Annotated in this window: 61 protein-coding genes, 1 pseudogene and 1 riboswitch; of the genes and pseudogenes, 35 read left to right on the top strand and 27 right to left on the bottom strand. The window is 75.8% G+C overall.

Annotated features, from left to right (window positions below; all coding sequences use genetic code 11):
- Positions 1-8 precede the first annotated feature (8 nt).
- The gene (locus BM158_RS08115) at positions 9-1,109 is read left to right on the top strand and encodes an alpha/beta hydrolase (RefSeq protein WP_229827885.1); all 1,101 of its coding nucleotides are present in this window, start codon (positions 9-11) and stop codon (positions 1,107-1,109) included.
- A 4-nt stretch (positions 1,110-1,113) separates the two neighbouring features.
- Here BM158_RS08115 and dapD read toward each other — a convergent pair whose 3' ends face one another.
- Complete coding sequence (gene dapD / locus BM158_RS08110) at positions 1,114-2,094, bottom strand: 2,3,4,5-tetrahydropyridine-2,6-dicarboxylate N-succinyltransferase (RefSeq protein WP_091556577.1); 981 nt, start codon at positions 2,092-2,094, stop codon at positions 1,114-1,116.
- A gap of 35 nt (positions 2,095-2,129) precedes the next feature.
- Here dapD and dapE point away from each other — a divergent pair, with 35 nt between their 5' ends.
- The 4 genes from dapE to BM158_RS08090 are packed head-to-tail and all read left to right on the top strand — an operon-like array spanning position 2,130 to position 4,878.
- Positions 2,130-3,263, top strand: a complete 1,134-nt coding sequence (dapE, locus tag BM158_RS08105; RefSeq protein ID WP_091556575.1) for a succinyl-diaminopimelate desuccinylase — start codon at positions 2,130-2,132, stop codon at positions 3,261-3,263.
- Positions 3,260-4,066 (top strand): LOG family protein, encoded by an 807-nt coding sequence (locus BM158_RS08100; protein ID WP_091556573.1) that lies wholly within the window; start codon positions 3,260-3,262, stop codon positions 4,064-4,066. The genes dapE and BM158_RS08100 overlap by 4 nt, the downstream gene beginning before the upstream one ends.
- A gap of 4 nt (positions 4,067-4,070) precedes the next feature.
- Entirely contained in the window at positions 4,071-4,424 is a 354-nt protein-coding gene (locus BM158_RS08095; RefSeq protein ID WP_229827884.1) for a DivIVA domain-containing protein, read from the top strand.
- A complete protein-coding gene (locus BM158_RS08090; protein WP_091556571.1) occupies positions 4,417-4,878 on the top strand; it encodes an SRPBCC family protein in 462 nt (153 codons plus the stop codon). Before BM158_RS08095 ends, BM158_RS08090 begins: the two co-directional genes overlap by 8 nt.
- Here BM158_RS08090 and BM158_RS08085 read toward each other — a convergent pair.
- From BM158_RS08085 to BM158_RS08070, 4 genes are read right to left on the bottom strand one after another with little or no spacing between them, the layout of a single operon-like run.
- On the bottom strand, positions 4,854-5,267 hold the full coding sequence (locus BM158_RS08085; protein WP_091556569.1) for a hypothetical protein: 414 nt from the start codon (positions 5,265-5,267) through the stop codon (positions 4,854-4,856). The two genes, BM158_RS08090 and BM158_RS08085, sit on opposite strands and share 25 nt — an antisense overlap.
- Positions 5,264-6,520, bottom strand: coding sequence for a molybdopterin-dependent oxidoreductase (locus BM158_RS08080; protein ID WP_091556567.1), 1,257 nt, complete (start codon positions 6,518-6,520; stop codon positions 5,264-5,266). The genes BM158_RS08085 and BM158_RS08080 overlap by 4 nt, the downstream gene beginning before the upstream one ends.
- Positions 6,521-6,568: 48 nt before the next feature.
- Positions 6,569-7,219, bottom strand: coding sequence for a TIGR04282 family arsenosugar biosynthesis glycosyltransferase (locus BM158_RS08075; protein ID WP_091556565.1), 651 nt, complete (start codon positions 7,217-7,219; stop codon positions 6,569-6,571).
- A complete protein-coding gene (locus BM158_RS08070) occupies positions 7,216-7,869 on the bottom strand; it encodes a glycosyltransferase family 2 protein (protein ID WP_091556563.1) in 654 nt (217 codons plus the stop codon). The genes BM158_RS08075 and BM158_RS08070 overlap by 4 nt, the downstream gene beginning before the upstream one ends.
- 58 nt (positions 7,870-7,927) lie before the next feature.
- Between BM158_RS08070 and BM158_RS08065 the strand changes: the two genes are divergently transcribed.
- A complete protein-coding gene (locus BM158_RS08065; protein WP_131801995.1) occupies positions 7,928-9,271 on the top strand; it encodes a hypothetical protein in 1,344 nt (447 codons plus the stop codon).
- 72 nt (positions 9,272-9,343) lie between these two features.
- On the top strand, positions 9,344-10,231 hold the full coding sequence (locus BM158_RS08060; RefSeq protein ID WP_091556559.1) for a DMT family transporter: 888 nt from the start codon (positions 9,344-9,346) through the stop codon (positions 10,229-10,231).
- Between the two features lie 36 nt (positions 10,232-10,267).
- Here the strand turns inward: BM158_RS08060 and BM158_RS08055 are convergent, their stop codons facing one another.
- The 3 genes from BM158_RS08055 to BM158_RS08045 form a co-directional block, all read right to left on the bottom strand.
- Positions 10,268-11,890, bottom strand: coding sequence for an HNH endonuclease signature motif containing protein (locus tag BM158_RS08055; RefSeq protein ID WP_165628867.1), 1,623 nt, complete (start codon positions 11,888-11,890; stop codon positions 10,268-10,270).
- Between the two features lie 98 nt (positions 11,891-11,988).
- Entirely contained in the window at positions 11,989-13,056 is a 1,068-nt protein-coding gene (locus BM158_RS08050; RefSeq protein WP_091556555.1) for an NAD-dependent epimerase/dehydratase family protein, read from the bottom strand.
- 11 nt (positions 13,057-13,067) lie between these two features.
- Positions 13,068-13,694 carry a TetR/AcrR family transcriptional regulator C-terminal domain-containing protein gene (locus tag BM158_RS08045; protein ID WP_165628866.1) on the bottom strand — a complete coding sequence of 209 codons (627 nt, stop codon included), beginning with the start codon at positions 13,692-13,694 and terminating at the stop codon, positions 13,068-13,070.
- 37 nt (positions 13,695-13,731) lie between these two features.
- Here BM158_RS08045 and BM158_RS08040 point away from each other — a divergent pair, with 37 nt between their 5' ends.
- The 7 genes from BM158_RS08040 (at position 13,732) to BM158_RS08010 (ending at position 19,834) form a co-directional block, all read left to right on the top strand.
- Entirely contained in the window at positions 13,732-14,751 is a 1,020-nt protein-coding gene (locus tag BM158_RS08040; RefSeq protein ID WP_091556553.1) for an ATP-binding cassette domain-containing protein, read from the top strand.
- Complete coding sequence (locus BM158_RS08035; protein ID WP_091556552.1) at positions 14,748-15,602, top strand: ABC transporter permease; 855 nt, start codon at positions 14,748-14,750, stop codon at positions 15,600-15,602. The genes BM158_RS08040 and BM158_RS08035 overlap by 4 nt, the downstream gene beginning before the upstream one ends.
- A 31-nt stretch (positions 15,603-15,633) precedes the next feature.
- Complete coding sequence (locus BM158_RS08030) at positions 15,634-16,191, top strand: DNA-3-methyladenine glycosylase I (protein WP_091556550.1); 558 nt, start codon at positions 15,634-15,636, stop codon at positions 16,189-16,191.
- Between the two features lie 123 nt (positions 16,192-16,314).
- Positions 16,315-16,482, top strand: a complete 168-nt coding sequence (locus BM158_RS08025; protein ID WP_082522773.1) for a DUF3117 domain-containing protein — start codon at positions 16,315-16,317, stop codon at positions 16,480-16,482.
- 149 nt (positions 16,483-16,631) lie between these two features.
- Positions 16,632-18,179 carry a leucyl aminopeptidase family protein gene (locus BM158_RS08020; RefSeq protein WP_091556548.1) on the top strand — a complete coding sequence of 516 codons (1,548 nt, stop codon included), beginning with the start codon at positions 16,632-16,634 and terminating at the stop codon, positions 18,177-18,179.
- Entirely contained in the window at positions 18,143-18,328 is a 186-nt protein-coding gene (locus BM158_RS08015) for an antitoxin (protein WP_091556546.1), read from the top strand. The genes BM158_RS08020 and BM158_RS08015 overlap by 37 nt, the downstream gene beginning before the upstream one ends.
- A 57-nt stretch (positions 18,329-18,385) precedes the next feature.
- Complete coding sequence (locus BM158_RS08010; protein ID WP_091556545.1) at positions 18,386-19,834, top strand: hypothetical protein; 1,449 nt, start codon at positions 18,386-18,388, stop codon at positions 19,832-19,834.
- On the opposite strand, the gene BM158_RS08005 is transcribed toward BM158_RS08010, so the two are convergent.
- Positions 19,835-20,221 (bottom strand): hypothetical protein, encoded by a 387-nt coding sequence (locus tag BM158_RS08005; protein WP_091556543.1) that lies wholly within the window; start codon positions 20,219-20,221, stop codon positions 19,835-19,837. It lies immediately after the preceding gene.
- A gap of 14 nt (positions 20,222-20,235) precedes the next feature.
- The gene (locus BM158_RS08000; protein ID WP_091558528.1) at positions 20,236-21,687 is read right to left on the bottom strand and encodes a phytoene desaturase family protein; all 1,452 of its coding nucleotides are present in this window, start codon (positions 21,685-21,687) and stop codon (positions 20,236-20,238) included.
- Positions 21,688-21,720: 33 nt separating this feature from the next.
- Here BM158_RS08000 and BM158_RS07995 point away from each other — a divergent pair, with 33 nt between their 5' ends.
- The gene (locus tag BM158_RS07995) at positions 21,721-22,461 is read left to right on the top strand and encodes an alpha/beta fold hydrolase (RefSeq protein ID WP_091556540.1); all 741 of its coding nucleotides are present in this window, start codon (positions 21,721-21,723) and stop codon (positions 22,459-22,461) included.
- Complete coding sequence (locus BM158_RS07990; RefSeq protein WP_229827883.1) at positions 22,458-23,432, top strand: App1 family protein; 975 nt, start codon at positions 22,458-22,460, stop codon at positions 23,430-23,432. The genes BM158_RS07995 and BM158_RS07990 overlap by 4 nt, the downstream gene beginning before the upstream one ends.
- On the opposite strand, the gene BM158_RS07985 is transcribed toward BM158_RS07990, so the two are convergent.
- The 6 genes from BM158_RS07985 to BM158_RS07960 form a co-directional block, all read right to left on the bottom strand.
- Entirely contained in the window at positions 23,401-24,372 is a 972-nt protein-coding gene (locus tag BM158_RS07985; protein WP_229827882.1) for an MsnO8 family LLM class oxidoreductase, read from the bottom strand. The genes BM158_RS07990 and BM158_RS07985 overlap by 32 nt on opposite strands.
- Before the next feature lie 28 nt (positions 24,373-24,400).
- Positions 24,401-25,174: an ABC transporter ATP-binding protein gene (locus BM158_RS07980; protein WP_229827881.1), complete on the bottom strand. Its 774-nt coding sequence runs from the start codon at positions 25,172-25,174 to the stop codon at positions 24,401-24,403.
- Positions 25,171-26,184 (bottom strand): FecCD family ABC transporter permease, encoded by a 1,014-nt coding sequence (locus tag BM158_RS07975; RefSeq protein ID WP_091556538.1) that lies wholly within the window; start codon positions 26,182-26,184, stop codon positions 25,171-25,173. The genes BM158_RS07980 and BM158_RS07975 overlap by 4 nt, the downstream gene beginning before the upstream one ends.
- Position 26,185: 1 nt before the next feature.
- A complete protein-coding gene (locus BM158_RS07970) occupies positions 26,186-27,112 on the bottom strand; it encodes an ABC transporter substrate-binding protein (protein WP_091556536.1) in 927 nt (308 codons plus the stop codon).
- A 96-nt stretch (positions 27,113-27,208) separates the two neighbouring features.
- Positions 27,209-27,265: riboswitch (cobalamin riboswitch) on the bottom strand.
- Positions 27,266-27,309: 44 nt separating this feature from the next.
- Complete coding sequence (glgA, locus tag BM158_RS07965; RefSeq protein ID WP_091556534.1) at positions 27,310-28,482, bottom strand: glycogen synthase; 1,173 nt, start codon at positions 28,480-28,482, stop codon at positions 27,310-27,312.
- Positions 28,483-28,519: 37 nt separating this feature from the next.
- The gene (locus tag BM158_RS07960; RefSeq protein WP_091556532.1) at positions 28,520-29,080 is read right to left on the bottom strand and encodes a hypothetical protein; all 561 of its coding nucleotides are present in this window, start codon (positions 29,078-29,080) and stop codon (positions 28,520-28,522) included.
- A gap of 89 nt (positions 29,081-29,169) precedes the next feature.
- Between BM158_RS07960 and glgC the strand changes: the two genes are divergently transcribed.
- Complete coding sequence (glgC, locus tag BM158_RS07955; RefSeq protein ID WP_091556530.1) at positions 29,170-30,393, top strand: glucose-1-phosphate adenylyltransferase; 1,224 nt, start codon at positions 29,170-29,172, stop codon at positions 30,391-30,393.
- Positions 30,390-30,890: a 2'-5' RNA ligase family protein gene (locus BM158_RS07950; RefSeq protein ID WP_091556528.1), complete on the top strand. Its 501-nt coding sequence runs from the start codon at positions 30,390-30,392 to the stop codon at positions 30,888-30,890. The genes glgC and BM158_RS07950 overlap by 4 nt, the downstream gene beginning before the upstream one ends.
- 1 nt (position 30,891) lies before the next feature.
- On the opposite strand, the gene BM158_RS07945 is transcribed toward BM158_RS07950, so the two are convergent.
- A complete protein-coding gene (locus BM158_RS07945) occupies positions 30,892-31,566 on the bottom strand; it encodes an O-methyltransferase (RefSeq protein WP_091556526.1) in 675 nt (224 codons plus the stop codon).
- A gap of 207 nt (positions 31,567-31,773) precedes the next feature.
- On the opposite strand from BM158_RS07945, the gene sigE reads away from it, so the two are divergent.
- The 4 genes from sigE (at position 31,774) to BM158_RS07925 (ending at position 34,835) form a co-directional block, all read left to right on the top strand.
- A complete protein-coding gene (gene sigE, locus BM158_RS07940; protein WP_091556524.1) occupies positions 31,774-32,340 on the top strand; it encodes an RNA polymerase sigma factor SigE in 567 nt (188 codons plus the stop codon).
- Positions 32,337-32,882, top strand: coding sequence for an anti-sigma factor (locus BM158_RS07935; protein WP_091556522.1), 546 nt, complete (start codon positions 32,337-32,339; stop codon positions 32,880-32,882). The genes sigE and BM158_RS07935 overlap by 4 nt, the downstream gene beginning before the upstream one ends.
- A gap of 83 nt (positions 32,883-32,965) precedes the next feature.
- The gene (locus BM158_RS07930) at positions 32,966-34,429 is read left to right on the top strand and encodes a S1C family serine protease (protein WP_229827880.1); all 1,464 of its coding nucleotides are present in this window, start codon (positions 32,966-32,968) and stop codon (positions 34,427-34,429) included.
- 58 nt (positions 34,430-34,487) lie between these two features.
- The gene (locus tag BM158_RS07925) at positions 34,488-34,835 is read left to right on the top strand and encodes a twin-arginine translocase TatA/TatE family subunit (RefSeq protein ID WP_091556520.1); all 348 of its coding nucleotides are present in this window, start codon (positions 34,488-34,490) and stop codon (positions 34,833-34,835) included.
- 21 nt (positions 34,836-34,856) lie between these two features.
- Here BM158_RS07925 and BM158_RS07920 read toward each other — a convergent pair whose 3' ends face one another.
- Positions 34,857-36,008, bottom strand: a complete 1,152-nt coding sequence (locus BM158_RS07920; RefSeq protein ID WP_091556518.1) for an Mrp/NBP35 family ATP-binding protein — start codon at positions 36,006-36,008, stop codon at positions 34,857-34,859.
- Positions 36,009-36,138: 130 nt separating this feature from the next.
- Here BM158_RS07920 and BM158_RS07915 point away from each other — a divergent pair, with 130 nt between their 5' ends.
- Entirely contained in the window at positions 36,139-36,828 is a 690-nt protein-coding gene (locus BM158_RS07915; RefSeq protein WP_229827879.1) for an AzlC family ABC transporter permease, read from the top strand.
- Entirely contained in the window at positions 36,825-37,133 is a 309-nt protein-coding gene (locus BM158_RS07910; RefSeq protein ID WP_091558506.1) for an AzlD domain-containing protein, read from the top strand. The genes BM158_RS07915 and BM158_RS07910 overlap by 4 nt, the downstream gene beginning before the upstream one ends.
- Positions 37,134-37,148: 15 nt before the next feature.
- Here BM158_RS07910 and BM158_RS07905 read toward each other — a convergent pair whose 3' ends face one another.
- The 4 genes and pseudogenes from BM158_RS07905 to BM158_RS07890 form a co-directional block, all read right to left on the bottom strand.
- Positions 37,149-37,535: a universal stress protein gene (locus BM158_RS07905; protein WP_091556515.1), complete on the bottom strand. Its 387-nt coding sequence runs from the start codon at positions 37,533-37,535 to the stop codon at positions 37,149-37,151.
- A gap of 40 nt (positions 37,536-37,575) precedes the next feature.
- The gene (locus BM158_RS07900) at positions 37,576-39,084 is read right to left on the bottom strand and encodes a tripartite tricarboxylate transporter permease (RefSeq protein WP_091556514.1); all 1,509 of its coding nucleotides are present in this window, start codon (positions 39,082-39,084) and stop codon (positions 37,576-37,578) included.
- Positions 39,085-39,093: 9 nt separating this feature from the next.
- Positions 39,094-39,594, bottom strand: a complete 501-nt coding sequence (locus BM158_RS07895; protein ID WP_091556512.1) for a tripartite tricarboxylate transporter TctB family protein — start codon at positions 39,592-39,594, stop codon at positions 39,094-39,096.
- Positions 39,595-39,814: 220 nt separating this feature from the next.
- Positions 39,815-40,480 (bottom strand): annotated as a pseudogene (locus BM158_RS07890) (tripartite tricarboxylate transporter substrate-binding protein); the annotation flags it as partial.
- 360 nt (positions 40,481-40,840) lie between these two features.
- On the opposite strand from BM158_RS07890, the gene BM158_RS07885 reads away from it, so the two are divergent.
- The 6 genes from BM158_RS07885 to BM158_RS07860 are packed head-to-tail and all read left to right on the top strand — an operon-like array spanning position 40,841 to position 46,077.
- The gene (locus tag BM158_RS07885; RefSeq protein WP_091556510.1) at positions 40,841-41,494 is read left to right on the top strand and encodes a response regulator transcription factor; all 654 of its coding nucleotides are present in this window, start codon (positions 40,841-40,843) and stop codon (positions 41,492-41,494) included.
- Entirely contained in the window at positions 41,495-42,889 is a 1,395-nt protein-coding gene (locus BM158_RS07880) for a sensor histidine kinase (protein ID WP_091556508.1), read from the top strand. It begins immediately after the preceding gene.
- On the top strand, positions 42,889-43,824 hold the full coding sequence (locus BM158_RS07875) for a TAXI family TRAP transporter solute-binding subunit (protein ID WP_091556506.1): 936 nt from the start codon (positions 42,889-42,891) through the stop codon (positions 43,822-43,824). The genes BM158_RS07880 and BM158_RS07875 overlap by 1 nt, the downstream gene beginning before the upstream one ends.
- Before the next feature lie 18 nt (positions 43,825-43,842).
- On the top strand, positions 43,843-44,160 hold the full coding sequence (locus tag BM158_RS07870; RefSeq protein ID WP_207506318.1) for a CHY zinc finger protein: 318 nt from the start codon (positions 43,843-43,845) through the stop codon (positions 44,158-44,160).
- Complete coding sequence (locus BM158_RS07865) at positions 44,157-44,669, top strand: hypothetical protein (protein ID WP_091556504.1); 513 nt, start codon at positions 44,157-44,159, stop codon at positions 44,667-44,669. Before BM158_RS07870 ends, BM158_RS07865 begins: the two co-directional genes overlap by 4 nt.
- The gene (locus BM158_RS07860) at positions 44,659-46,077 is read left to right on the top strand and encodes an aminotransferase class I/II-fold pyridoxal phosphate-dependent enzyme (RefSeq protein WP_091556502.1); all 1,419 of its coding nucleotides are present in this window, start codon (positions 44,659-44,661) and stop codon (positions 46,075-46,077) included. Before BM158_RS07865 ends, BM158_RS07860 begins: the two co-directional genes overlap by 11 nt.
- Before the next feature lie 4 nt (positions 46,078-46,081).
- Here the strand turns inward: BM158_RS07860 and BM158_RS07855 are convergent, their stop codons facing one another.
- Positions 46,082-46,639 (bottom strand): DUF1003 domain-containing protein, encoded by a 558-nt coding sequence (locus tag BM158_RS07855; RefSeq protein WP_091556500.1) that lies wholly within the window; start codon positions 46,637-46,639, stop codon positions 46,082-46,084.
- A complete protein-coding gene (locus BM158_RS07850) occupies positions 46,632-47,870 on the bottom strand; it encodes a magnesium transporter MgtE N-terminal domain-containing protein (RefSeq protein ID WP_091556499.1) in 1,239 nt (412 codons plus the stop codon). The genes BM158_RS07855 and BM158_RS07850 overlap by 8 nt, the downstream gene beginning before the upstream one ends.
- A 25-nt stretch (positions 47,871-47,895) precedes the next feature.
- Here BM158_RS07850 and BM158_RS07845 point away from each other — a divergent pair, with 25 nt between their 5' ends.
- From BM158_RS07845 to BM158_RS07835, 3 genes are all read left to right on the top strand, one after another.
- Positions 47,896-48,750, top strand: a complete 855-nt coding sequence (locus BM158_RS07845) for a PhzF family phenazine biosynthesis protein (protein ID WP_229827878.1) — start codon at positions 47,896-47,898, stop codon at positions 48,748-48,750.
- Positions 48,747-49,646 carry a DMT family transporter gene (locus tag BM158_RS07840; protein WP_229827877.1) on the top strand — a complete coding sequence of 300 codons (900 nt, stop codon included), beginning with the start codon at positions 48,747-48,749 and terminating at the stop codon, positions 49,644-49,646. The genes BM158_RS07845 and BM158_RS07840 overlap by 4 nt, the downstream gene beginning before the upstream one ends.
- Positions 49,647-49,728: 82 nt before the next feature.
- Positions 49,729-50,682, top strand: a complete 954-nt coding sequence (locus BM158_RS07835; RefSeq protein WP_091556496.1) for an HpcH/HpaI aldolase/citrate lyase family protein — start codon at positions 49,729-49,731, stop codon at positions 50,680-50,682.
- Positions 50,683-50,700: 18 nt separating this feature from the next.
- On the opposite strand, the gene BM158_RS07830 is transcribed toward BM158_RS07835, so the two are convergent.
- Positions 50,701-51,096, bottom strand: a complete 396-nt coding sequence (locus BM158_RS07830) for a DUF4190 domain-containing protein (protein WP_091556494.1) — start codon at positions 51,094-51,096, stop codon at positions 50,701-50,703.
- Between the two features lie 122 nt (positions 51,097-51,218).
- Here BM158_RS07830 and BM158_RS07825 point away from each other — a divergent pair, with 122 nt between their 5' ends.
- A complete protein-coding gene (locus BM158_RS07825; RefSeq protein WP_091556492.1) occupies positions 51,219-52,418 on the top strand; it encodes an acyl-CoA dehydrogenase family protein in 1,200 nt (399 codons plus the stop codon).
- Entirely contained in the window at positions 52,415-53,017 is a 603-nt protein-coding gene (locus BM158_RS07820) for a hypothetical protein (RefSeq protein WP_091556490.1), read from the top strand. Before BM158_RS07825 ends, BM158_RS07820 begins: the two co-directional genes overlap by 4 nt.
- Here BM158_RS07820 and BM158_RS07815 read toward each other — a convergent pair.
- Together BM158_RS07815 and BM158_RS07810 are read right to left on the bottom strand one after the other, a co-directional pair.
- Positions 53,014-55,029 (bottom strand): mannosyltransferase YkcB-related protein, encoded by a 2,016-nt coding sequence (locus BM158_RS07815; RefSeq protein WP_091556489.1) that lies wholly within the window; start codon positions 55,027-55,029, stop codon positions 53,014-53,016. The two genes, BM158_RS07820 and BM158_RS07815, sit on opposite strands and share 4 nt — an antisense overlap.
- On the bottom strand, positions 55,026-55,921 hold an 896-nt coding region (locus BM158_RS07810), incomplete at its 5' end, for a GtrA family protein (RefSeq protein ID WP_109504834.1). The genes BM158_RS07810 and BM158_RS07815, both read right to left, overlap by 4 nt.

Genomic DNA, 55,921 nt, shown 5'->3' with positions numbered 1-55,921 from the left:
TCTGCGCCGTGACCGACCACCTGCTGCCCGGAGTCCGCGCCACCAGGGTCGAGACCGGCCGGCTGACCCAGCAGGTGCTGCACCGCGAGGACGTCGACCCCCGCGGGGGCGGCGAGGTGGTGCTGCTGGTGCACGGCAACGTCAGCTCCGCGCTGTTCTGGCAGCAGCCGCTGCTGGCGCTGGAGGGGCCGTGGCGGGTGCTCGCGGTCGACCTGCGCGGCTTCGGCGGCACCGACCCCGCCCCGGTCGACGCCACCCGCGGCGTGCGCGACTGGTCCGACGACCTCGACGCCCTGGTCACCGCGCTCGGCGCCGACCGGGTGCACCTGGTCGGCTGGAGCATGGGCGGCGGCGTGGCGCTGCAGCACCTGCTCGACCACGCGGAGCGGGTCGCCTCGGTGACGCTCGTGGCGCCGGTGTCGCCGTTCGGGTTCGGCGGGACGGCGGGGGCCGACGGCCACCCGGTGCACCCCGACGGCACCGGCGCCGGGGCGGGCGGGGCCAACCCGGACTTCGTGGCCGCGCTCGCCGCCGGCGACACGAGCGCCGAGGCACCCACCAGCCCGCGGTCGATCTTCCGGGCCTTCTACGTGGCGCCGGGCAGCCTGCCGGTGGACCAGCAGCTCGAGGACGTCTTCGTGGCCTCGATGCTCACCACCCGCACCGGCGAGGACCACTACCCCGGGGACGTCGTCGCGGTGGACGCCTGGCCCGGGGCGGCGCCGGGCAGGCGGGGCGTGCTCAACACGATGGCCCCGACGGTCATGGACCTCTCGGGCATCACCGAGCTGCCGGTGAAGCCGCCGGTGCTGTGGGTCCGCGGCGACGCCGACCAGGTCGTCAGCGACACGTCGGCCTTCGACCTGGCGTTCCTGGGCTCGATCGGCGCGGTGCCCGGGTGGCCGGGTGGCGACGCGTTCCCGCCGCAGCCGATGGTCACCCAGACCCGCACCGTGCTCGACCGCTACGCCGCCAGCGGCGGCTCCTACCGCGAGGTCGTGCTGCCCGGGGTCGGCCACTCACCCCACGTGGAGCGGCCGCAGGAGTTCGTCGTCGCCCTCCTGGAGCACCTGACCACCCCGCCCGCGGAGCCCGCCGGGCTGACCTGAGCCGCTAGTTGGCGTGCAGCGCGGCGTTCAGCGCACCCCAGTCGCCGTCGCGGGGCACCGCCTCCAGCGCACCGGACACCGAGTTGCGCCGGAACAGCAGGCCGGGCCGGCCGGACAGCTCCAGCGCCTTGACCACCGAGCCGTCGGGCAGGGTGATCCGGGCGCCGGCGGTGACGTAGCAGCCGGCCTCGACGACGGACCGGTCGCCGAGGGAGATGCCGATGCCGGCGTTGGCGCCGAGCAGGCAGCCCGAGCCGATCGACACGACCTGCTTCCCGCCGCCGGACAGCGTGCCCATGATCGAGGCGCCGCCGCCGATGTCGGAGTCCGCACCCACCACGACGCCGGCGGAGATGCGGCCCTCGACCATCGAGGGGCCCAGGGTGCCGGCGTTGAAGTTGACGAAGCCCTCGTGCATGACCGTGGTGCCCTCGGCCAGGTGCGCGCCCAGCCGCACCCGGTCGGCGTCGCCGATGCGCACGCCCGACGGGAGGACGTAGTCGACCATCCGCGGGAACTTGTCGACGTGGGTGACGGTCACGTGGCCGTGCGCGGCGCGCACCTTGGCCGCCCGCACCGGCGTCCAGTCCGCGGCCTCCACCGGGCCGGCCGTCGTCCAGGCGACGTTGGTCAGCAGGCCGAACTGGCCGTCCAGGTTGAGCCCGTGGGGGCGGACCAGGCGGTGCGAGAGCAGGTGCAGCCGCAGGTAGACGTCGTGGGCGTCCACCGGCGCGGCGGACAGGTCGGCGATCGTCGTCCGCACCCCGACCACCTCGACGCCGCGGGCGTCGTCGGTGCGCACCAGGGAGCCGAAGTCCGGGCCGAGCTCGCCCTCGAGCTCCAGCGTCCCGAGCCGCTCGGTGCCCGTGGTGCCCACCTCGCCGAGGGCGGGGGAGGGGAACCAGGTGTCCAGGACGGTGCCGGCGGTGGTCACGGTGGCCAGTCCGACGGCGGTGGCGCCGGCAGCGGTGGGTGCAGCAGTCACGGGAGCCGAGGGTAGGCGACCGTAGGCTGCGGGCCGTGACCGTTCCGGCCCTCGACCTGACCGCCGACGTCCTCACCCTCACCCGGGCCCTGGTCGACGTCCCGTCCGTCTCCGGCACCGAGGAGCCGCTGGCCGACGCGGTCGAGGCCGCGCTGCGCGGCCTGGGTGGGCTGGAGGTCGTGCGGATCGGCAACTGCGTGCTGGCCCGCACCGACCTCGGCCGGGACACCCGGGTGGTGCTCGCCGGGCACCTGGACACCGTGCCGGTCGCCGACAACGTGCCCAGCCGGCTGGAGGTCGTGGACGGCGAGGAGCGGCTGTACGGCTGCGGCACCAGCGACATGAAGGCCGGTGACGCGCTGATGCTGCGGGTGGCCGGGATGTTCGGCGTCCCCGGCGCGCAGCCGGCGCACGACCTGACCTTCGTGTTCTACGACAACGAGGAGGTCGAGGCGGTCAGGAACGGCCTCGGCCGGGTCGCCCGCGAGCTGCGCGGCTGGCTGTACGGCGACCTCGCGATCCTGCTCGAGCCCACCGACGGCGGTGTCGAGGGCGGCTGCCAGGGCACCATGCGGGTCGTCCTCACCGTCCCGGGCGAGCGGGCGCACAGCGCGCGGTCGTGGCTGGGCCGCAACGCGGTCCACGGCGCCGCGTCGATCCTCGGGGTGCTGGAGGCCTACCGGGCGCGCGAGGTCGAGATCGACGGCCTGCACTTCCGCGAGGGCCTGAACGCGGTGCGGATCGAGGGCGGGGTGGCCGGCAACGTCGTCCCCGACGAGTGCCGGGTGACCGTGAACTTCCGGTTCGCGCCCGACCGCGACGAGGACGCCGCCGAGGCGCACGTGCGCGAGGTGTTCGCCGACGCGCTGGCGGCCGGCGTGACCCTCGAGGTCACCGACATGTCCGGCGGCGCGCTGCCCGGGCTGTCCGAGCCCGCGGCCGCCGCGTTCGTCGCCGCCGTCGGGACGCCGGCCCGGGCCAAGCTCGGCTGGACCGACGTCGCGCGGTTCGCCGCCTTCGGGATCCCGGCGGTCAACTACGGTCCCGGTGACCCGAACCAGGCGCACCAGCGCGGCGAGCACGTGCGGGTCGACCGGCTGCAGCCCGCCGAGGACGCCCTCGTCGCCTACCTGACCGGCACGACCACGACCACGGGGGACACGGCATGAGCGACAACGGCACCCGGCGGGCCCACCGCCGCACCCGCGGCCCGGTGCAGCTGCGCGGCGGCGAGCCGGACCCCCGCCAGGAGGGGACGACGACCGACCAGCGGCTGCTGGACTCCCGCGGCCCCTCGGACTGGGTGCACGCCGACCCGTGGCGGGTGCTGCGCATCCAGGCGGAGTTCGTCGAGGGCTTCGGCCTGCTCGCCGAGCTGCCGCGCGCGGTCAGCGTGTTCGGCAGCGCCCGCACCAAGCCCGACGACCCGTTCTACGCCGCCGGGGTCGAGCTCGGCGCCGCGCTCGCGCAGGCCGGCTACGCCGTCATCACCGGCGGCGGGCCGGGTGCGATGGAGGCGGCGAACAAGGGCGCCTGCGAGGCCGGCGGGATGTCGGTCGGGCTGGGCATCGAGCTGCCGTTCGAGCAGGAGCTCAACGAGTGGGTCGACGTCGGCATCTCCTTCCGCTACTTCTTCGTGCGCAAGACGATGTTCGTGAAGTACGCGCAGGCCTTCGTGATCCTGCCCGGCGGCTTCGGCACCCTCGACGAGCTGTTCGAGGCGCTGACGCTGGTGCAGACCACCAAGGTCACCCGGTTCCCGGTCATCCTGTTCGGCTCGGCCTACTGGGCCGGGCTGCTGGACTGGATCCGCGGCACGCTGGCCGACCACGCGATGATCTCGCCCCGGGACCTCGACCTGATCACGGTCACCGACGACGTCGCCGAGGCCGTCCGGGTCATCCGCGAGGCCGACGCCGCCCGGGAGGCCGCGGGGCAGGAGTCGGGGGACCCCGCCCCGGTCGAGGGCTGACCCGGTGCTGACGTTCGTCGTCTTCGTCGTCGGCCTGGTGCTGGTGGGCGGGCTGCTGTTCCTCGGCGCCTCGCTGCTGCTCGGCCGCGGGGAGACCCAGCCGCCCGCGGAGCTGGACCGCTCACCGGTCGAGCTGCCCGACGACCGGCCGGTCACCGGCGACGACGTCCGCGCGCTGCAGGTCTCGGTGACCGTCCGGGGCTACCGGATGACCGAGGTCGACTGGCTGCTGGACCAGTTGGCGCAGACCATCGACGAGCGCGACGTCGAGATCGCGCAGCTGCGCGCCGCGCAGCCGCGGGAGGACCCTGCCGTGGTGGACCGTGCTGTGACCGACGAGGAGGACCCGGGTGCCTGAGCTGGTCGAGACCGTGGACGTCGACGCCCCGCGGGAGCAGGTGTTCGCCGCGCTGGTCGACTGGACGACCCAGGGCGAGTGGATGCTGCTCACCGACGTCCGCACCGTCGACGGGCCCGCGCAGGAGGTGGGTGGCCGGATCGAGGCGGTCACCGGCCTGCCGCTGCCCGGCGGGCGCCGGCTCGGTGTGCTGGACCGGATGACCATCACCGGCTGGGACCCGCCGAACGTGGTGGACGTGCGGCACACCGGCCGGGTGGTCCGCGGCACCGGCAGCTTCCAGGTGCGCGAGCGACCGGGTGGGGGCTCGACCTTCGTGTGGGTGGAGACCCTGGACCTGCCGCTGGGCGCCCTCGGCCGGCTGGGCTGGCCGTTGGTGAAGCCCGGGTTCGTGGCCGGGGTGCGGCTGTCGCTGAAGCGGTTCTCCCGCTACGCGGAGTCGCGCGCCCGCTGAACCCGGACGGCGGCCCAGGCGACGGAGACGGCCAGCACGACGCCGACCACGACCAGCAGGGTGGTGCCGTAGTCGCGCGGCAGGAACGAGGTGTCGCCCTCGTCGCCGCCGAAGCCGAGCACGAAGGGCAGCGCGACCAGGGCGACCGCTGCGCTGGTGGCCGCCCCGACCACCACGGGGGCGCGGGCCGGGCGGGGCAGGGTGCGGGCGGCCAGCCAGCCCAGCCCGATCCAGACGGGCGCGACCACCAGGTCGTGCAGCAGCGCGCCGCCGAGCATCCAGATCGCCCAGCTGGTCAGCGCCTCGCCGCTCAGCGACGTCCACAGGCCGTGGGCGCCGTAGGCCACGGCCGCCAGGCCGGGGACGACGAACAGCCACCGCCACCTCACGAGCCCACCCCGGCTGCCCCGGGGGCGATGCGCCCCAGCCACTTGGTCTGCATGGCGCCGGGCCGGTTGGGCGCGATGAGCCGCACGGGGTAGCCGTGGTCGATGTCCAGGTCCTGGCCGTTGAGCTCCAGCGCCAGCAGGGTCTTCTCGCTGGCCGAGTGCGGCTTGGACACCGTCGAGACCCGGTAGGACCCGCCGGTCTGGATGGACTCGACGTGCACGACGGTGCCGCGCGGGTGGCCGGCGGCCTCGAGCACGTCGCGCAGCCGCGGGCCGGTCCACTCGGCGTTCGCGCTCCACCCCTCGACGCAGGCGATCGGCAGCCGCTCGGTGTGCTGCGGCATCGCGCGCAGGTCGTCCAGGGTCAGCTCCAGCGGCGTGGGCCCCTCGACGACCAGCCGCCAGGCGGGGTCGACGGCGGACTCGGTGACCCCGGCCGTGATGCCGGTCTGGTTGACGGGCAGGCCCTGCGGGCCGACGCCGGGGATGCGCGGGGACAGGACCGACACCTGGGCCAGCGGCGAGATGGTCTGGCCCCACTGGGTCAGCGCGACCGCGCCGGTGGCGACGGCCGCCGTCGCCACGAAGGCCCGGCGGCTGACCGCGCCGTCCTCGGCGGCCTCGTCCTCGGCCCGCACCTGCTCGGCCTCCGCCGGCTCCAGTCCGGCGGTCGCCGCCGGGCTGCCGCGGCGGGCCAGGCCGCGCCGGATCTGCGGGGCCATCGCGCCGACGTGGGTGAGCACGGCGCCGACGGCGACCCAGCCGGTCCAGTAGTGCGCGGTCTTGAACCCGAAGCCGAACGGGTACCACTGACTGATGTTGATCAGCCCCGTGGCCAGCATGAACACCGCGCTGGCGACCAGCACCAGGATGGACAGCCGGCCCACCAGCGCGGCCGGGGTGCGGGCCGGGGGCCAGCGGAACAGCCCGGGGTAGACGGTCCACAGCTTGACCAGCAGCAGCGGGATGAGCGCCAGCCCGACCATGACGTGGGTGCCCTGGGTGACCCGGTAGAGCCAGACCGGGCTCGCCGGCCAGACGAACCAGGACGGCGGCTGCTGCACCCAGTGGCTGATCAGCCCGGTGACGAAGCAGACGACGAAGCCCGCGCCCAGCCAGACGCCGACGCGGGAGGCGCGGCGCTCGGTGTGCAGCGGACTGGGGAAGGCACCCTCGCGGAAGGGGCCCCGGCGCAGCGCGTCGGGCGGGTCGGGCAGCCGCGCGCCCAGCACGCGGTCCAGTGCTCGGGTCACAGGTCCTCCTTCCCCGTGGGTTCGTCGCGGACCGCCGATCCGGACGGGTCAGAGCAGGCCGGCGATCTCCTCGACGGTGCGCCGCATCCGGCTGCCCTCGGGGCACAGCGCGGCGACCTCCACCGCCTCGGCCCAGTGGTCGACGTCGGTGAGCTGCGGCAGGTCCAGGACGGTCAGCCCGGCCGCCTCCAGCGCCGCGCGGGTGTTGACCGCGGTGTCGTCGCGGGACATCGGGACGTCGGGCAGGACGGCGGCGGCCTCGGGGGAGTGCACGCCCAGGGCCCACCAGCCGCCGTCGGGGGCGGTGCCGAGCACGACGCTGCCCGGGCCGGCGGTGACCAACCGGGCGAGGGAGTCGGTGAGCAGCTCGGGGCTGATCTGCGGGGTGTCCATGCCGACCAGCAGGGTGGGCAGGTCTCCGTCGCCGGCCATCGCGTCGGCGAACGCCGCGGCCAGGCGGGTGCCGAGGTCGCCCTCGACCTGGGGGACGACGACCATGCCGGCGAGGTCCAGGTCGCCGGGGGCGCCGTCCAGCGCCACGACCCTCCGCTGCACGGGCGTGGCCCGGACGACGTCCAGGGTGTCGGCCACCGCTGCGGACGCCACGGCGGCGGCTTGCTCCGGCGTGCACGGCGGGGTGAGCCGGGTCTTGCTCCGCCCGGGCACCGGGGCCTTGGTGATGACCAGCAGCTGGGTCACCGGGACAGCACCCGGGACATGTCGCGGACGGTCTTGGCGGTGCCCAGCACGGTGCCGGTCACCTTGGACTTCGTGCCGTCGGCGCGGGGGTGGTAGTCGACGTCCAGCTCCCGGATTCGCCAGCCGGCGTCCGAGGCCTTGGTGACCATCTCCAGCGGGTAGCCGAAGCGGCGGTCGGTGATGCCCAGGGCCAGCAGGTCGGCGCGGCGGGCGGCGCGCATCGGGCCGAGGTCGTGCAGCCGCAGGCCGGTGCGCCGGCGCATGAGGATGCTCAGCGCGGTGTTGGCGACCCGGGCGTGCGGCGGCCAGGCGCCCCGGCTGCTCGGGCGCCGGCGGCCGAGCACGAGGTCGGCCTCGCCGGCCTCGACCGGGCCGGCGACACGGGGGAGCTGCCGGGGGTCCATGGAGGCGTCGGCGTCGCAGAAGCACACGACGTCGGCCGTCGCGGCCTCCAGGCCGGCGTGCGCGGCGGCGCCGAACCCGCGCTGGGGCACGTGCACGACGGTCGCGCCGTGGTCGGCGGCGATCTGCGCGGAGCCGTCGGTCGAGCCGTTGTCGGCGACGATGGCGCGGTAGCCCTCGGGCAGGCGGGACAGGACCCAGGGCAGTGCCCCGGCCTCGTCGAGGCAGGGCAGGACGACGTCGGGCACCAGGGGACGCTAACCGCGGTCCGGCGCTCCTGCTCGTCGACACCTACAGTCCGACCTCGTGACCAGCGCAGAGCCCACGACGTCCCGGGTGCGCCGGGCGCTGCCGGTGGTCGCGGTGGTGGCCACGGCGGTGTTCGTGACGGTCGTGGCGCTGGTCGGCCGGCACCTGGCGCAGGGCGGGACGGTGCTGCACCTGCTCGGCGGCTACGTGCTGCGGGGCGGCTTCGAGGTGGTGCTCACCCCGCGGGTGCTGATGCCGGTGGTGGTCGGGCTCGTCCTCGTGCTGGTCGGCCCCGGGCTTGCCGCTCGGGTCCGGTTCGGGGTGCTCGCCGTGGGCTCGGCGGTGGCCGCCGCCGTGTGGGCGGTGGCGCTGGCGCTGAGCAGCGGCTGGCACCGGCTGCCCGAGCCGCTGTCGGTGGTCTACGAGTACCCGCACGACGTGCCGCGGGTGGGCTCGATCGGCACGTTCCTGTCGACGTTCACGCAGTTCGTCCCCGCCGACTCCGCCGACCCGTGGACCACCCACGTCGCCGGGCACCCGCCGGGCGCGCTGCTGGCGTTCGTGCTGCTGGACCGGCTGGGCCTGTCGGGCCTGGGCTGGGACGCCGCGCTGTGCATCGCGGGCGGGGTCCTCGCCGTCCCGGCCGTGCTCCTCACCGTGCGGGCGGTCGCCGACGAGGCACGGGCGCGGGTCGTGGCGCCGTTCCTGGTGCTGGCGCCGATCGCGCTGTGGATCGCGACCAGCGCCGACGCGCTGTTCGCCGGCGTCGCCTCCTGGGGCGTGGCCGGGCTGGCCACGGCGGCGGTCTCGACCGGGTGGCGGCGGGACGCCAAGGCGCTGGCGGGTGGCCTGCTGCTCGGGCTGGCGCTGTTCCTGTCCTTCGGGCTGACCGCGCTGGGCCTGGTCGCGATCGTGGTCGTGCTCGTGCACCGGAAGGCGCTGGGCTGGGGCGGGGTGGTCCGGGTGCTGGCCGTCGGCGCGGTCGGCGTCCTCGTGGTGGTCGGGCTGTTCCTGCTCGGCGGCTACTGGTGGCTCGACGGGTTCCACGCGGCGGGTGACCGGGTGCGCTCGGGGCCGTCCTACGCGAACCGGCCGCTGGCCTACTTCCTCTTCTCCAACCTGGCCGCGGGCGCCGTAGCGGTCGGCCCGGCGGCGATCGCCGGGCTGGCCTCGCTGCGCCGGCACCGGCTCGCGCTGCTGCCGCTGGCCGCGCTGGTCGGCATCCTGGCCAGCGACGCCACCGGCCTGGTGCGCGGGGAGACCGAGCGGATCTGGCTGCCGTTCTACGTCTGGGTGCTCTGCGCGACGGCCTTCCTGCCCCGGCGCCAGCGCCGGGTCTGGCTCGCCCTCGGCGCCGTGCTGGCGATCGTGGTCGAGGTGACCGTCCGCACCGAGTGGTGATCGGCAGGAACCCGGCGGTCGCTGGCAGGGATGCCTGCTGACCCCGTGCGCGGGGCAGCGCAGGATGTGCCGGTGAGTCGTCGGGGCTGGGCGCTGTTCGTCGCCATGTCGGTCATCTGGGGCGTGCCCTACCTGCTCATCAAGGTCGCCGTCGGCACCTTCGACCCCGTGCTGGTGGTGTTCGCCCGCTGCGTGCTCGGCGCGGTGCTGCTGGTGCCGCTGGTGGTCGCCCGGGGCCAGCTGCGCGGCTTGGCCCGGCACTGGAAGCCGCTGCTGGGGTTCACCGTGCTGGAGATGACCGGCCCGTGGTTGCTGCTGAGCATCGCCGAGCAGACGTTGTCGTCCTCGCTCACCGGCCTGCTGGTGGCCACCGTGCCCTTCGTCGCCGCGCTCGCCGGGCGGCTGGTGGGCGGGGAGGAGCCCCTGTCGCGGGTCCGCGTCGGAGGGATGGTGCTCGGCGTCGTCGGCATCGTCGCGCTGCTGGGCCTGGACGTCCGCGGCGCGGAACTGGTCGCCATCGGCGCCGTCGTCCTCACCGTCCTCGGGTACGGGACGGCGCCGCTGATCATCAGCCGGAAGCTCTCCGACGTGCCGGGGGTGGCCGCGAGCGCGGTGGCGCTCACGGTGACGGCGCTGGTCTACGCGCCGTTCGCCGTCCCGCGGCTGGACCAGTTCTCCGGCGCCCCGCTGGACGCGGTGGCCGCCGTCGTCGTGCTCGGTCTGGTGTGCACCGCGCTGGCCCTGGTGCTGTTCTTCCGGCTGATCCGCGAGGTCGGGCCGCAGCGGGCGCTGGTGATCACGTTCGTGAACCCGGCGGTCGCCGTGCTGCTGGGGGTGCTGCTGCTCGACGAGCCGTTCACCGTCGGGATCGCGGTCGGGCTGCCGGTGATCCTGGTCGGCTGCGTGCTGGCGACCCGGCGGACCCGCACCCCCGACCCCGTGCCGGTCGCCCCCGCCTGAGCTCAGGGCGTCCCCGCGGAGACGCCCGGCCGGCGGTCAGGCCGCGTCGGGCACGGCCTCGGCGCTGCGCAGTCGACGGCGCAGCGCCGCCCGGTTGTCGAGCAGCACACCCAGCGCGTACCCGATCGCCAGGCGTTCGCCGTTGGCCCGCCAGGAAGCCGGCAGCCCGTCGCGGGGTGGGGGAGCGAGCGCGGTGCCGTCGGGCTCGGGCACGGCCCACACGGGCTCCCCGTCGGCCCTCCGGGCGGTGAGCCGGCCGTCGGCCGAGCGCGCGAGGACCAGGTCGAGGTCGTGCACGAGGCCGTGGCACCGGTCGCAGAGCAGGGCCAGGTTGCCGACGTCGGTGCGGCCGCCGGCCAGCCAGGGCACCAGGTGGTGCGCGTGCAGGCGCTCGGGCCTGGTCTCGGCGCACCCCGGGCGGGTGCAGCCGCCGTCGCGCAGGAGCAGCGCGCGACGTTGCGTCCTCGTCGCGAACCGCCGGGCCCGGCCGACGGCGAGCGCCTGTGCGCCGTCGACCAGCACGGTCGTGACCGCGGCGTCGCAGGCCAGCCGGCGGGCAGCGGCCGGGCTGAGCGCCGCGACCGAGCCGACCGAGGCCTGACCGGCCGCGGCGTCGTCGGCCAGCACCTGCGCGTCGACCCGGATGAGCACCTCCCGCCGGGCGGGGTCACCGGGCCGGGTGTCGACCGCGCCCACGCCGGCCCGGACGACGTCGAGCAGGGCCGTGGTGCGGGCGACGGTCACCCGTGCGCGGCGCGCGGCGGCGACCTCGAGGCCTCGGACGGCTGTGCGGTCGTCGGACAGGTCGTCCCCGGCCACCCAGCCCTGCCAGTCGACAGCCGGGTCCTGCTCCGGGTCCTGCTCCGGGTCCGTCTCCTCCCGACGGCGGCCGGCCACCCGCTCACGCCTGGTCAGCACCTCGGCGCGGTGCTCGACCGCGGCGACGAGCTCGGCGGCGTCCTCCGCGGACAGCCGGAGCCGGAGCGTGACGCTGCCGTCGCCCTCGTCCCGCCAGTCGAAGCGCTGCTCCCACCCGGGCGCCGGCTGCCGCGGGTCGGCCCCGTCGGGCCAGGCCTCCAGCCAGACCGCGGCAGCGGCCTCGGCCCCGGCGCGGGCGGCTGCGTCGTCGGAGGCGCCTGCGGCCAGGGCGTCCTCCCGCGCGACCTGCTCGGCGACCTCGCTCCGGGTGCGCGCGTCCTGCGTCTGCACCGCGTCCGAGCGGCGCCAGCCGGCCACCACCTTCTCCAGCTGCGCGGCGGTGCAGTGCTCGGCCAGCCGCAGCAGCACCGGTTCGGTGTCGGCGTCGGCGACGCGGACGACGGCCCGGGCCTTGGCGAAGGAGATGGCCCCGGAGCGGAGCTGCTCGCTGACCTGCGGCAGGCGGGGGAGGGCGCGGGCCAGGCGGACGTGGTCGCGGGCCGTGCCGGGGCCGATGCCGCACTGCCAGGACAGCCAGTGCGCACAGGACGTGATCCCCGGCAGCGCCCAGCCACGGCGGCGGTCGAACTCCTCGACCAGCAGGAGCCAGGCGGCGGTCGCGGCCGAGAGGGACACCGCGCCGGCCCGCAACCGCGCAGCCAGCTGGTCGACCGGTACAGGGTCCGGGACGGCGGACGGGACGGCGGACGGGTCGAGCGGGGGCGCGGACGGGACCGGCACGGGGACCACCTCGGGCTGTTCGAACGTGTGTGCGAACAGTGGCACGGGGGTCCGACAGAAAGGGGGTCCGGCGTTTCCGCGGAAACGCCGGAGACGGCCTAGGGCTCCTGCGGGGCGGCGCGCAGCTCGGCGGTGGCGAACTCCCGCATGCCGTCCTCGAAGGACACCTCGGCTGCGTAGCCGAGCTCCTCCTGGGCGCGCGACGGGCTGGCGACCACGTGCCGGACGTCGCCGATGCGGTACTGCCCGGTGACCTCCGGCGCGGGGCCGCCGAACGCCTCGGCCAGCGCACGGGCCATGTCGCCGACGGTGTGCGGTGTGCCGCTGGCGACGTTGTAGGTGCGCAGCGTCGACTCCTCGGGCGGGTTCTCGAACGCCTTCAGGTTCGCCTGGGCGACATCGGTGACGTGCACGAAGTCGCGCATCTGCCCGCCGTCCTCGTAGACCTGCGGCGCCTTCCCGCCCTCCAGCGAGGACCGGAAGATCGAGGCGACGCCGGCGTAGAAGGTGTCGCGCGGCATCCGCGGGCCGTAGACGTTGTGGTACCGCAGCCCCACCGCGGTGCCGCCGGTCGAGCGCGCCCACGCCGAGGACAGGTGCTCCTGGGCGAGCTTGGTGGCGGCGTAGGTGTTGCGCGGGTCGGGCGGGGTCTCCTCGCCGACCCGGCCCCAGGCCAGCTCCCGCCCGCAGACGGGGCAGGGCGGGTCGAAGCGGCCCTCGTCGAGGTCGCTGCGCCGGCGGGGCGCGGCCGGGACGACGCCGTGCTCGGCGCACTCGTACCGGCCCTCGCCGTAGACCACCATCGAGCTGGCGAACACCAGCCGGCCGATGCCCGCACGGGCCATGCCGGCCAGCAGCACCGCCGTCCCCAGGTCGTTGATCCCGGCGTAGGCGGGCATGTCCTGCACGTCGATGCCCAGGCCGACCATCGCCGCCTGGTGGTTCACCGCGTCGACGCCCTCGAGCACCCGGTCCACGGTCGCGGCGTTGCGGACGTCGCCGACCACCAGCTCGGCGCCGTCCAGCCCGGGCGGGCCGTCGGGGTACACGGGGTGGACGGCGGGCAGCAGCGCGTCGAGCACCCGCACCTCGTGCCCGGCCTCGAGGTGGGCGGCGACGACGTGGGAGCCGATGAACCCGGCTCCGCCGGTGACGAGGATGCGCACGACGGCGAACGCTAGACGGGCGGCACCCCGGTCGCAGTGCGGGCGGTCAGCCGGGCGCGGAGGCCGTCGAGCAGGAGCGCGAGCCCGGTCTCGAAGCGGTCCTCGTCGTCGCCGAAGCCCTCCGCCGCGGCGAGCACGGTCGGGAAGCCGGTGGGGGCCGGCCCGGGAGCGGTGGCCGGTCGGTCCTGCGCGGCCTGGGTCTCGAGGACGTCGCCGAGCAGGAAGGAGCCCAGCGCGGTCAGCACCTGCACTGCTTCGCCGGGTGCGAGCCCGGCCCCGACCAGGGTGGCGAGGGTCTGCTCGATCTCGGGGAGTGCGTCCTCGGTGGGCCGGTTGCCCGCGACGACGAGCGCGCTGTCCCGGTGGGCGAGCAGGGCGGCGCGGCGGACCCGGATCCCGTCGGCCAGCCAGTCCAGCACCGCCTCGCCCTCCGTCGGGGCGCGGCGGGCGGGCAGCTCGGCGAGGACGTGCTCGGCGACCAGGTCGAGCAGGTGCCGCTTGTCGGTGACGTGCCAGTAGAGCGTGGGCGCGCTGACGCCCAGCCGCTTGGCCAGCCCGCGCAGGGTCAGACCGGCCAGGCCGTCGGCGTCGATCACCTCCACCGCCGCGCGGACGACGTCGTCACGGGTCAGCGGCACGCTTGACACCCTAACGGTGTTCGAGGATGGTTGCGGTATGCCTCTAACGACGTTAGGGACCCTCCCGGGTGAGGTCGCCGTCGACCGCGCGCCCGCGGTGCAGGTCCGCGACCTGGTGAAGACCTTCCCCGGGGGGAAGAAGCGCACGGACGTCGAGGCGGTGCGCGGCATCGACCTCGACGTGCCGGCCGGTGAGCTGTTCGGGTTCCTCGGCCCCAACGGGGCCGGCAAGTCCACCACCATCAAGATCCTGTGCACGCTCGTCCGGCCGACCGCCGGCTCGGCGCAGGTGGCCGGCTTCGACGTCGTCCGCCAGAAGGACGACGTGCGGCGGCACATCGGCCTGGTGTTCCAGGAGACGACGCTGGACGGCCACCTCACCGCCGAGCAGAACCTCCGCTTCCACGCCGAGATCTACGGCATGGCGCACACCGACGTCGCCCCGCGCACCGACGCCGTGCTGGACATGGTCGGCCTGGCCGACCGGCGCTCCGCGGTGGTGAACACGTTCTCCGGCGGCATGAAGCGCCGGCTGGAGATCGCCCGGGGCCTCATGCACTCCCCGCGCGTGCTCTTCCTCGACGAGCCCACCATCGGCCTGGACCCCGAGTCCCGCGCCGGCCTGTGGGACTACGTCGACCGGCTGCGCGCCGAGGAGGACATCACCGTCTTCCTGACCACCCACTACATGGACGAGGCCGAGCGCTGCGACCGCATCGCGATCGTCGACGGGGGCCGCATCGGCGCGCTGGGCTCCCCGGCCGCGCTCAAGGCCGGCGTCGGCCACGACCGCGTGCGGGTGGTCACCGCCGACGACGACGCCGCCGAGGCCCTGGTCCGCGACCGGCTCGGCGTGGAGACCACCCGGGAGCGCGGTGCGCTGGTGGTGCTCACCCCCGACGGCGAGCAGTTCGTGCCCCGGCTGTTCGAGCTCGGGTTGACCGTGCGCTCGGTGAGCGTCACCCGCCCCAGCCTGGACGACGTCTTCCTCGCCTACACCGGCGCCCGGCTGGCCGATCGCCAGGCCGCCGCGGGCCCGCGGGGAGGCCGGCGATGACGACCACCCTCGCCCCGGTCCGGGTCGCCGCCCGCGGACCCCGGCACGAGCTGCGCGCGGTGGAGGTGGTGTGGCTGCGGGAGCTGATCCGCTTCCGCACCGACCGCGGCCGGATCATCTCCTCCTTCGCCCAGCCGCTGCTGTTCCTCTTCGTGCTCGGCAAGGGCCTGGGCGCCAGCATCGGCGCGGGCACCTTCGGCGGCATCGACTACTCGACGTTCCTGTTCCCCGGTGTGCTGGCCACCTCCGTCATGTTCACCGCGGTGTTCTCCGCCATCTCGATCGTCTGGGACCGCGAGCTGGGGTTCCTCCGCGAGATGCTGGTCGCCCCGGTCAGCCGGACGTCGATCGTGCTCGGCAAGGCCCTCGGCGGGGCGACGGTGGCGACCCTGCAGGCGCTGGTGCTGCTCGCCCTCGCCGGGGCCGTCGGGGTCCCCTACGACCCGCTGATGATCGTGGCCGTCGTCGTCCTGATCTTCGTGGTGGCGTTCGCCATCACCTCGCTGGGCCTGCTCGTCGCCGTCCGGGCGCAGCAGATCCAGACCGTCATGCCGCGGGTGCAGCTGCTGCTGGCGCCGCTGATGTTCCTGTCCGGTGCCTTCTTCCCGGTGACCGGTGGGCTGCCGGTCTGGCTGCACGGCCTCGCCCTGGTCAACCCGGTCACCTACGGGGTGGACGCCGTCCGGCGGGTCGTGCTGCACGCGGTGGACGGCGGCCCGGCCGCGGCCGCCGAGGTCGCGCTGCGGTGGGGCAGCTGGACGGTCCCGGTCTGGATGGACGTCGTGGTGGTCGCCGGGGTGGGCGGGCTCCTGCTGGCGGTCTCGGCCTGGCTGTTCAGCCGACCGGAGTGACCTGTCGGAGGGGAGCGCTAGCTTCCCGGTCGTGGAACCGGAGCGCTGCGGCTGGGCGACCAGCACCCCCGACTACGTCGCCTACCACGACGAGGAGTGGGGCGTGCCCCTGCACGGGGACGACGCGCTGTTCGAGCGGGTGTGCCTGGAGGCGTTCCAGAGCGGGCTGTCCTGGATCACCATCCTGCGCAAGCGGCCGGCCTTCCGCGCCGCGTTCGCCGGGTTCGCGATCGACGCGGTCGCCGCGTTCACCGACGCCGACGTCGAGCGGCTGATGGGTGACCCCGGGATCGTCCGGAACAGGGCCAAGATCGAGGCCGCCCGGCGCAACGCCCGGGCGGCGCAGCAGGTCGAGGGTGGCCTGTCGCAGCTGCTGTGGTCCTTCGCCCCGCCGCCGCGGCCCAACCCGCCCACCGCGGCCGACGTCCCGGCGGTCACCCCGGAGTCCACGGCGCTGGCCCGCGAGCTGAAGCGGCGCGGGTTCGCCTTCGTCGGCCCGACCACCGCCTACGCGTTGATGCAGGCCACCGGCATGGTCGACGACCACGTGGCCACCTGCTTCCGGGCGGGCGCCACCACCTCCGGGTGAGGGGCTCGTGTTGGTCCTGACCCGGGCATGCGGGAGAATGGGTGAAGCTCTGGTTCAGCAATGACGGACAGCCACACCGCGCTCCCACCACGGGCGCGCGGGTGGCCGGTGAAGGAGGCACGCATGGCGGCCATGAAGCCGCGCACGGGTGAAGGTCCCCTCGAGGTCACCAAGGAGGGGCGCGGCCTGGTCATGCGCGTGCCGTTGGAAGGCGGTGGCCGGCTCGTCGTCGAGCTGTCCGCCGACGAGGCGGCTGCGCTCTCCGAGGCGCTCCAGGGCGCGATCAGCTGACCAGCTCCGCGGCTCGGCCCCCGGCCGACCCCGCAGCAGGACGGACGGCCCCGGCCGCCGGCGCACAGCCGGCGACCGGGGCCGCTGCTCATCCCGGGGTCAAGCTCGCCACCTCGCTGCCCCGCCTGACCGGGGACGACGTCCTTGCGGTGCCCGTCGGCGCCCGCGGCGCACTGCCCGGGTGGCTGGCCGCCGCCGACCTCGACCCCGACTGGGTGGCCGGCGCGCTCGCCGACACCGGCAACGGTGGCCGGCCCGGCGGCATCACCAACCTGCCGGTCCCCGGCCGGCAGCCCCGCTCGCTGGTCGCGGTGGGCGTCGGGGACGCCACCCCGGCGCACCTGCGCTCCTACGTCGCGGTCGCGGTGCGGCGCGCGCAGACCCTCGCCGAGCACGGTGCCACCCGGCTGGTGCTGCCGCTGCCCGAGGGCGCCGACCCCGAGGCCGTCCGGGTGGCCGCCGAGACCGTGCTGCTGGCCGGCTACCGGTTCCGGCTGACCTCGACCCCGCACCCGCCGCGGCTGGCCCGCCTGGTGCTGGTCGTCCCCGGTGCGGGACCCGCCGCCGTCGACGCGCTGCACCGCGGCCTGGTCACCGCCGCCGCCGTCGTGTGGGCCCGCGACCTGGTCAACACCCCGCCCGACACCGCCGACCCGGTCTGGGTCGCCGAGCAGGCGCAGGCCCGCTTCGCCGTCCACGACCGGGTGGGCACCACGGTGCTCGGCCCCCGGCAGCTGCGGGCGGCCGGGTTCGGCGGGCTGCTCGCCGTCGGCGGCGGCTCCGACCGCCCGCCGCGGCTGGTGCTGGCCACCTACGTGCCGGCCACCGGCCTGCGCCCGCACGTGGTGCTGGTCGGCAAGGGCATCACCTTCGACACCGGCGGCATCTCGATCAAGAAGTCCGCCGGGATGCGGCACATGCACACCGACATGGCCGGCGGGGCCGCGGTCCTCGCCGTCCTCGACGCGGTCGCCCGGCTCGGGCTGCCGGTGCGGGTCACCGCCCTGGTGCCGCTCGCCGAGAACGCCCTCTCCGGCGCGGCCTACCGGCCCGGGGACGTGCTCACCCACGTCGGCGGGCGCACCACCGAGGTGCGCAGCACCGACGCCGAGGGTCGGCTCGTGCTCGCCGACGCCCTCGCGCACGCCCGGCTCGAGCTGGCCGCCGACGTGCTGGTCGACGTCGCCACCCTCACCGGCGCGGCCCGCACCGCGCTCGGCGCCCGCACCGGTGCGCTGTTCGCCACCGACGACGCGCTGGCCGGCGACCTGCTCGCCGGGGGCGCCGCGGCGGGGGAGCCGTGGTGGCGGATGCCGCTCACCGAGGAGCACGTCGGCCACCTGCGGGCCCAGCTCGCCAGCCCGGTCGCCGACGCGAACAACAGCCCCGGCGCACCGGGGGCCACCACCGCGGCGCTGTTCCTGCAGCCGTTCACCGGCGGCCTGCGCTGGGCGCACCTGGACGTCGCCGGCCCCGCGCGGGCGGCCGGCGACGCCGCCGAGCTGGTCAGGGGCGGCACCGGGTTCGCCGTCCGCACCCTGCTGCGCTGGCTGGAGTCCGGGGTGTCGGAACCCGACCGGCCGGGCACGGAGGAGTGCGGAGCCGCGCCACCAGGCGTGACCGGATCGGCCGCCCCGGCGGCCGGCGAGGAGACGACACCATGGCAGGACTGGGCGACAAGGCCAAGGACTTCCTGAACAGCGACAAGGGCGAGCAGGCCAGCGACGGCGCGCTGGACAAGGGCGCGGACCTCGCCGAGGGCCGCGCCGGCGGGCACGCCGACAAGGTCGACCAGGGCCGCGACGCGTTGGACGACCGGATCGGCTCCGGCGGCGACGAGCGCTGACCTCCGCGCCCCGCGGGCCGACTGCCCCCGGCCCGCGGGGTACGGCATGCTCGCCCGGTGAGCGAGCAGCAGCACGGCGTCGTGTTCCCGAGCGGACCGGACGGACGGCGCAGCACGTCGGGCACCGGCCGTCGCGTGGTCGCCGACGCGCTCCGCCCGGTGGACCCCACCGGCGCCGCCGCGGCCGAGCGCGAGACGAACTGGCGCGCGGGCTACCTGCCGCACGTCCGGCGCACCACCGAGGCCGGCCTGGGCTGCCGCGACGCCGCCCTGTCGATCGCCGCCGCGGGGCTGGAGTCGGTGCACCGGCAGCTGCGCGTCGTGGTCGACGGCGAGGAGGTCGAGCTGGGCGCGCTGCGCAGCGCGCCCGCCCCCGCCGCGCTGGGCACCGAGACCGTCACCGGGTCGGCCGAGCCCGAGCGGGAGCTGACGCTGCCCCTGCGCGGCCGGCGGCTGCGCGGCGCGGAGCTCGGCGACCAGCTCGACGCCTGGGTCGCCCGGGGCGTCGTCGAGCCCAGCTGCGCGACCGCCGTCCGCGCCGTCGCCGCGCACCCCGAGTGGCTGGCCCTGCCCGGTCGCACCGTCGCCGTCCTCGGCGCCGGGGCCGAGATGGGCCCGCTGACCGCGCTGCTGCGTTGGGGCGCCCGCGTCGCCGCCGTCGACCTGCCCCGCCCGCCGCTGTGGGACCGGGTCCTCGACACCGCCCGCCGCGGCGCCGGCACGCTGCTGCTGCCCACCCGCGACGGTGCGCGCGGCGCGGACCTGGTCGGCGAGGTCCCCGCGGTCGCCGACTGGCTGGGCGGGCTGGACGGCGCCCCGGTGCTGGGCAACTACGTCTACGCCGACGGCGCCACCAACGTCCGGGTGTCCGCCGCGGTCGACGCACTGACGCTGCGGCTGGCCGGCCAGCGCCCGGACCTGGCGCTGGGCTTCCTCGCCACCCCCACCGATGTGTTCGTCGTGCCCGGGGAGGCGGTCGCGGCGTCGCAGGCCGCCTACGCCGCCCGCGGCCGGACGGCGAAGCTGCTCGGCCGGCCGCTGCGCACCGTGTCGGCGGGCCGGCTGCTGCAGCGGGCCCACCCGCGGGACGCGCAGGGTCCGGGCATCGCCGACAGCCTGGTGCCGCAGCAGGGCCCGAACTACGCGCTGGCCAAGCGGCTGCAGCGGTGGCGCGCGACCACCGCGCGGGCGGCCGGGACGACGGTGTCGATGAACGTCGCCCCGCCCACCCGCACCCGCTCGGTGGTGAAGAACCGCGCGCTGGCCGCCGCCTACGCGGGGGCGCACCGGTTCGGCGTCGAGGTCTTCGAGCCGGCGACGTCGAACGTGCTGATGGCCGCGCTGCTGGTGCACGACCTGCACACCGGTGGCGGGCCCGCGCACGAGGAGCCGTGGCAGGACGAGGCGTACGCCGCGGCGCACGGCGGGCTGTGGCGCACGGCGTACGCCCCGCGCAGCGCGCTCGGGCTGGCCGCCGTCCTGGGCGTGGGCGCCGCCCGCGGCTGATCAGTCCGCGTGCAGCTCGAGGCGGCCGCGGCGACGGGTGGGGGTCAGCAGGACGCCGGAGTCCGTGGGCGCGGGCCGGCCGGACCACAGCCGACCGACGTCGGCGGTGCCCAGCCCCGCGGCCTGCACGGCCTCGGTGAGCCGCTGGTGGTCCGAGCGCCGGACCACCGCGCCGGACAGCACCAGCACCATCGCGCCCATCGCCAGCACCCCGGCGAGGAAGCCGGCCAGCAGCACCGGGCCGGAGCCGAGCCCGCCGTCGGCGGCGGACCGGACGAGGGCGACCACCAGCCCGCCGGTCGCGGCCAGCGCACCCAGCCCCATCGCCACGGCCAGCACCGCGAGGGCCAGCACGAGCCGACGGTGGCTGCGGACGACGACGGTCACGGTCGCCGATCCTGTCAGGCCGGGCCGACCAGACCCGCGACGATCTCGGCGGACAGGGTGACCAGCGGCAGCCCGCCTCCGGGGTGCGAGGACCCGCCGACCAGGTACAGGCCGCGCAGCGGCGAGGCGTTGGCGGGGCGGAGGAAGGCGGCGCTCGCGCCGTTGGACGACGTCCCGTAGATCGACCCGCCCACGCTGCCGGTCGCCCGCTCCAGGTCGGCGGGCGTGCGCACCTCCCGCCAGCGCACCCGGTCCCGCACGTCGAGCCCGCGGCGGGCCAGCACGGCCAGCACGTCGTCCGCGTAGGAGTCGGCCAGGCCCGGGGCGTCCCAGTCGACCGGCCCGTGCCGGGGCGCGTTGACCAGCACGAACCAGGACTCGCTGTCGGCGTCGGGCCGGGTGGCCGGGTCGTCGGGGGCGCTGACGTAGACGGTGGGGTCGGGCAGGGGGCGCGGGTCGGTGAACAGGCCGTCGAACTCGGCGTCGTAGTCCGCGGGGAAGAGCACCGTGTGGTGGGCGAGGTCCGGCGTCCGGCCCGACAGCGCCAGCAGCAGCACGAACCCCGACGAGGACGGCGTGGCCGCCGCCAGCGACGCGCGTGCCCGGCGCACCGGCGCGCCGGGCGGCAGCAGGGAGCCGTAGAGCGCGGCGGCGTCGGCGTTGCAGACCACGACGTCGGCGGCCAGGCGCCCGCCGTCGGCCAGCCCGACCCCGCAGACCCGGCCGCCCTCGACGAGCACCTCCGCGACCGGGGACGACGTCCGGACGTCGGCGCCGCGCTCGCGCGCCCGGTCGGCGACGGCCAGCGGCAGCCGGTGCAGCCCGCCGCGGACGTACCAGGAGCCGTAGGCCTGCTCCACCCACGGCACCGTGGCCAGCGCGGCCGGGGCCAGCCGGGGGTCGGAGCCGGAGTAGGTGGCGTAGCGGTCCAGCAGCATCCGCAGGTGCGGGTCGGTGAGGTACTGCGCGCCGAGCTTCCGCAGCGACGCCCACGGCGCGACGGTGCGGACGTCGGCCGACGAGCGGGCCAGCCGGGCCAGCGTCCGGGCACCCCGCAGCGGCGACCGCAGGAACGGCTGCTCGGTGACCCGCCAGATCTCCGCGGCCCGGTCCAGGAACGCCGACCACTCGGGCCCGAGGACCTCCCGGACGCCGTCGAGGGTGCCCGGGACGGCGAGCCGGGTGCCGTCGGCGAAGCGGTAGGCGACCGCCGGGTCCAGCCGCTCCAGCTGCAGGACGTCGTCCAGCGGGTCGCCGGTGGCGTCGAACAGGTCGCGGAACACCTGGGGGAGGGTGACCAGCGAGGGGCCGGTGTCGAAGGCGTGCCCGTCGCGGGACACCCAGCCGAGCTTGCCGCCCACCTCGGGGCCCTGCTCCAGCACGGTCACCCGGTGCCCGCCCGCGGCCAGCCGGGCCGCGGCCGCCAACCCGCCGAGCCCGGCACCGACCACCACGACGCGAGCCATGCCGCCCACCGTAGGTGGACGTACGGTGCGCAGGTGCCGGACGACGTGTGGACCCCCGTGCGGCTGCGCACCGGGCGGACCGTCCGGGTGCACCACCGCGAGTCCGGGTCCGGCGGGCGGCCGCTGGTGCTGGTGCACGGGCTGGGCATGTCCGGCCGGTCGATGGTCCCCGCGCTGGGGCTGCTCGGCGCCGGCGGGCGGACGCTGGTCCCCGACCTCCCCGGCTACGGCCGCACCCGCGGCGGGGGCCGGGCGCTCGGCGTCCCCGGGCTCGCCGACGCGCTGTGCCGCTGGATGGACGCGGTCGGCCTGGACGAGGTCGACCTGGTCGGGCACTCCCTCGGCGCGCAGGTCGCGGCCGCGGCGGCCCGGCGCCGGGGCGGGGTCGCGCACCTGGTGCTGGTCGGCCCGACCCGCGACCCCAGTGCGCCGAGCTGGGTGGGCCAGGCCTGGCGGCTGCTGCAGGACGCGCCGCTGGAGGATCCGGGCCTGCTGCTGGTCGCCGTCCGCGACTACCTGCGCGCCGGCCCGCTGACCATGCTGGCCGTGCTGCGGCACGCGCTGCGCCGACCGGAGGAGCAGGCGATGAGCGAGGTCGACGTCCCGGCGCTGGTGCTGCGCGGCGACCGTGACCCGGTGGCCCGGCAGCGGTGGTGCGAGGACCTGGCCGGTCTGCTGCCGCAGGGCCGGCTGCAGGTGGTGCCCGGCCCGCACGGGCTGGTGTTCTCCGCGCCCGCGGCGTTCGCCGACGCGGTGAGGGGGTTCTGCCGGTGAGCCTCGTGGGCGTGCTGCACCGCGCCGAGACCGGGCTGCGCGACCTCCTGTCGCGGGTGGCCCGGGCCTTCGGCTGGACCCCGGTCGCCATCCCGTACCCCGGCTACGGCAGCGGCGGGCGGGTGCGGGTGCTGGGGCGGGTGCTGCTCGCCCCGGCCGGCACGCACCCGGAGTCGCGGCTGCGGATACCCGGCTGGCAGCGCTTCCTCACCCTGGAGGCACCGGGCACCGCGGTGGACGTCGACGTGGCCGGCACCCGCCGCCGGCTGACCAGCGACGCGGACGGGCTGCTGGACGCCGTGGTGGAGGTGGACCGTCCGCTGGACGGCCGGCCCGAGGTCGACGTGCGGATGAGCACCGGGGACCGGTCGGCGACCGCCCCGGCCCACCTGTCCTCCACCGACGCGCACCGCGGCGTGGTCTGCGACATCGACGACACGGTGCTGGTCACCGAGATCGCGCACCCGCTGCGCGCGGCCTACCGCACCTTCGTGCAGCGCAGCCGCAACCGGCGGGCGGTGCCGGGCATGGCCGACCTGCTCCGCGAGGTGACCGCGGGCGCCGAGCACGTGCCGGTGCTCTACCTGTCCAACGGGCCGTGGAACCTGATCGGCCCGCTGGCCCGGTTCCTCGAGCGCAACGGCTTCCCGCCGGGCCCGCTGCTGCTCACCGACTGGGGTCTGCAGCGCGACCGGTGGTTCCGCGACGGGCAGGCGCACAAGCGCAGCTCGCTGCTGCGGCTGGCCGAGGACCTGCCCGGGGTCGACTGGACGCTGGTCGGCGACACCGGCGAGCACGACCCCGCGCTCTACGAGGAGTTCGCCCGCGCCCACCCCGACCGGGTCGCGGAGATCCTGCTGCGCGACCCCACCGCCGCCGAGCCGGTGGTCGAGCGGGTCGGCGACGTCCCCGTGGTGCGGGCCGCCGACGGCACCGGGCTCAGCCGCGGGCGGGCACGGCTGCGCGGCTGACCAGCTCGGCCAGCGCCGCGTCGGACTCAGCCAGCGCACCCCGGTCCAGGGTGGAGGAGGACGCGACCAGCTCGGCCGCACCGGTCCGCCCGACCAGGTCCGCCAACTGCTCGGCCACGTGCGCGGGCTTACCGGCCAGCGCGCCGGCCACCGTCTGCTCCGCGTAGCGCTGCTGGACGGCGGTCATCGGCCGGGGCGGCTGCAGCGCCGGGAACGTGCCGGTGGTGCGGGCCTGCGCCATCGCCCACGCCTCGGGCAGCAGCAGGTCGCGGGCGGCGGCGTCGGTGTCGGCGACCAGCACGTCCAGGCTGATGCCCACCCACGGCTCCGGGCACTGCCCGGAGGGGCGGAAGGCCTGGCGGTAGCGGTCCAGCGGCTCCTCCGGGTCGCGCAGCAGCGGCCCGCCGACCACGACCGGCAGCCCGAGCGCGGCGGCGACGTCGAGCCCGTGCCCGGTGGCCAGCACGAACAGCGGGACGGCGGCGGCCGGCCGCGGGTGGGCGGTGATCTCGGCGGTGCCCTCGAGGTGGGCGCGGAGCTCGGCGAGGTCGGCGGCGAAGTCGGTCGCGCCCTGGCGCAGCGCGCGGCGGACCGGGGCGGTGAAGCCGGGGGAGCGGCCGACGCCGAGGTCGACCCGGCCGGGCGCGACGGCGGCCAGGGTGGCGAACTGCTCGGCGACCACCAGCGGCTGGTGGTGCGGCAGCATCACGCCCGCGGAGCCCAGCCGGATGCGGGAGGTCTGCCCGGTGAGGACGGCGAGCAGCACCGCGGGCGCCGAGCCGGCCACCCCGGGCACGCCGTGGTGCTCGGCCACCCAGAACCGGTCGTAGCCGGCCGCCTCGGCCCGGCGCGCCCGCTCGACGGTGTGCGCGACGGCGTCCGCGTCGGTCTCCCCGACCCGGGTGCGCGTCCGGTCCAGCAGCGACAGCCCGATGTCCACGCCCGGCACAACGCGGGCGGGACCGGGGTCAGTCCCGGACGGGCAGGACGGCGGGGCCGTCGGGGCCGGCGACGACCGAGGCGCGGGCACCGTAGTGGGTGCGCAGCGCGTCCGGGGTGAGCACCTGGGCGGGGGTGCCCTCGGCGACCACCCGGCCGGCGGCCAGCAGCACCAGCCGGTCGGCGTACTGGCCGGCCAGGGACAGGTCGTGCAGCGTGCTGAGCACCGTCAGCCCGTCGGTGCGGCGCAGCCGGTCGACCAGGTCGAGCACCTGCTGGGCGTGGCCGAGGTCGAGCGCGGCGGTGGGCTCGTCGAGCAGCAGCACCTGCGGTTGCTGGGCCAGCGCCCGGGCCAGCACGGCGCGCTGCTGCTCGCCGCCGGACAGCGTCGTCAGCACCCGGTCGGCCAGCGCCCCGAGCTCCAGGCGGGCCATCGTCTCCTCCACCACCGCGCGGTCGGCGGTCCGCGGCGCGGCCAGCAGCGGCCGGTGCGGGGTGCGGCCCAGCGCCACGTAGTCGCGGGTGGTGACGCCCTCGGGCAGCACCGGCAGCTGCGGGGCGTAGGCGATCCTGCGGGCGCGGTCCCGGCGGGGGAGGGTGTCCAGGCCCACGCCGTCCCAGTGCACCGAGCCCGAGTGCGCCACCACGCCGAGCACCGCCCGCAGCAGCGTCGACTTGCCCGCCCCGTTCGGGCCGATGACCGCCGTCCACGAGCCCGGCGCCGCGGCGAGCCGGACGTCGGCGAGCACCTGCGCCCGGCCCAGCTGCACGCCCAGCCCGGTGACCTCCAGCCCCGCGCTCACCGGCGCCGGCTCCACAGCAGCGCGGCGAAGAACGGGGCGCCGACGAACGCGGTGACCACGCCCAGAGGCAGCTCGGCCGGGGCCAGCACGGTGCGGGCGAGCAGGTCGGCGAGCACCAGGAACGCCCCGCCGGCCAGCAGCGACATCGGCAGCAGCACCGCGTGCGCCCCGCCGACCAGCTTGCGGGCCACGTGCGGCACCACCAGCCCGACGAAGCCGATCAGCCCGCTGACCGCGACCGCCGACGCGGTGGCCAGCGACGCCGCGACCACGACCAGCAGCCGCAGCCGACCGGGGTGCACGCCCAGGGACCGGGCCTCGTCGTCGCCGACGGCCAGCACGTCCAGCGCCCGCCCGCAGACCAGCAGGACGGCGACCGCGGCGCCCAGGTAGGGCAGCACGAGCAGCACGTCCGACCACGACGCCCGGCCCAGCTGGCCCAGCAGCCAGCCGTACACCTGCTGCAGGTCCTCCGCGTTGCGCTGCTGCACCAGGGTCTGGCCCGCGGCGAGGAAGGAGGCCACCGCGACCCCGGCCAGCAGCAGGGTGGCCGACGACGAGCCGCCGGCCGCCGTCCCCAGGGCGAAGGAGGCGCCCACCCCGACCAGCGCACCGACGAAGGCCGCGACCGGGACCGCACCCGAGCCGGGGGCGTAGGCGATGACCAGCGTGGCGCCCAGGCCGGCCCCGGCGGCCGCGCCGAGCAGGTACGGGTCGGCCAGCGGGTTGCGGAACACGCCCTGGTAGGCGGCGCCGGCGATGGCCAGTGCGCCGCCCACCAGCACCGCGAGCACGACCCGGGGCAGCCGCAGCTGCAGCAGCGCGGCCGCCTGCACCGGGCTCAGCCCGCCGTCCACCGACCCGCCGAGGGGGCGCACCGCGCGGTCGGCGAGCGTGGCCAGCACCGGACCCGGGGCGAGCGGCAACGCGCCCACCCCGACCCCGAGCAGGACGGTCCCGACCAGCACGGCACCGGCAGCGGCGAGGCAGGCCGCCGGGCGGGCGCGCACCTCAGCCCTGCAGGGTCTGCGACACCTGCTCGGCGAGGTCGGCGATGCGCGGACCCCAGCGGGAGGCGATGTCGTCGTCGGCCGCCAGCACCCGGCCGGTCTGCACCGCGGGCAGGGTGTCGAAGGCGGGCCGGGCGGCCAGGGTGGCAGCGTCCTGCGCGCAGCAGACGGTGTCGGCGAGCACGACGACGTCGGGTGCGGCGTCGACCACGTACTCCGCGGACAGCTGCGGGTAGCCGGTGTCCTGGCCGGCGGCGTCGGCGACGTTGGTCAGCCCGAAGAGGGTGTAGAGGCCGCCGACGAACGTGCTGCTGGTCGCGGTGTACCCGGTGGGGTCGAGCTCGTGGTAGACCGACAGGCCCTCGCCGGCGCCGCCGGCCGCGGCGACCGCGGCGTCGATCCGGTCCTGCGTCGTCTGCACCAGGTCATCGGCCTCGGCGCGGTGCCCGGTGGCGTCGCCCAGCGTCGTCATCTGCGCGTAGGCGTCGTCGAGCTGCTCGGCCGCGCCCAGCTGCAGCACCGGGATGCCGAGGGTGTCCAGGTTCGCGGCCAGGCCGTCGACGTCGTCGCTGATGACGACCAGGTCGGGCTCGTACCCGGCGATGGCCTCGGCGTTGGGCGTGAACGCCGACAGGTCGGTGACCGGCGCCTCCGCCGGGTAGGTCGAGGTGCTGTCCACGGCCACCACCTGGTCACCGGCGTCGATGGCGAACAGCGTCTCGGTGGCCGAGGCCGACATCGACACGATCCGCTCCGGCTCGGCCTCCAGGGTCAGCTCACCGGTGTCGCCGGTGACGGTGACCGGGAAGGCGCCGTCCGCGGCGGACGAGGACGGGCCAGCCGACGGTGCGGGGTCACCGCCGCCGGAGCAGCCGGCGAGGGCGAGGACGGTCCCGAGGAGGACGGCGAGGATCGGGCGACGGGGCACGGGAGCTCCTGCGGCGGGCGGAGCGGTCGCCGACGGGGGGGCCCGACTGCGCGACCCGCTCCGCGGGGGTCGGTGGCAGGACGAGGCGGCAGGCGACCTGGCTCGGGCCCGCAGGCCCTCACAGTTGCGGGACAGCGCCGGACTCGCACCGGCTTCGCTCCCGCTCCGTCACCGACGCAGCGGCCGGCAGGCGAACGTTACCCGCGCGCGGCGAGGACCCGGTCGTACACGGCCACGGTCTGCTCGGCGATGGCCGGCCAGCCGAACTCGGCGAGCACCCGGTCCCGCCCGGCCGCACCCATGCCGGCGGCGCGGTCGGGGTCGGCCAGCAGCTCCGACATCCGCGCGGCCAGACCCGCGGCGAAGGCGGCGGGGTCGTGCTCGTCGTAGGGCACCAGCAGCCCGGTGCGGCCGTCGGCGACGACCTCGGGGATGCCGCCCACGGCCGAGGCGACGACGGCGGTGCCGCACGCGGCGGCCTCCAGGTTGACGATGCCCAGCGGCTCGTACACCGAGGGGACGACGAAGACCGTCGCGCCGGTGATCAGCGGGACCAGCTTCTCCCGCGGCAGCATCTCCTCGATCCACACCACCCCGGTGCGGCGGCGCTGCAGCTCCACCACGGCGTCGGCGACCTGCTGACGCTCCGCGGGGGTGTCGGCGGCGCCGGCGCAGAGCACCAGGCCGGCCTCGGGGGGCAGCTGCTCGGCGGCGGCCAGCAGGTGCACCAGGCCCTTCTGCCGGGTGATCCGGCCGACGAACAGCGCGTAGGCCCGGCCGGGGTCCACGCCGAGTGACCGGACGACGTCGTCGTCGTGCACCGGGCGGTAGGCCTCGGCGTCCACCCCGTTGCCGACCACCAGGACCTTCTGCGGGTCGAGCTCGGGGTAGGCGTCGAGGACGTCGGTGCGCATGCCGTTGCTGACCGCGACCACCGCGTCGGCGGCCAGGTAGGCGGTGCGCTCGACCCAGCTGGACAGCCGGTAGCCCCCGCCCAGCTGGTCGGCCTTCCACGGCCGTCGCGGCTCCAGGGAGTGCGCGGTCACCACGTGCGGGATCCCGTGCACCAGCGAGGCCAGCTGCCCGGCGTGGTTGGCGTACCAGGTGTGGGAGTGCACGACGTCGGCCGAGCCCAGCGCCGCGGCGATCTCGACGTCCACGCCGACCGCCTGCAGCGCGCCGTTGGCGTCGGCCAGCCCGGCGGGGACGGCGTGCGCGGTGGCGTCGGTGCGCGGACCGCCGAAGCAGTGCACGTCGATCTCGGGGCCCCCGGCCAGCCCCCGCATCGCGGCGACCAGGTGCTCGACGTGCACGCCGGCACCCCCGTAGACGTCCGGCGGCCACTCCCGGGTGACGACTCCCACGCGCATGGGGAGAACCTAGTGCGCGCCGGACCCGGTGGGCCGGTCAGTCCTGCGGGTCGTCGCAGTCGAAGTCGCCGCGGACGCTGGGCGCCGGCGCGCCCAGCGCCTCCAGTGCGGCGTGCACCCGGTGGCCGGCGCAGCAGTCGGGGAAGGGCGCCTCGTCCAGCGTGCTGAGCGGGTCGGGGGCGGGGTGCTCGACGGCGAGGTCGGGGCCGCCGTCCCAGTGGTCGCAGTGCTCGCCGGGGTAGCCGACGATGTCCGCGCGGCCGCGGTGCAGGCCGATGACCAGGCCCTCGGGGCAGGGGCTGAGCGTCCAGCGGCCGATGCTCTCGAGGAGGTCGCCGTACAGCTCGGTCCAGTCCGCCAGGTCGGCGCCCACCGGGGCCAGCGACGTCGTCCGGCCGTCGACGACGACGTCGACCCCGGCCAGGCCGAGGGCGTCCATGGACCGCTGCAGCCGGAAGACGACGAGGCTGTCGCGCACGCCGACCTCGCGGCCGACGGCGGTGCGCAGGTCGGCCAGGCAGCGCTCGAGCGCGGCGTCGGCCGCCCGGCGGGCGGTCTCGATCGCCACGCTGCGGGGGACGGCGCGGGTGAGCTTCACCCGGCCATTCTGACCGATGCCCCGGACGGGCCGGGGTTCCCGCGCGGACCGGCCACGCGCGGCAGGGGCGCAGCCGTTAGGTTCACCACATGCGTGGCAGCCCGCGGATCCTCGGCATCGTCCTTGCAGGTGGTGAGGGCAAGCGCCTGTCGCCCCTGACCCAGGACCGGGCGAAGCCGGCGGTGCCCTTCGGCGGCAACTACCGGCTGGTCGACTTCGTGCTGAGCAACCTGGTCAACGCCGAGATCCGGCAGATCGCGGTGCTCACCCAGTACAAGAGCCACTCGCTGGACCGGCACATCACCACCACCTGGCGGATGAGCAGCCTGCTGGGCAACTACATCACCCCGGTGCCCGCCCAGCAGCGGCTGGGCCCGCGCTGGTTCACCGGCAGCGCCGACGCCATCTTCCAGTCGCTGAACCTCATCCACGACGCCCGCCCGGAGATCGTCGTCGTCTTCGGCGCCGACCACGTCTACCGGATGGACCCGGCGCAGATGATCGACCAGCACCTGCAGACCGGTGCCGGGGTCACCGTGGCCGGCCTGCGGGTGCCGCGCCGCGACGCCGACCAGTTCGGCGTCATCGACGCCACGGCCGAGGGCAAGGTGAAGAGCTTCCTGGAGAAGCCCTCGGACCCGCCCGGGCTCCCGGACTCGCCCGAGGAGAGCTTCGCCTCCATGGGCAACTACGTCTTCACCACCGAGGCGCTGCTGGACGCCCTGCGCGCCGACGCCGAGGACGACTCGTCGGTGCACGACATGGGCGGGTCGATCATGCCGATGCTCGCCGACAAGGGCGAGGCCTGGGTGTACGACTTCGGCACCAACAAGGTGCCCGGCGCCACCGAGCGCGACCACGGCTACTGGCGCGACGTGGGGACGATGGACAGCTACTTCGACGCGCACATGGACCTGCGCTCGGTGTCGCCGATCTTCAACCTCTACAACGACCGCTGGCCGATCTACACGCTGCCCCCGCAGCTGCCGCCGGCGAAGTTCGTGCTGGGCGGCCGCGCCGAGGACTCGATGGTCAGCGCCGGGGTCATCGTCGCCGGTGGCACCGTCCGCGGGTCGGTGGTCAGCCCGGGCGTGCGGGTCGACGGCGCCAGCTACGTCGAGGACAGCGTGCTCATGGACGGCGTGCACATCGGCGAGGGCGCCGTCGTCCGGCGGGCCATCCTGGACAAGAACGTCGTCGTCCCGCCCTTCGCCCGGATCGGGGTCGACCACGACGCCGACCGCGAGCGGTACCACGTCAGCGCCGGCGGGGTGACCGTGCTGGGCAAGGGCGCCCGCGCCATCGTCGATTGACCGCCCCGCTCGTCGTCACCCTGCTGCTCGCGCAGGAGGCGCAGCAGCGCTTCGACGAGCTGCGGTCGCGGCACTTCCCGGCCGACCGGCTGGTCGTCGGTGCGCACGTGACGCTGTTCCACGCGGTGCCCGGGGAGCACGAGGACGCCGTCCGCGCCGACCTCGCCGCCGCGGCGGACCGGCCGGGCTTCGACGTCGAGGTGGCCGGGGTCCGGATGCTGGGCCGCGGGGTCGCCTTCGACCTGCGCTCGGACGACGTCACCGGCCTGCGGACGGCGCTGGCCCGCCGGTGGGCGCCGTGGCTGACCCGGCAGGACGCGCAGTGGCGGCACCCGCACGTCACCGTGCAGAACAAGGTCACCCCGGCCGCGGCCCGGGCGCTGCACGACGACCTCGCCGACGGCTTCGAGCCCTACCCGGTGCCTGCCTCGGGCCTGGGGCTGTGGCGCTACGAGGGCGGCCCCTGGGCGCCGCTGGACCGCTACCCGTTCGGCTAGGTCAGCCGCGCTTGGTGGCGACGAGCAGGCCGGCGCCGACCGGGATCACCGCGCGGACCAGGTCCTCGTCGTCCTTGACCGTGCGGGCCAGCTCGCGCCAGGCGACGGTCTGCGGGTCGCGCTGGGACCGGTCGGCGACCGCGGAGGCGCTGATGCCGTGCAGCACGAGCGAGCCGCCGGTGCGGATCAGCCCCAGCAGCGCGGGCAGCTGCTTGCTGTACTCGGCCGGCGGGCCGGCGCAGCAGACCAGGTCGTAGGCGCCGGTGGACAGCCGCGGCAGCACCTCGGCCAGCGTGCCGAAGATCAGCCGGGTGCGGCCGCTGGGCAGCCCGGCGTCGGTGAAGGTGCGGCGGGCCGCGCGCAGCTCGGTGGGGTCGGCGTCCAGCGCGGTGAGCACGCCGTCGGGCCGCATGCCCTGCAGCAGCCACAGCCCGGCGACCCCGCCCCCGCCGCCGATGGTGACCACCGACCGAGCACCCACCCCGGCGGCCAGCACGGCCAGCGTCGCGCCGACGGCGGGTTCGACCGGGGCGACCGTGCCCAGCGCGCCGACCGCGGCGGTGGCCCGGTGCCGGGCGGCGACCAGGGCGGGGGTCTCCGCGGCGAAGGTGTCGGCGTAGGCCGCCGCGTCGGGGGTCGGGCCGCCCGTGGGCGGCGGTCCGGCGGCGGTGGTCACCGGGCGAGGGTAGTGCGCCCGGGCTGGTGGGGGCGCAGCGAGCCGGGCTGTGCAGCACCTGTGGGCTGCCCGGACGCGGGAACACGAGGGGCCGGCCCGTCCGTTGGTCCGGGTGTGCGCCTGAAGCGTCCCCCGTCGGAGTCGACCACCGCCGTGACCTCCCCCCGCGAGGAGGCCCGGGCCGTCGCGGTCTGCGATCCTGGACCCGTGACCGAGCCCGTGCCCGCCACCGACACCTGGGTCGCGCCGACCTGGGAGCAGGTCGTCCGTGACCACTCGGCGCGCGTGTACCGGCTGGCCTACCGGCTCTCGGGCAACGCCCACGACGCCGAGGACCTCACCCAGGAGACCTTCGTCCGGGTGTTCCGGTCGCTCGCGGACTTCTCGCCGGGCACCTTCGAGGGCTGGCTGCACCGCATCACCACGAACCTCTTCCTGGACATGGTCCGGCGCCGCCAGCGGATCCGGTTCGACGCCCTGCCCGAGGACACCGAGCGGCTGCCGGGCACGGCCCCCAGCCCCGAGCAGGTCTACACCGACACCCACCTCGACCCGCAGGTGCAGGCGGCGCTGGACGCGCTGTCCCCGGAGTTCCGCGTGGCCGTCGTGCTCTGCGACATCGAGGGCCTGACCTACGAGGAGATCGCGGCCACCCTCGGCATCAAGCTGGGCACGGTGCGCAGCCGCATCCACCGCGGCCGCGTCCAGCTGCGCGAGGCGCTGGCCCACATGGCGCCCGGCCGCCGCCCCGTCCTCGAGGAGGGCATGCGGTGAACATCCCGGTGAGCCACCTGGCCCAGGAGGCCATCGCGGCCCTCGTCGACGGCGAGCTGTCCGGCACCGCCGCCGGCCGCGCGGCGCGGCACCTCTCCGGCTGCGCGCAGTGCCGGCTGGCCGTCGAGGCCCAGCGCGAGGCCAAGGAGGCCCTGCACACCAGCCGCGACGTCGCCGTCCCCGGCGACCTGCTCAGCCGGCTGCAGGCCATCCCGTTCACCGCCGACGTCTCCTCCTCGGGCGGTTTCGGCGGGTCGGGCACGGTCTTCGTCGAGCAGCTCGGCCCGCTCACCCCGCAGGCCACTGCCGACCGCCCCGGCCAGGCGCGCTGGCTGCGCCGCGGGGTCGCCGCCGGCCTGGCCGGCATCGGCATCGGCGTGGTGGCCCTCGCGGTCAACCTGCCCACCGGTGACCCCGGCGGCCAGGTCGCCCGCACCGACCCGGGCCCGGCCGTCAGCACCGTCGGCGAGCGCACCGAGATCGTCCCGCCGGTCGTCCGCACGGTCTCCGTCGGCGCCGACCTCGACGGCGGCACGCCCTGACCGAGCGATCCGCCGAGGACGACGGCTTCGCCAGGCCCGCCGGCACCGACGGGCCCTTCGAGCGCACCGCCGCCGTCCCGCCCGTGCGGCGCGGTACGCCGCCCCCGCCGCCGGAGCAGGCCGCCGCGTTCGGCCGCCCGGCCGAGGTCGAGGGCTCCTTCTCCTCCGCCGACCGGCCGGTCGCCCGGCCCCGCCCCCCGCTGGCCCCGCCGCCGGAGGCCGTGCTGCGCGCCTTCGCCCCGCGGGACGGCGAGGCCGGCCTCGGCCTGCCCCCGGGCGGCCGCCCGGCACCGCGGCGCACCTCGGGCGGCCCGTTCTGGAAGCGCGACGCCGCCACCGACCCCTGGCGCGACCCGCTGGCGCCGTCCGGGCTGGGCCGGCCCGCGGAGTACGTCGAGGAGGCCGAGGAGCAGACCGGGCCGGTCGTGGTCGACCGCAAGGGCCGCCGCCGGCTCCGGCTGGCCGACGTCTCGGTGCCGGTCGCCGCGCTCGCCGTCCTGTCGCTGCTGTTCGTCGCCGCGCTCGGCGGCACCCTGAGCTGGTACCTGGGCCGCACCGCCGACCAGGAGCCGCTGCTCACCCCGGGCACCCAGCTGTCCGCCGTCTCGCCCGGCATCACCCGCCAGCCCGGCTCCGTGGCCGACATCGCCGAGCAGGTCACCCCCGCCGTCGTCTCCATCGAGGTGCGGGTCGGCGAGTCCGGGGCCACCGGCTCGGGCGTGGTCGTCGACGCCGACAACGGCTACGTGGTCACCAACAACCACGTGGTGTCCGGTGCCGACGGCGTCGAGGGCGCCGAGATCCGCGCCGTGTTCTCCGACGGCAGCGGCTCGCCCGCGCAGATCGTCGGGCGCGACCCGGCCAGCGACATCGCCGTCATCAAGGTCGACAAGCCCGGCCTGGTGGCCGCGGCGCTGGCCGAGGGCGGCGACGTGGTGGTCGGCGACCCGGTGGTGGCCATCGGCTCCCCGCTCGGCCTGGCCGGCACGGTCACCAGCGGCATCGTCAGCGCGCTGGACCGCCCGGTGCGGCTGTCCGGCGAGGGCAGCGACACCAACGCCGTGATCAGCGCCATCCAGACCGACGCCCCGATCAACCCGGGCAACTCCGGCGGCGCGCTGGTCGACGTCACCGGCGCGGTCATCGGCATCAACACCGCCATCGCCTCGCTCGGCGGCAACGGCACCACCGGCGGGTCGATCGGGCTGGGCTTCGCGATCCCGGTCGACAAGGTGCGCACCATCGCCGAGCAGCTGATCAGCACCGGGACGGCCGTGCACGCCTCACTGGGCGTGCAGGCCCGCTCGGTCACCGACGGCACCCGCGACGGCGCCCTGGTGGTCAACGTCGAGCCGGGCAGCCCCGCGGAGGCGGCCGGCATCGAGGAGCAGGACGTCATCATCGCCGTCGACGGCGAGCCCGTCGGCAGCTCCGAGGAGCTGCAGGTCGCGGTCGACAGCAAGTCCCCGGGCGACACCGTCACCGTCGAGCTGGTGCGGGGCGGCGGGTCCTCCCAGGAGGTCCAGGCCACGCTCACCCAGGCCTAGGCGGACGACCAGCCGCCCTGCCTACAGTGGGGGACGGCTGCGGAGGAGGGAGGCGGACGTGTTCGACTCGATCGGCTGGGGCGAGATCGTCGTCCTCGGCCTGGCGGCCCTGTTCATCTTCGGGCCCGAGCGGCTGCCCACCCTGGCCCGCGACGCGGCGCAGGGGCTGAAGAAGGCCCGCGAGGCCATCACCGGCGTGCGTGGTCAGCTGCACGACAGCCTGGGCGACGACTTCGACCAGCTGCGCGACCTGGACCTGCGCAAGTACCACCCGAAGACGTTCATCCGCGACCAGCTCATGGGGGACGACGAGCCGGCACCCGCGGCCGCGCGCCCCGCCCGGCCGGCGGTCAGCGTGCCGCGCGACCGGTCCCGGCCCGCCCCCTTCGACGCCGACGCCACCTAGGCGGCGCCGGCGCCGGGAGGGTCAGCGGCGGACGGGCGTGAGGTTCAGCGACATCCCGGACAGCCCGCGCGAGCGGACGGCCAGGCCCTCGGCGATCTTCTCCAGCGACTGCGCCGCCGGGGCGTCGGGCTGGGCCAGCACGATCGGGGCACCGGCGTCGCCGGCCTCCCGCAGCCGGGTGTCCAGCGGGATCTGGCCCAGCAGCGGCACCCGCGCACCCAGGGTCTTGGTCAGCGCGTCGGACACCGCCTGGCCGCCGCCGGAGCCGAACAGCTCCATCCGCGAGCCGTCGGGCAGCTCGAGCCAGGACATGTTCTCCACGACGCCGACCACCTGCTGGTGGGTCTGCGTGGCGATCGCCCCGGCGCGCTCGGCCACCTCGGCGGCGGCCTGCTGCGGGGTGGTCACGACGAGGATCTCGGCGTTGGGCACCAGCTGGGCCACCGAGATCGCGACGTCGCCGGTGCCCGGGGGCAGGTCCATGAGCAGGACGTCGAGGTCGCCCCACCAGACGTCGGCGAGGAACTGCTGCAGCGCGCGGTGCAGCATCGGCCCGCGCCACACGACCGGGGTGTTGCCCGGGGTGAACATGCCGATCGAGATGACCTTCACGCCGTAGCTCTGCGGCGGCATGATCATGTTGTCGACCTGGGTGGGCTTGTCGTCCACGCCCAGCATCCGTGGCACCGAGTGGCCGTAGATGTCGGCGTCGACCACGCCCACCGAGAGCCCGCGCTTGGCCAGCGCTGCGGCCAGGTTCACCGTGACGCTGGACTTGCCGACCCCGCCCTTGCCGGAGGCCACCGCGTAGACGCGGGTGAGCGAGCCGGGCTGGGCGAAGGGGATGACGGCGTCGGGGGCGTCGGTGCCGCGCACGGTCTTGCGCAGCTCGGCCCGCTGGGCGTCGTCCATCACGTCGAGGCCGACCTTGACGGCGGTGACGCCGGCGACGGCGCCGACGGCCTGGGTGACCCGGCTGGTGATCGTCTCGCGCATCGGGCAGCCGGCGACGGTGAGGTACACGTCGACCTCGACCAGGCCGTCGTCGCCGATGCGGACGTCCTTGATCATCCCGAGCTCCGGCAGCGGCCGGTTGATCTCCGGGTCCTGCACGGTGGCCAGGGCGGCGTTGACCGCGTCGGCGGCAGGGGTGCCGGTCAGCGTCTCGGACATGCGGTGGTGTGTCTCCTCGCATCGGTGGGGGCCCGCGTCGTCGCGGTCGCCCGCGCCCCGGGGGGGGCGGGACCCGCTCGGCAGGCCGCTCACCACTCTACGGCGGCCGTCGGGGCTAGGGTCCGGCCACGTGACCGACGACGCAGCGACCGCCCGCCGGGCGACCATCCGCGACGCCCTGGGTCTCGGCGTCGCGGTCGGGCTGTACGGCGCGGCGTTCGGGGCGGCCGCGGTGGCCGCCGGCCTGGACGCCTGGCAGGCCTGCGCGCTGTCGCTGCTCATGTTCACCGGCGCCTCGCAGTTCGCCCTGGTCGGCGTGCTCGGCGCCGGGGGCGGGGTGCTGGCCGCGGTCGGCAGCGCGGTGCTGCTCGGCACCCGCAACACCGTCTACGGCGTCCGGCTGGTGCCGCTGCTCCACCCGCGGGGCGGGCTGCGCCGGCTCGGCACGGCGCACCTGGTCATCGACGAGTCGACCGCGCTGGCGCTGGCCGCGCCCGACCCCGGCAACGCGCGGCTGGCGTTCACCGTGGGCGGCGGGTCGATCTTCCTGGGCTGGAACCTGACCACGCTGCTCGGTGCGCTGGGTGCCGACGCGCTCACCGGCCCGTGGCTGGCGGCGCTGGACGCCGTCGTCCCGGCCGCGTTCCTGGCGCTGCTGTGGCCGCGGCTGCAGAGGGCGTGGTCCGAGCCCGCGGCGCAGCGGCGGGTGGCCCTCGGCGGCGCGGTCGTCGCACTGGTGCTGACGCCGGTCGTGCCGGCCGGGGTGCAGGTCGTCGCCGCGGTGGTCGCGGTGGCGCTGGCCGGGGGGTGGCGGCGGTGAGCGCCACCTGGGTCGCGGTGCTCGCCGGCTGCCTGGGCTGCTACCTGCTCAAGCTGGCCGGGCTCAGCGTGCCGGCCGCGTGGGTCGAGCACCCGGTGGTGCGCCGGGTCGTGGACTTCGTGCCCGCGGCGCTGCTGGCCGCGCTGGTGGCGGTGCAGGCGGCCACGTCGGGGTCGGAGCTGGTGGTCGACGGCCGGCTGGCCGGGCTCGCGGTCGCCGCGCTGGCCCTGGCGCTGCGGGCGCCTTTCGTCGTCGTCCTGGTGCTGGCCGGGGCGACCGGGGCGGGTGTGCACCTGCTGCAGTGACACCCGCCCCGTCGCTCAGCCCTTGACGCCGAGGACCTGGCAGTCGGCGTCGAGGATGATCCGCTGCGCCACGCTGCCCATGAGCAGCTTGCCGACCGCGGACCGGCGCCGGACGCCGACGACCACCAGCGCGGCGTCGTGCCGCTTCGCCGAGTCGAGGACCGCACCGGCGACGTCGCCGTCCACGGGCTGCTCGACGGTGACCTCGACGCCGGCGTCGGCGCCGCGGCGGGTGAGGGCGGCGACGCCGTCCTCGGGGACGATCCGGTCGTCGACGGGGGCGTCGCCGGGGGCGACGTTGACCACCACGACGCCGGTCCCGCGGAAGCGGGCCTGCTCGAGGGCTGCGTCGAACGCGGCGTCGGCCGACTCGTTCGGGACGTGGGCGAGGACGACGGTCACGACGGGCTCCAGCGGGTGCGGGGGATGGGTGGGGTGGTCATCAGTCCTCCTCGACGAAGACCTTCTCGCGCTTCTTCCGCATGGCGGGGAGCACGGCGACGAGGAGGGCGAGCGCACCGACGGCGAGCAGGCCTGCGCTGATCGGGCGGGTGACGAAGGTGGAGGGGTCGCCCTGGGAGATGAGCATCGCCCGGCGCAGGTTCTCCTCCAGCAGCGGACCGAGCACGAAGCCCAGCAGCAGCGGGGCCGGCTCGCAGCCGCACTGCACGAGCACGAAGCCCAGCAGCCCGAACGCCGCGATCATGAAGACGTGCCACGGGTTGTTGCTGACCGAGTAGGTGCCGATGGAGGCCAGCACCACGATGGTCGGGAACATGACCCAGTAGGGCACCTTCAGCATCCGGACCCACAGCCCGATCAGCGGCAGGTTCAGCGCGACCAGCAGCACGTTGCCGATCCACATCGAGGCGATCAGGCCCCAGACCAGCGCGGGCTGCTCGTTGATCACGTTCGGCCCGGGCGTGATGCCCTGGATGATGAACGCGCCGATCATCAGCGCCATGACCGGGTTGGCCGGGATGGCCAGGGTCAGCAGCGGGATGAAGGAGGTCTGCGCGGCAGCGTTGTTGGCCGACTCCGGGCCGGCCACGCCGGCGAGTGCGCCGTGGCCGAACTGCTCGGGGTGCCTGGAGAGCTTCTTCTCCGCCGCGTAGGAGGCGAACGGGGCCAGGATGTGCCCGCCGCCGGGCAGGATGCCCATCAGCGAGCCCAGGCCGGTGCCGCGGGCGATCGGCCCGGACATCGCCCTGAGCTCCTTCCCCCTCGGCCACAGCGAGTGCACCTCGTGCAGCTTGGCGTCCCGGGTCTGCGGGTCGCGCAGGTTCCTGAGGATCTCGGTGATGCCGAAGATGCCGACGGCCAGCGCCACGAAGTTGACGCCCTCGAACAGCTCCCGGACGTCGAAGGTGAAGCGCGGGGTGCCGGTGTTGAGGTCCTGGCCGACCGTGCCGAGCAGGATGCCCAGGCTGACCATCGCCAGCGCCTTGGGCACCGAGCCGCGGGCCAGGGTCACCGAGATCATCAGGCCCAGCACGACGAGGGAGAAGTACTCGGCCGCGCCGAAGGTCAGCGCCACCTTCGCCAGCGGAGGGGCCGCGACGGCGAGCACCAGGGTGGCGACCGTGCCGGCGACGAACGAGCCGATGGCCGCGGTGGCCAGGGCCAGCCCGGCCTGGCCCTTCTTGGCCATCTGGTTGCCGTCGATCGCGGTGACCGCCGACGAGGACTCGCCGGGCAGGTTGATCAGGATGGCGGTGGTCGACCCGCCGTACTGCGCGCCGTAGTAGATGCCGGCCAGCATGATCAGCGCACTGGTGGGGGAGTCGAAGTTGAACGTCACCGGCAGCAGCAGCGCGATGGTGGCGGTCGGGCCGATGCCGGGGAGCACCCCGACCGCGGTGCCCAGCGCGACGCCGACGAGGCAGAACAGCACGTTCTGCCACTGCAGGGCCGTCTCCAGGCCCAGCGACAGGTTGTTGACGAGGTCCACGGCGGGCTCCTAGGGCCAGAGCGGCAGCCGCAGCTGCAGGCCGAGGACGAAGACGGCGTAGCAGGCGACCGTGATGCCCAGCGAGCACAGCGCCGCCCGGATGATCGAGATCGTCGGCGAGGCCAGGCAGGCGACCAACGCGGTCAGCGCCACCGTGAGGACGAAGCCCAGGTGCTCCAGGGCGGTGCCGAACAGCAGCACCGCACCGGCGATGCACACCACGCCGCGCCACGGGATGCGGGTGAGCCCGACGGTCAGCTCGCCCGTGCCCCTGGCGCCCTTGAGGGCGATGGAGACCCCGAGCGCGACGAGCACGAGGCCGACCAGGAACGGGAACATGCCCGCGCCCATGGTGCGGAAGTCGCCCAGGCCGTAGCCGTGGGCGCCGACGGCGAAGGCGGCGCCGAGCACCGCGAGCAGGCTGCCGGCGACGAGGTCGCCGCGGGTGGAGGTCTCGGGGTCGTCGGGCGGACCGCCGACCGGGGGTGGTGCGGGCACGGGTGCGGACATGCGGGGGCTCCAGGGGGCGCGACGCTGCGGGGGAGGGGGAACACCCGGGGCGGGCCGGTCGGCCGGCCCGCCCCGGGGACTGCTCGGTCAGCCCGAGGGTCGAGGCCCAGAGCTCGGTCTGCTCCGACAGCTTGGTGCGCACGGCGTCGGGGTTGATCTGGTCGGCCGGGACCGGCGCGGTGCCCAGGTCGGCCATCTGGTCGATGACCGCCTGGTCGGCCAGCGCGGTCTCCAGCGAGCCGCGCAGGGTCTCGACCACCTCGTCGGGCGTGCCGGCCGGGGCGTAGAGCGCGTGCCAGACCGAGATGTCGAGGTCGGCGTAGCCCTCCTCGGCGGTGGTGGGCACGTCGGGCAGGGTGTCCAGCCGCTCGGGCGTGGTGATCGCGTAGGCCTTCACCGCGCCGGCCTGGATCTGGCCGGTGGTGTTCGTGGTCTGGTCGCACATGAAGTCGACCTGGCCGCCGACGACGTCGGCGATGGCCGGGCCGGCGCCGTCGTAGGGGATCTCCTGCACGTCGGCGCCGGTCTCCTGCTCCAGCAGCGCTCCGCACAGCTGGGACGCCGACCCGACGCCGGCGTTGGCGTAGGTGACCGTGTCGCCGTTCTCGGTGATGTAGTCGACGAGCTCCTCGAAGGTGTCGGGCTCGAAGTCCGGCCGGGCGATGATCGTCATCGGCACCTCGGTGATGAGGCCGACCGGCGCGAAGTCCTCCTGCGGCTCGTAGGCCAGGTCGTCGTAGAGGGTCGGCGCCGTGGACATGCCGATGTGGTGGACCAGCAGGGTGTAGCCGTCGGGCTCGGCGTTGGCGACGTCCGCGGCGCCGATGGTGCCGCCGGCGCCCTCGACGTTCTGCACGATGGTCTGCACGCCCAGCTCGTCGGCCATCGGGTCGGCGATCAGCCGGGTCACGGTGTCCGTCGGGCCACCGGCGGCGAAGGGGACGACGATCTCGACGTTCTGGTCCGGGTAGCCGCTGGCGTCGCCACCGCCGCTCCCGCCGTCGGAGCCGCCGCAGGCGGTGGTGACGAGGACGGCGGCGAGGGACAGCGACAGGGCCGCGGGACGGGCGAGCCGGGGGGTGGTCATGTGTTCTCCCAGGTGAGGGCGGGCTGCGACGGTGCCGCCCGGACGAGCACGGACGCTAGGAGTGGCCGCGATCACGTGAGAAGGGCCACGGCCGCTTCTTGACGGTCCCTTAGGGAAAGACGTCTTCGTGACCCGCGTCACGGTCCCTACGATCTTGTCGTGCACTTCCTGATCGTCGAGGACGACGACCCGCTGGCCAAGGCGCTGGCCGACGTCCTCGCCCACCACGGGCACACCTCGGGCCGCGCCCGCAGGTGCGACGACGCGCTGCTGCGCCACCACACCGCCGACGTCGTGCTGCTGGACCTGGGCCTGGCCGACGGCGACGGGTTCGACGTGCTGCGCCAGCTGCGGCAGGTCAGCGCCGTCCCGGTGCTCATCGTGTCCGCCCGCGGGGACGAGCGGTCGATCGTGCGCGGGCTGCACCTGGGTGCCGACGACTTCCTGGTCAAGCCGGTGCGGATGGCCGAGCTGATGGCCCGGATCGGCACCGTCACCCGGCGCCGCCAGCCGGCCGGCCCGCCCTCCACGGTCCGCGCCGGCGACGTCGAGGTGGACCTGGTGGCCCGCACCGTCCGGGTGGGCGGCGCCGCGGTCGCGCTCACCGAGAAGGAGTTCGACGTGCTGGCGTCGCTGGCCAAGCGGCCGGGGGAGGCGGTGCGCAAGGAGCTGGTGCTCGACGAGGTGTGGGGCGACGCCTTCGTCGGGTCCTCGCGCTCCTGCGACGTCCACCTGACCTCGCTGCGTGCCAAGCTCGCCCGCCCCGGCCTGATCAGCACGATCCGCGGCTTCGGGTACCGGCTGGAGGTCTGAGTGCGCAGCCGCATCGTCGCGCCGCTGATGACCCTGGTGGTGGCCGTCGCCGTCCTGCTGGTGCTGCCGTCGCTGCAGACGGTCTCCCGGGAGCGCACCAACGAGCTGGAGCTGCAGCGCCGCGAGGTGCTCGACCGGGTCGCCTCGCTCACCCGGCTGGCGGTCGAGACCGGCGACGCGGTGCCCCTGGAGCGGTACCTGGTGCGCCACCACGACCTGCACGGGGAGTCGCTGCTGGTCATCGACACCACCGAGCAGGTGCTGGCCGGCGTCGGGGGGCTGGACCCCGACGACCCGCGGGTGGAGCGCCGCACCCGCGACTCGGGCTACAACGTGCCCTTCCGCGAGGTGGAGCCGGTGCTGCCGTGGAGCTCCGCGACCGCCGTCCTGTCGGTGCCGGTCGAGGTCAGCCGGGACGTCGCCAGCGGCGTCGTGCTGCTGGAGGCCGACCTGACCGACGCCCGGGACGACGTCCGCCGGGGCTGGCTGGGCATCGTGGTGCCCGCGCTGCTGGGCCTGCTCGCCCTGTTCTGGGTCACGCTGCGTGCGGCCCGCTGGATCCTGCGGCCGGTGCACGCACTGGAGGCCGCCACCCACGCGCTGACCCAGCAGGAGGCGCCCGCCGCGGTCGCCGTCGGCGGCCCACCCGAGCTGCGGAGGCTGGCCAGCTCCTTCACCACCATGGCCGGCACGCTGTCGGCGACCCTCGCCCAGCAGCGCGACCTGGTCAGCAACACCTCCCACCAGCTGCGCAACCCGCTGGCCGCCGTCCGGCTCAACGTCGACCTGCTGCCCGCGCCCACCGACGCCGACCGGCAGCGGCTGGCCGCGGTGCAGGCCGACCTGGACCGGCTCGACCACACCGTTGACCGGCTGCTGGGGCTGGCCGAGGCCGAGCACCGGGTCATGGAGGCCCGGGCCGCGCGGCTCGGCGACGCGCCCGCCGAGCCCGGCGCCACCGCCGACCGGGTGCGGGCCCACGTGGCGGCCCGCTGGGGCGGGCCGGGCGGCCCCGCGGTGCGGGTGACCGCCGACGACGACGTGGTGCTCGCGCTGCCGGCCGCCGAGGTGGTCGAGGTCGTCGACGCGCTGGTGGAGAACGCGGTCAAGTACGCCGGTCCCGGCGCGCACGTCGAGGTCGGGCTGCGCGCGGGGGCGCCGGGCCGGGCGGTGCTCGAGGTCGCCGACGACGGCGACGGGCTCACCGACGAGGAGCTCGCGCACGCCCGCGAGCGGTTCTGGCGGTCCTCCCGGCACGTGGAGCACCCCGGTACCGGGCTCGGCCTGGCCATCGTCGACGCCCTGGCCCGGGCCGCCGGCGGCTCGATGACCGTCGCCCGGGCCGCGGCCGGCGGCCTGGCGGTGCGGCTGGACCTGCCCCGGGACGGTGCCTGATGGACCGCCGCGGCTTCCTCACCGCCGGCGCGGCGCTGGCCGTGGCCGCGGCCGGCGGGTGGGCCGGCTGCGCGACCGGGTCACCGGGTGCGCGCGGCGCGCTGACCCTCGCCGGCGGCGAGCCGGGCGGCACCTTCATCAAGCTGGCCCGGCTGCTCGGGCGGGCCCTGGAGGAGCAGGAGCGCTTCGACGAGACCACCGTCGTGTTCACCGACGGCACGGTGGAGAACCTCGACCTGCTGGCCGCCGGCCGGGTGGACGTCGCCCCGGCGCTGGCCGACGCCGCCGCCGGCCGCACCGGCCTGGTCGCGATCGCGAAGGTCTACCAGACCCTGCTGCACTGCCTGGTCGCCGCGGACTCCCCGGTGCGCACCCTCTCCGACCTGGTCGGCGCGACCGTGTCGGTGGGGCCGCCGCGGTCGGGCACCGCGGCCACCGCGGCCCGGCTGCTGCAGCTGGTCGGCGCCGTGCCCACCGACGGCGTCACCCGGTGGCTCGAGCAGGACCCCGGCGACGGCGCGATCAGCCTGGCCGGCGGCACCGTCGACGCGATGTTCTGGTGGGGCGGCGAGCCCGCGCCGGAGATCGAGTCGCTGTCCACCGTCGCCGGGTTCCGGGCGCTGGACCTCGGCGGCTACCTGCCGGCGGCCAACGCCGTGGCGATGGACGTCTACCAGCCGGCCCGCCTGCCGGGGTCCTTCTACGGCCAGGCCGACGTCGCCACCCTGGGCACCAGCTGCTTCCTGCTCTGCCGGCCCGACCTCGCCGACCGGGTGGTCCGCGAGGTGACCGCCACGGTCATCGGCCCGGCCAGCGCCCTGGTGCCGCAGCCGGCCGGCGGCATCCAGTACTTCGTGCCGGCCACGCTGGCCGACACCGCCCCGCTGCGGCTGCACCCGGCCGCGGCCGCCGTCCACCGCGACGGGTACGGCTGACCCTCCTACGCTCCCCGTGTGGCGCAGGTGGAGCTGGGCGGGCGGCTGGTCGACGACCAGAGCCGCTGCGCGCACTACGCCGGCCCGCTGGACGTCGTCGCCCTCCGGTTCGCCTGCTGCCCGCCGTACTGGGGCTGCCACCTCTGCCACGCCGAGTGCGCCGACCACCCCGCCGTCGTGTGGCCCGCCGACGACCGGCAGGCCCACGCCGTGGTGTGCGGGGTCTGCCGGCACACCCTGTCGGTCGAGGACTACGTCGTCGCCGACGGGTGCCCGCACTGCGCCGCCCCGTTCAACCCCGGCTGCCGGCTGCACCACCACCTCTACTTCGCATGAGGCTGCCCGACCGGTGGGGGGTGACCGCCGAGGAGGTGGTCCGCCGCTGGGACGCCGACGAGCTGGCGCCCGGTGCGCCCGGGCGCTGGCTGCGCGGGGTGGACGTCGCCGCGGACCCGGCCACGACGTGGCGGTGGGTCTGCCAGCTGCGCGCGGCGCCCTACAGCTACGACTGGGTCGACAACCTCGGCCGGCGCAGCCCGCGCACGCTGACCCCCGGGCTGGAGCACCTCGAGACCGGGCAGCGGATGGCCGGGCCGTTCCGCATCCGGTCGGTCCGGCCGGGTGAGCAGGTCACGCTCGTCGCGCCCGGTGGGCCGGTGTCCCGCGCGCTGGGCGACGTCGTCCTCGGCTACGCGGTGACGCCCGGCCCGGCCGGCAGCCGGCTGGTCGGCGTCCTGCGGGTGGGCCGGCTGCCCTGGGCGGTGGACCGGGCGCTGTGCTGGGGTGACCTGGTGATGATGCGCCGGCAGCTGCACGTCCTGGCGGGGCTCGCCGGTGGCCGCTGACCCCCGCGGGCTGCGCGGCGACGCCCCGCTGCTGGACGCCTGGCTGCGCTTCCGCGAGCAGGCGCCCACCCCGTTCACCATCCCCGGCCACAAGCAGCGCACCGACCTGGTCGGCGACGTGGTGGCCGGCGACGTCCCGCTCTACGGCGGCCTGGACACCGTCAAGCTCGCCGGCGGCCTGCTCGCCGACGCCGAGGCCCGCGCCGCCGCGCTGTGGGGCGCCGACGTCTGCCGGTTCTCCACCGGTGGCGCCACGCACGCCAACCAGGCGGTCGCGCTGGCGCTGGGCCGGCCGGGCGACCGGGTGGTGGTCAGCCGCACCCTGCACCGGTCGCTGCTGCTGGGCCTGGTGCTGGCCGGGCTGATCCCGGTCTGGGTCCGCCCGGACGTCGACCCGGCCACCGGCCTGCCGCTCGGCGTCCCGCCGGCCGCGGTGGCCCGGGCGCTGGCCGCCGCCCCCGACGCCGTCGCGGTGCTGGTCGGCGACCCCTCCTACGTCGGCACGGTCGGCGACGTCGCCGGGCTGGCCGAGGTCGCGCACGGGCACGGCGTCCCGCTGGTGGTCGACGGCGCCTGGGCCGCGCACGCCGGCTTCCACCCCGACCTGCCGCGGCACGCGCTGCAGCTGGGCGCGGACGTGCTGGTGACCAGCGCGCACAAGACGCTGCCCGCGTGGAGCCAGGCCGCGCTCGTGCTGGCCCGCACCGACCGGGTCGACCCCGCCCGGCTGGACGCCGGGGTGGAGGCCACCGCCACCACCAGCCCGGCCGGTGCCGTGCTGGCCAGCACCGACGCCGCCCGGGCCCTGCTGGCCCGCGTCGGCGAGGAGCTGCTGGGCGCCGCGCTGGCCGCCACCCGCCGGGCCCGCGAGCGGCTGGCCGCCGTCCCGGGGCTGGTGCTGCTCGACGGGCCGGGCACCGACCCGCTCAAGCTGGTCCTCGTGCTGCCCGACACCGGCGCCGACGGCATCGCCGTGGAGCAGGACCTGCTCGCCGCCGGCGTGCCGGTGGAGGCCGCCGAGCGCGACCTGGTGGTCGCCGTTGTCTCCCTGGCCGACGACGACGCCACCCTGCAGCGGTTCACCGACGCCGTGCTCGCCGCCCTGCAGCGGCACCGCGGGCCGGCCCGGCCGGTGGTGGGGGCCGCGGTCTACGCCGTCGACCCCGAGCAGGTGCTGCCCCCGCGCGAGGCGTTCTTCGCCGACGCCGAGGCGGTGCCCTTCGCCGCGGCCGTCGGGCGGGTCTGCGCCGAGCTGGTCGCGCCCTACCCGCCGGGCATCCCCGTGCTGGCGCCCGGCGAGCGGGTCACCGGGGCCGCCGCGGGCGCGCTGCTGGCCGCCCGGGACGCCGGGGTGCGGGTGGCCTACGCCGCCGACCCCACGCTGACCACCCTGCGCGTCGTCCGCTGAGGACCTAGTCGGCCGCGGCCTCGCGGGCCTGCTGCTCCCGGCGGCGCTTGCGCTCCTTCTTCCGGCGCGCGGCGGCCTCGTCGTCGGGCGGGACCAGCCGGTCCAGCTCGCCGCGGATGAAGTCGCGGGTGGCCAGCTCGCCGATGGCCACCCGCAGCGAGGCGAGCTCGCGGGCCAGGTACTCGGTGTCCGCGCGGGTCTGCGCGGCCCGCGCCCGGTCCTCCTCGGCCTGCACCTTGTCCCGGTCGGCCTGCCGGTTCTGCGCCAGCAGGATCAGCGGCGCGGCGTAGGCGGCCTGGGTGGAGAAGGCCAGGTTGAGCAGGATGAACGGGTACGGGTCGAACCGCAGCGCCACCCACGCGACGTTGATGATGATCCAGACGATGACGATGATGGTCTGGATCGCCAGGTAGCGGCCGGTGCCGAGGAAGCGGGCGATGAGCTCGGCGTAGTGGCCGATCGCGTCGGGGTTGAACCGAAGGAACTGGGCGAAGCTGCGGGTGCCCGAGGGCTGGTCCAGCTGCAGGTCCGCGCGGCGCGCGGCATCCGGGCGGTCAGCCACGGCGCGCCCGGTCCCGCCAGTCGTCGGGCAGCAGTGCGTCCATGACGTCGTCCACGGTGACCGCGCCCAGCAGCCGGCCCGCGCCGTCCACGACGGGGGCGGCGACCAGGTTGTAGGTGGCGAAGTAGCGGGTGACCTCGGCCAGCGGGGCCTCCGGGCGCAGCGGCTCCAGGTCGTCGAGCACGCCGGAGACCAGGGTGAACGGGGGCTCGCGCAGCAGCCGCTGGATGTGCGCCAGGCCCAGGTAGCGGCCGGTCGGCGTGGCCGAGGGCGGCCGGCAGACGTAGACCTGACTGGCCAGGCTGGGGGTGAGCTCCTCGGCGCGGACCCGGGCCAGCGCCTCGGCGATGGTGGCGTCGGGGGCCAGGATCACCGGCTCGCTGGTCATCATGCCGCCGGCGGTGTCCTCGGAGTACTCCAGCAGCTGGCGCACCGACTTGGCCTCGTCGGGCTCCATCAGGCTCAGCAGCCGGTGCCGGTCCACGTTCGGCAGCTCGTTGAGCAGGTCGGCGGCGTCGTCGGGGTCCATCTCCTCCAGGACGTCGGCCGCGCGGTCGTCGTCCAGGGTGCCCAGGATGGTGATCTGCTCGGCCTCGGGCAGCTCGCCCAGCACGTCGGCCAGCCGCTCGTCGTCCAGGTCCGCGGCGACCTCGAACCGGCGTTTGTCGGGCAGCTCCTGCAGCGCGTGCGCCAGGTCGGCCGGCTTGAGCTCGCGGTAGGCGGCCAGCAGGGCCTCGGCGCTCTGCCCGGCCTCCTGCAGCGCCAGCCCGCCGACCTCGTCCCAGGCCACCTGGCGCAGCTGGCCGCGCCGGCCGAAGCGGCCGGGCTCGGCCACCGCCAGCCGGGTGAGGGCCCAGTCGCCGGTGCGGGTCTGCTCCATCGAGGCGTCCACGACCACGCCGGGGCGGTCGTCCTCGAGCAGGGTCACCCGGCGGTCGAGCAGCTCGCCGAGCACCAGGGTCTCCCCGGCCCGCTGCTCGAAGTGCCGCAGGCTCAGCGTCCCGGTGGACAGCACGACGGCGCCGGCGTCGATGCGGGTGACCCGGCCCATCGGCAGGAAGATCCGGCGGCGGGCGACCACCTCGAGCACCAGGCCGAGCACCCGCGGGGGAGCGGTGCCCACCCGCAGCGCCACGACCGCGTCGCGGACCTTGCCCACCCGGTCGCCGTCGGGGTCGAACACGGTCAGGCCGGCCACCCGCGAGACGTAGGCGCGGGTCACGGTGGTCACGACTGCGGAGGTTACCGTCGCCCCCGTGCTGTCCTTCGAGGTCGTGGACGTGTTCGCCCCCCGCCCGTTCGCCGGCAACCCGCTGGCGGTCGTGCTGGGCGCCGGCGACCTGTCCACCGACCAGTGCCAGGCGCTGGCGCGGGAGTTCCACCTGTCGGAGACGACGTTCGTGACGGCGGTGCGCGAGGGCGGCTACGCGGTGCGGATCTTCACCACCGAGACCGAGCTGCCCTTCGCCGGGCACCCCAGCGTCGGCACCGCGCACACCCTGGTCCGGCTCGGCCTGCTCGCCCCGGGCACCGTCGCGCAGGAGTGCGGCGTGGGCACCGTCCCGGTCGAGGTCACCGCGGCGGGCGCCCGGCTCACCGGCGGCCCGGTCTCGCTGCGCCCCGGCCCCGACCCGGTGGCGCTGGGGGCGGCGCTCGGCCTCGGGCCGGACGACGTCACCGGCCGGCCGGCGCACCTGGTCGGCTGCGGCCTGGAGTTCACCCAGCTCGACGTGCACCCCGGCGCGGTGGCCCGCGCCGTCCCCGACCGCCGCGCGCTGGCCGCGCTGCTGCCCGCCGAGGTCGGCGGCGGCGTCTCGGTGATCGGCCGCGGACCGGGCGACGAGCACACCGTGCGGGTCTTCGCCGGCGGGCTGTCCTGGGAGGAGGACCCGGCCACCGGCTCGGCCGCGCTGGCCACCGGCGTGTGGCTGGCCGCCGAGGGCCTGGCCGGGGAGGGGACGTCGTCCTACCGGCTGCACCAGGGCGCCGCCCTGCAGCGCCCGTCGGTGCTGGACTGCACCGTCACCGTGGACGGCGGCCGCGCCGTCTCGGCCACCGTGGCCGGCGACGTGCACCCGGTCTCGCGCGGCACGATCGCCGTCCCGGCGTGAGCACCACCGACGCCTGGGCACTGCACCGGCCGGCCGGCCGCGACGTGGCCGTCATGGCCGTGGCCGTCGTGGGCATCTCGCTGTCGGGGCCGCTGACCGCGCTGGTCGCCGCGCCGGCGCTGGCCATCGCGTTCTGGCGCAACGCGGCCGGCGCGGCGGCGCTGCTGCCGGTGCTGCTGCGCGAGCGGCCCGCGCTGCGGTGGTCCCACCTGGGCAGCTCGGTGGTGGCCGGGCTGTTCCTCGCCGCGCACTTCGCCGCCTGGCTGCCGAGCCTGTCGATGACGTCGGTCGCGGCGTCCATCGCGCTGGTCACCACCACCCCGATCTGGACGGCGGTGGCGGCCCGGCTGTCCGGCGTCCGGCTGCCCGCCCAGGTCTGGTGGGGCCTCGTGCTGGCCATCGCCGGGGCCGCGCTGATCGCCGGGGTCGACGTCACCGTCTCGCTGCGCGCGCTGGCCGGCGACGGGCTGGCGCTGCTGGGCGCGATCGCCGCCGCCGGGTACGTGCTCGCCGGCGCCCGGGCGCGGCAGCGGCTGTCGACGTCGGCCTACGCGGTGGTCTGCTACTCCACCTGCGCGGTCGTGCTCGCCGTCGCCGCGCTGGTGGTGGGCGACCCGCTGGTGGGGTTCAGCGCCCGCGACTGGTGGCTGATCGCCGGCATCACCGTCGTTGCGCAACTGCTCGGGCACACGCTGTTCAACATGGTGGTCTCGAACGTGGGGCCGACCGTGGTGGGGCTGGCGATCCTGCTCGAGGTGCCCGGGTCGCTGCTGGTGGCGCTGGTGCTGCTGGGCCAGCTGCCCCCGCTGCTGGCGCTGCCGGGCATGGCGCTGGTCGTCGTCGGCGTCGCCCTGGTCACCCGGGCCTCCCGCCCGCCGGTCGAACCGGTCACCTGAGGGCTGTGGGGGCGATCACGCAGCCGGGTACCGGGGCGCTCGTTACTCTCCGGTAACCCCAGAAGTCGATCGTGGAGGCACCGTGGCCGAGCTCCGATCCCGTCGTTCCAACCTCGCCGTCCCGGGCAGCAACCCCCGGTTCCTGGAGAAGGCCAAGGGCCTCCCGGCGGACCAGGTGTTCCTGGACCTGGAGGACGCCTGCGCGCCGCTGGCCAAGCCCGGCGCCCGCAAGAACATCGTGGCGGCGCTGAACGAGGGCGGGTGGGGGGAGAAGATCCGCACCGTCCGGGTCAACGACTGGACCACCGAGTGGACCTTCCAGGACGTCATCGAGGTCGTCGGCGGCGCCGGGGCGAACCTCGACTGCATCATGCTGCCCAAGGTGCAGGACGCCGGTCAGGTGCAGGCGCTGGACATGCTGCTCACCCAGGTCGAGAAGGCCCACGGCCTGGAGGTCGGGAAGATCGGCATCGAGGCGCAGATCGAGACCGCGCAGGGGCTGATCAACGTCAACCAGATCGCGTTCGCCAGCCCGCGGATCGAGACCATCATCTACGGCCCGGCCGACTTCATGGCCTCGATCAACATGAAGTCGCTGGTGGTGGGCGCGCTGCACCCGGACTACCCGGGCGACCCGTTCCACTACATCCTCATGCAGATCCTGATGGCCGCCCGCGCCCGCGGCGTGCAGGCCATCGACGGGCCGTTCCTGCAGGTGCGCGACGTGCCGGCCTTCGAGGAGGTCGCCAAGCGCTCGGCGATGCTGGGCTTCGACGGCAAGTGGGTGCTGCACCCGGGCCAGATCGACGCCGCGAACGAGATCTACGCGCCGTCCCAGGAGGACTACGACCACGCCGAGCTGATCCTGGACGCCTACGAGTGGGCCACCAGCGAGGCCGGCGGCAAGAAGGGCTCGGCGATGCTCGGCGACGAGATGATCGACGAGGCCAGCCGCAAGATGGCGCTGGTCATCGCCGGCAAGGGCCGGGCCGCCGGGATGGCGCGGACCTCGTCGTTCACCCCGCCCGAGGAGTGACCCCGGCGCTCACCGTGGTCAGGGCGCGAAGCTGACCACGGTGAGCAGCGCCCACAGCCAGACCACGAACAGCAGGGCGTAGACCGTCGTCCCGATCGAGCCGACGACGATCCCGGCCAGCGCCAGGCCGTCGCCCTCCTCGCGGGTGCGCCGGATCTGCCGCCGCGCCGAGATGCCCAGGCCCAGGCCGACCGGCGGGAACACGAAGCCGAACACCAGGGCCAGGACGGCGGTGGAGTTGGTCGGCCGGCGCACCACGTACACCGGCTGGCCGTAGCCGGGCGGCGGGCCGTAGCCGGGCGGCGGGCCGTACCCGGGGGGCGGGCCGTACCCGGGTGGCGGGCCCCAGGTCGGCGGCTGGGTCGACCGCAGCGGCGGGTCACCGCGGTAGAAGCCGTCGTCCGGCTCGCTCATGGGTCCTCCTCGTCGACGGCCCCCAGGGTCGCACCCGTGTGGTGCACGGCACGTCCGACGCGGCGGTGAACCCGGCCATACTCCCGTTGACCGAGGACACCGCCGTCCCCCGAGGAGCAGCCATGACCCGCCTGGCCCAGACCGCCGACCTCACCGAGGTCCAGACCGAGATCCTCTCCACGGTCCGCCGGTTCGTCGACCGGGAGATCATCCCGCGGGCGCAGGGGCTGGAGCACGCCGACACCTACCCGCAGGAGATCGTCGACGGGATGAAGGAGATGGGGCTGTTCGGCCTCATGATCCCGGAGGAGTACGGCGGCCTGGGCGAGAGCCTGCTGACCTACGTGCTGGTCGTGGAGGAGATCGCCCGCGGCTGGATGAGCGTCTCGGGCGTCATCAACACCCACTTCATCGTGGCCTACATGCTCATCCAGCACGGCACGCAGGAGCAGAAGGACCGCTACCTGCCCCGGATGGCCACCGGTGAGGTGCGCGGCGCGTTCTCGATGAGCGAGCCCGGGCTGGGTTCCGACGTCGCGGCCATCCGCACCCGGGCCAAGCAGGACGCGAACGGCGACTACGTCATCGACGGCGAGAAGATGTGGCTGACCAACGGCGGGTCCTCCACGCTGGTCGCCGCGCTGGTGCGCACCGACGAGGGCGCGGAGAAGCCGTACCAGAACCTCACCACGTTCCTGGTCGAGAAGCCGACCGGGTTCGGCGAGGTCGTCCCCGGGCTCACCGTCCCCGGCAAGATCGAGAAGATGGGCTACAAGGGCGTCGACACCACCAGCCTGGTGTTCGACGGCTACCAGGCCAAGGCGTCGGACATCCTCGGCGGCGTCCCCGGCAAGGGCTTCGCGCACATGATGGACGGCGTCGAGGTCGGCCGGGTCAACGTCGCGGCGCGGGCCTGCGGCATCTCCATCCGGGCCTTCGAGCTGGCCGTGGCCTACGCCCAGCAGCGGGAGACCTTCGGCAAGAAGATCGCCCAGCACCAGGCGATCGCCTTCCAGCTGGCCGAGATGGCCACCAAGGTCGAGGCCGCCCACCTGATGATGGTCAACGCGGCCAAGCTCAAGGACTCGGGGAAGCGCAACGACGTCGAGGCCGGCATGGCCAAGCTGCTGGCCAGCGAGTACTGCGCCGAGGTGACCACGCAGGCCTTCCGCATCCACGGCGGCTACGGCTACTCCAAGGAGTACGAGGTCGAGCGGCTCATGCGCGAGGCCCCGTTCCTGCTCATCGGCGAGGGCACCAGCGAGATCCAGAAGACGATCATCAGCCGCGGGCTGCTCAAGGAGTACAAGCTCAAGGCATGAGCAGGCGCGGCTGGGTCGCGGCGGAGGACGCCGCGGGGGACTGGTGGCGGCTGGCCGTCTACGACGACGGCTGGGTCGAGCTGCCCGGGTTCGCCCGCGGGCTGTCCGACACCCGGGCACAGCTCAAGCAGCTGCTGGTCCTGGTCGGCGCGTTCGGCGTGCTGGTGCTGCTGTCCCAGCTGGCCGGGCGGCTGGACGGCGTCGGCCCGCTGTCGCTGGTGCTGTCGGTCGGTGCGCTGGGCCTGCTGCTGTTCTCCGCCGTCCAGATCGCCCGGTTCCGGGCCCGCGACCGGCAGCAGGCCGCCGGTGACCGGGCGCAGGCGCAGGCCGCCCGCGCCGCCGGCCGGCGGGTCCGCCGCCGCCCGGGGGCGCCCCTGTTCCGCCGGGCGACGTCGTCGGCGGAGTACGTCAGCTGGCTGGACGGCGTGCGGCGGGTGGGTGCCGAGCAGGTGGGCGCCGTCGTGCTGGGTGGCCCCGAGCACCCCGGCCCGACCGACCCGCTGGTGGTGTCGGTGCTGCTGCAGGACGGCTCGACGCTGACCTACCGCACCCCCGACGCCACCGCCCGCACCCTCTTCGCCCCCTGGACGACGCCCTAGCCGGTGGGCGGCGTCAGGTCGTAGAGCTGGATGCCGTCGACCGTGGTGGCGGAGTAGTGCGCGGCGACCCACTGGGCGATCTGGATGGAGGCGTCCGACCCGCCCGAGCTGCGGCCGACGGTGCCGCCCACGAACCAGTGGATCTGGCCCTCGGCCACGTACTGCTGGAACTGGGCCAGCGTGGGGGAGGGGTCGCTGCCGTTGAAGCCGCCGACGGCCATCACCGGGTCGCCGGTGGCCAGCTGGAAGCCGGCCGCGCTCTGCGACCCGACGGCCGCGGCGACCCAGGTGTAGGCCGAGGCGTTGGACCGGAGAGCCGCCACCACCCGCTCGGTGGGGTCGCTGGCGCCCAGCAGGTTGCCGCGGGTGCTCAGCTGCCCGGACCCGCCGCGGGCGGTCGGCGCGCTGGTGGTGGCGGTGCCCGCGGTGGCCGTCGGCGGCGGGGTGCCGAGGGAGAAGCCGCCGCCGGTGGGTGCGGTGCGGGCGGGTCCGAAGCGGGTGGCGGCGTCGGGGCCGGCGGTGACGATGGACCCGGTGTGCGGGGTGGCGGCGGTCTGCAGCGCGAACGCCACCGGCCCGCCGAGCGCGGCCAGCACCGCGGCGGTGGCCACGAGCCCGGCGAGCAGCCGGGGCAGCACGTGCACCGCGAGCAGTCCGGCGCCCGCGACCAGCCCGGCGGCGAGCACGGTCGGGGCCAGCCACGGCAGGAACCACGGCGTCCGGCCGAGCAGGTCGGACGCCCACCAGCCGGTGCCCGCCGCGGTCGCGGCGAGGACCAGGCGGGCCGCCGGGTGCCGCCGACGGGACCACAGCAGCGCGCCGCCGGTGCCCACCACCGCGCCGATGGCCGGGGCCAGCGCGACGGTGTAGTAGGCGTGGAAGATGCCGGCCATCAGGCTGAAGACCAGCCCGGTGACCACCAGCCAGCTCGCCCACACGAGCAGCCCCGAGCGCCGGACGTCGGTGCGGGCGGCCCGGCCGAGCACGACGAGCCCGGCGGCGCCGAGCACCAGCGCGGCGGGCAGCAGCCAGGCGACCTGCCCGCCGACGTCGTAGCCGAACAGCCGGCCCAGGCCCGTCTCGCCCCAGCCGCCCCCGCCGCCGACCGACCCGGTCTCGTCGCCGGTGAGGCGGCCCAGGCCGTTGTAGCCCCAGATCAGCTCCCACACCGAGTTGGTCTGCGAGCCGCCGATGAACGGCCGGGAACCCGCGGGCACCAGCTCGACCACCGCCACCCACCAGCCCCCGGCGGCGACCACCGCAGCGCCGGCCAGCAGCAGGTCGACCAGCCGCCGGCGGAACGTGCTCGGCGCGCAGACCAGCCAGACCAGCGCGAAGCCGGGCACCACGAGCAGGGCCTGCAGGGTCTTGGTGAGGAACGCGAACCCGACGAGGACGCCGACGCCGACCAGCGTGGCGCGGCGGCCCGACTGCAGCGCCCGGACCATCAGGTAGGCGGCCAGGGTGAGCAGCAGGACCAGCAGGGCGTCGGGGTTGTCGAACCGGGACATCAGGACGGCGACCGGCGTCGTCGTGGTGACCGCGCCGGCCAGCAACCCGGCGCCGGCGCCGGCGACCCGGCGGACGGCCAGGTACACCACGCCGACGGTGGCCGTGCCCATCAGCGCCTGCGGCACCAGCAGCGACCAGGAGTTCAGCCCGAACACCCGCACCGACAGGTCCATCACCCACAGCGACGCCGGCGGCTTGTCCACGGTGATGGAGTTCGCCGCGTCCGAGGAGCCGTAGAAGAAGGCCTCCCAGCTCTGCGACCCGGCCTGCGCGGCGGCGGCGTAGAAGGCGTTGGCCCAGCCCGAGGCGGCCAGGTCCCAGACGTACAGGACGCCGGTCGCGGCGAGCAGGGTCACCAGGGACGGCCGCACCCAGCGGGGGTCCCCGGCCGGCCCGAGCAGCAGGGTGGCGGCCCGGCCGCGCTCGCCCCGCGGCCCGGCGGGTGCGGGCTCCCCGGCCGGGGGCGGGGCGGCGACGGGGCGGTCCAGGAGGGTGCTCATCGTGCGCTGGCCTCCAGGTCGGGGACGACGGCGGCGGTGACCCGGTCGGCACGCGGGGTGCGGGTGCGGAAGACCCAGGCGCGGAACAGGACGAAGCGCAGCAGGGTGGCGGCGAGGTTCGCCGCGACCAGGAAGGTCAGCTCGACCAGCCGGTGGGCGTGCGGGTCCCACACGTCCAGCGCGGCCAGCGTGCCGCTGGTCAGCGCGAGGCCGAGGGCGAAGACCAGCAGGCCCTGGCCCTGGGCGAGGACGGCGCCGTCCCGCCCGCGCCGGCCGAAGGTGAAGCGCCGGTTCGCGGCGGTGTTGGCCACCGCCGTGACCAGCAGCGTCACCAGGTTCGCGGCCTGCGCGTCCAGGCCCGTCCGGAGCAGCGCGAAGAGGGCGAGGTAGGCCAGGGTGGAGACCGCGCCGATGGCGGCGAAGCGGACCAGCTGGCCGACCAGGCCGTGGGGGACGCCGTCGAGGGTGGGTTCGACGAGGGGGCCGCGGCCGATCTGGGCGCGCAGGTCGGCCAGGGGCAGCCGGCCGGTGGTGAAGGCCCGCCACATGCGCACGATGCCGGCGAGGTCGGCGCGGGCGGTGGAGACGATGTGCACCCGGCTGTCGGGGTCGTCGACCCAGTCCACGGGTACCTCGGCGATGCGCAGCCCGGCGCGTTCGGCGAGGACGAGCAGTTCGGTGTCGAAGAACCAGCCGGTGTCCTCGACCAGGGGGAGCAGGCGGGCGGCGACGTCGGCGCTGATGGCCTTGAAGCCGCACTGGGCGTCGGAGACGTGGGTGGCCAGGGTGCCGCGCAGCAGCAGGTTGTAGCTGCGGGAGATGAACTCGCGCTTGGCCCCGCGCACCACGCGGGAGGAGCCGGCCAGCCGGGTGCCGATGGCCAGGTCGGAGT

This window comes from Klenkia taihuensis (assembly GCF_900112525.1).
Taxonomy (GTDB): domain Bacteria; phylum Actinomycetota; class Actinomycetes; order Mycobacteriales; family Geodermatophilaceae; genus Klenkia; species Klenkia taihuensis.
Note: the sequence above shows the minus strand (reverse complement) of the source record. Positions and strands in the feature narration are given on the sequence as shown.

Coding starts and splice junctions, on each gene's coding strand:
- BM158_RS07875 (WP_091556506.1), top strand. CDS start 42,889: ATGGACCGCCGCGGCTTCCTCACCGCCGGCGCGGCGCTGGCCGTGGCC.
- glgC (WP_091556530.1), top strand. CDS start 29,170: ATGCGTGGCAGCCCGCGGATCCTCGGCATCGTCCTTGCAGGTGGTGAG.
- BM158_RS07895 (WP_091556512.1), bottom strand. CDS start 39,594: ATGTCCGCACCCGTGCCCGCACCACCCCCGGTCGGCGGTCCGCCCGAC.
- BM158_RS08025 (WP_082522773.1), top strand. CDS start 16,315: ATGGCGGCCATGAAGCCGCGCACGGGTGAAGGTCCCCTCGAGGTCACC.
- BM158_RS08100 (WP_091556573.1), top strand. CDS start 3,260: ATGAGCGACAACGGCACCCGGCGGGCCCACCGCCGCACCCGCGGCCCG.
- glgA (WP_091556534.1), bottom strand. CDS start 28,482: ATGCGCGTGGGAGTCGTCACCCGGGAGTGGCCGCCGGACGTCTACGGG.
- BM158_RS07920 (WP_091556518.1), bottom strand. CDS start 36,008: ATGTCCGAGACGCTGACCGGCACCCCTGCCGCCGACGCGGTCAACGCC.
- BM158_RS08035 (WP_091556552.1), top strand. CDS start 14,748: ATGACGACCACCCTCGCCCCGGTCCGGGTCGCCGCCCGCGGACCCCGG.
- BM158_RS08000 (WP_091558528.1), bottom strand. CDS start 21,687: ATGGCTCGCGTCGTGGTGGTCGGTGCCGGGCTCGGCGGGTTGGCGGCC.
- BM158_RS07865 (WP_091556504.1), top strand. CDS start 44,157: ATGAGGCTGCCCGACCGGTGGGGGGTGACCGCCGAGGAGGTGGTCCGC.
- BM158_RS07815 (WP_091556489.1), bottom strand. CDS start 55,029: ATGAGCACCCTCCTGGACCGCCCCGTCGCCGCCCCGCCCCCGGCCGGG.
- BM158_RS08040 (WP_091556553.1), top strand. CDS start 13,732: ATGCCTCTAACGACGTTAGGGACCCTCCCGGGTGAGGTCGCCGTCGAC.
- BM158_RS07820 (WP_091556490.1), top strand. CDS start 52,415: ATGAGCAGGCGCGGCTGGGTCGCGGCGGAGGACGCCGCGGGGGACTGG.
- BM158_RS07825 (WP_091556492.1), top strand. CDS start 51,219: ATGACCCGCCTGGCCCAGACCGCCGACCTCACCGAGGTCCAGACCGAG.
- BM158_RS07830 (WP_091556494.1), bottom strand. CDS start 51,096: ATGAGCGAGCCGGACGACGGCTTCTACCGCGGTGACCCGCCGCTGCGG.
- BM158_RS08015 (WP_091556546.1), top strand. CDS start 18,143: ATGGCAGGACTGGGCGACAAGGCCAAGGACTTCCTGAACAGCGACAAG.